Source organism: Pseudoalteromonas sp. DL-6 (assembly GCF_004328665.1).
GTDB lineage: Bacteria > Pseudomonadota > Gammaproteobacteria > Enterobacterales > Alteromonadaceae > Pseudoalteromonas.
The window spans coordinates 288357-346027 of sequence record NZ_CP019771.1 but is presented as its reverse complement, the minus strand read 5'-3'; the positions used below and the strand labels follow the sequence as shown (position 1 = coordinate 346027).

49 protein-coding genes and 1 pseudogene (1 of these 50 only partly in view) are annotated in these 57671 nt (G+C 39.4%); 34 read left to right on the top strand and 16 right to left on the bottom strand.

From position 1 onward, the window contains the following. A protein-coding gene (locus tag B1F84_RS16625; RefSeq protein ID WP_076919688.1) for a diacylglycerol kinase family protein crosses the window boundary here: on the top strand, positions 1-1092 show its 3' portion. It extends 537 nt beyond the left edge of the window; only the last 1092 of its 1629 coding nucleotides appear in the window; its start codon lies off the left edge, out of view; it ends in the stop codon at positions 1090-1092. 42 nt (positions 1093-1134) lie between these two features. Here the strand turns inward: B1F84_RS16625 and B1F84_RS16620 are convergent, their stop codons facing one another. Together B1F84_RS16620 and B1F84_RS16615 are read right to left on the bottom strand one after the other, a co-directional pair. After that, positions 1135-1443 (bottom strand): VF530 family protein, encoded by a 309-nt coding sequence (locus tag B1F84_RS16620; protein WP_076919689.1) that lies wholly within the window; start codon positions 1441-1443, stop codon positions 1135-1137. Positions 1444-1540: 97 nt separating this feature from the next. Further along, positions 1541-1843, bottom strand: coding sequence for a DUF1496 domain-containing protein (locus tag B1F84_RS16615; protein ID WP_076919690.1), 303 nt, complete (start codon positions 1841-1843; stop codon positions 1541-1543). A 104-nt stretch (positions 1844-1947) separates the two neighbouring features. Between B1F84_RS16615 and B1F84_RS16610 the strand changes: the two genes are divergently transcribed. Continuing rightward, positions 1948-2181 (top strand): TIGR02647 family protein, encoded by a 234-nt coding sequence (locus B1F84_RS16610; RefSeq protein WP_008464346.1) that lies wholly within the window; start codon positions 1948-1950, stop codon positions 2179-2181. Here B1F84_RS16610 and maiA read toward each other — a convergent pair. Together maiA and hmgA are read right to left on the bottom strand one after the other, a co-directional pair. After that, entirely contained in the window at positions 2178-2807 is a 630-nt protein-coding gene (gene maiA, locus B1F84_RS16605) for a maleylacetoacetate isomerase (protein WP_076919691.1), read from the bottom strand. The two genes, B1F84_RS16610 and maiA, sit on opposite strands and share 4 nt — an antisense overlap. Positions 2808-2814: 7 nt before the next feature. Next, a complete protein-coding gene (gene hmgA, locus B1F84_RS16600; RefSeq protein WP_076919692.1) occupies positions 2815-4116 on the bottom strand; it encodes a homogentisate 1,2-dioxygenase in 1302 nt (433 codons plus the stop codon). Positions 4117-4268: 152 nt separating this feature from the next. Here hmgA and B1F84_RS16595 point away from each other — a divergent pair, with 152 nt between their 5' ends. Then, positions 4269-4700, top strand: a complete 432-nt coding sequence (locus B1F84_RS16595) for a MarR family transcriptional regulator (protein WP_131692127.1) — start codon at positions 4269-4271, stop codon at positions 4698-4700. A gap of 48 nt (positions 4701-4748) precedes the next feature. Here B1F84_RS16595 and B1F84_RS16590 read toward each other — a convergent pair whose 3' ends face one another. Next, positions 4749-7913 (bottom strand): TonB-dependent receptor, encoded by a 3165-nt coding sequence (locus B1F84_RS16590; RefSeq protein WP_131692126.1) that lies wholly within the window; start codon positions 7911-7913, stop codon positions 4749-4751. Positions 7914-8167: 254 nt separating this feature from the next. Continuing rightward, positions 8168-9034 (bottom strand): S1/P1 nuclease, encoded by an 867-nt coding sequence (locus B1F84_RS16585; RefSeq protein ID WP_131692125.1) that lies wholly within the window; start codon positions 9032-9034, stop codon positions 8168-8170. Between the two features lie 236 nt (positions 9035-9270). Here B1F84_RS16585 and B1F84_RS16580 point away from each other — a divergent pair, with 236 nt between their 5' ends. Together B1F84_RS16580 and B1F84_RS16575 are read left to right on the top strand one after the other, a co-directional pair. Next, positions 9271-10140: a hypothetical protein gene (locus B1F84_RS16580; RefSeq protein WP_131692316.1), complete on the top strand. Its 870-nt coding sequence runs from the start codon at positions 9271-9273 to the stop codon at positions 10138-10140. Further along, positions 10140-11084, top strand: a complete 945-nt coding sequence (locus tag B1F84_RS16575; protein ID WP_131692124.1) for a hypothetical protein — start codon at positions 10140-10142, stop codon at positions 11082-11084. The genes B1F84_RS16580 and B1F84_RS16575 overlap by 1 nt, the downstream gene beginning before the upstream one ends. A gap of 122 nt (positions 11085-11206) precedes the next feature. Here the strand turns inward: B1F84_RS16575 and ushA are convergent, their stop codons facing one another. Continuing rightward, positions 11207-12826, bottom strand: a complete 1620-nt coding sequence (ushA, locus tag B1F84_RS16570; RefSeq protein ID WP_131692123.1) for a bifunctional UDP-sugar hydrolase/5'-nucleotidase UshA — start codon at positions 12824-12826, stop codon at positions 11207-11209. 80 nt (positions 12827-12906) lie between these two features. Continuing rightward, entirely contained in the window at positions 12907-13098 is a 192-nt protein-coding gene (locus tag B1F84_RS16565; RefSeq protein ID WP_076919699.1) for a hypothetical protein, read from the bottom strand. Positions 13099-13408: 310 nt separating this feature from the next. Between B1F84_RS16565 and B1F84_RS16560 the strand changes: the two genes are divergently transcribed. Then, positions 13409-14152 carry a peptidylprolyl isomerase gene (locus B1F84_RS16560; protein WP_076919700.1) on the top strand — a complete coding sequence of 248 codons (744 nt, stop codon included), beginning with the start codon at positions 13409-13411 and terminating at the stop codon, positions 14150-14152. Between the two features lie 46 nt (positions 14153-14198). Here B1F84_RS16560 and B1F84_RS16555 read toward each other — a convergent pair whose 3' ends face one another. Beyond that, positions 14199-14618, bottom strand: a complete 420-nt coding sequence (locus tag B1F84_RS16555; protein WP_076919701.1) for an MAPEG family protein — start codon at positions 14616-14618, stop codon at positions 14199-14201. Positions 14619-14782: 164 nt separating this feature from the next. Here B1F84_RS16555 and B1F84_RS16550 point away from each other — a divergent pair, with 164 nt between their 5' ends. Then, positions 14783-17665 (top strand): insulinase family protein, encoded by a 2883-nt coding sequence (locus tag B1F84_RS16550; RefSeq protein ID WP_131692122.1) that lies wholly within the window; start codon positions 14783-14785, stop codon positions 17663-17665. Positions 17666-17767: 102 nt separating this feature from the next. Here the strand turns inward: B1F84_RS16550 and B1F84_RS16545 are convergent, their stop codons facing one another. Further along, positions 17768-19150, bottom strand: a complete 1383-nt coding sequence (locus B1F84_RS16545; protein ID WP_131692121.1) for a Na+/H+ antiporter NhaC family protein — start codon at positions 19148-19150, stop codon at positions 17768-17770. A gap of 289 nt (positions 19151-19439) precedes the next feature. Between B1F84_RS16545 and B1F84_RS16540 the strand changes: the two genes are divergently transcribed. Continuing rightward, a complete protein-coding gene (locus B1F84_RS16540) occupies positions 19440-19943 on the top strand; it encodes a GNAT family N-acetyltransferase (protein ID WP_131692120.1) in 504 nt (167 codons plus the stop codon). Here B1F84_RS16540 and B1F84_RS16535 read toward each other — a convergent pair. Genes B1F84_RS16535 through B1F84_RS16525 form a run of 3 tightly spaced genes read right to left on the bottom strand, consistent with a single transcriptional unit; the run spans position 19930 to position 23425 of the window. Beyond that, positions 19930-20544: a PqiC family protein gene (locus tag B1F84_RS16535; RefSeq protein ID WP_131692119.1), complete on the bottom strand. Its 615-nt coding sequence runs from the start codon at positions 20542-20544 to the stop codon at positions 19930-19932. The two genes, B1F84_RS16540 and B1F84_RS16535, sit on opposite strands and share 14 nt — an antisense overlap. Further along, positions 20544-22199, bottom strand: coding sequence for an intermembrane transport protein PqiB (gene pqiB, locus B1F84_RS16530; protein WP_131692118.1), 1656 nt, complete (start codon positions 22197-22199; stop codon positions 20544-20546). The genes B1F84_RS16535 and pqiB overlap by 1 nt, the downstream gene beginning before the upstream one ends. Then, positions 22196-23425: a paraquat-inducible protein A gene (locus B1F84_RS16525; RefSeq protein WP_076919707.1), complete on the bottom strand. Its 1230-nt coding sequence runs from the start codon at positions 23423-23425 to the stop codon at positions 22196-22198. The genes pqiB and B1F84_RS16525 overlap by 4 nt, the downstream gene beginning before the upstream one ends. Positions 23426-23564: 139 nt before the next feature. Here B1F84_RS16525 and B1F84_RS16520 point away from each other — a divergent pair, with 139 nt between their 5' ends. Continuing rightward, on the top strand, positions 23565-24335 hold the full coding sequence (locus B1F84_RS16520; protein ID WP_240702038.1) for a transporter substrate-binding domain-containing protein: 771 nt from the start codon (positions 23565-23567) through the stop codon (positions 24333-24335). Between the two features lie 3 nt (positions 24336-24338). Here the strand turns inward: B1F84_RS16520 and B1F84_RS16515 are convergent, their stop codons facing one another. Continuing rightward, positions 24339-25148: a thioesterase family protein gene (locus B1F84_RS16515; protein WP_076919708.1), complete on the bottom strand. Its 810-nt coding sequence runs from the start codon at positions 25146-25148 to the stop codon at positions 24339-24341. A 239-nt stretch (positions 25149-25387) separates the two neighbouring features. Between B1F84_RS16515 and dnaK the strand changes: the two genes are divergently transcribed. From dnaK to B1F84_RS16460, 11 genes and pseudogenes are all read left to right on the top strand, one after another. Beyond that, a complete protein-coding gene (dnaK, locus tag B1F84_RS16510; protein WP_076919709.1) occupies positions 25388-27307 on the top strand; it encodes a molecular chaperone DnaK in 1920 nt (639 codons plus the stop codon). Positions 27308-27522: 215 nt separating this feature from the next. Then, positions 27523-28662, top strand: a complete 1140-nt coding sequence (dnaJ, locus tag B1F84_RS16505) for a molecular chaperone DnaJ (RefSeq protein ID WP_076919710.1) — start codon at positions 27523-27525, stop codon at positions 28660-28662. A gap of 102 nt (positions 28663-28764) precedes the next feature. Beyond that, positions 28765-29226 (top strand): Cys-tRNA(Pro) deacylase, encoded by a 462-nt coding sequence (gene ybaK / locus B1F84_RS16500; protein WP_131692117.1) that lies wholly within the window; start codon positions 28765-28767, stop codon positions 29224-29226. 149 nt (positions 29227-29375) lie between these two features. Beyond that, a pseudogene (locus tag B1F84_RS16495) lies at positions 29376-29742 on the top strand (response regulator). Positions 29743-29875: 133 nt separating this feature from the next. Further along, positions 29876-30127 carry a hypothetical protein gene (locus B1F84_RS16490; protein WP_010389011.1) on the top strand — a complete coding sequence of 84 codons (252 nt, stop codon included), beginning with the start codon at positions 29876-29878 and terminating at the stop codon, positions 30125-30127. A 161-nt stretch (positions 30128-30288) separates the two neighbouring features. Beyond that, complete coding sequence (locus B1F84_RS16485) at positions 30289-30552, top strand: hypothetical protein (protein ID WP_131692315.1); 264 nt, start codon at positions 30289-30291, stop codon at positions 30550-30552. Positions 30553-30724: 172 nt separating this feature from the next. After that, positions 30725-32455, top strand: coding sequence for an ATP-binding protein (locus tag B1F84_RS16480; protein WP_131692116.1), 1731 nt, complete (start codon positions 30725-30727; stop codon positions 32453-32455). Continuing rightward, positions 32448-33812, top strand: a complete 1365-nt coding sequence (locus B1F84_RS16475; protein ID WP_131692115.1) for a sigma-54 dependent transcriptional regulator — start codon at positions 32448-32450, stop codon at positions 33810-33812. The genes B1F84_RS16480 and B1F84_RS16475 overlap by 8 nt, the downstream gene beginning before the upstream one ends. A 174-nt stretch (positions 33813-33986) precedes the next feature. Beyond that, complete coding sequence (locus B1F84_RS16470) at positions 33987-34943, top strand: porin (RefSeq protein ID WP_131692114.1); 957 nt, start codon at positions 33987-33989, stop codon at positions 34941-34943. Positions 34944-34954: 11 nt separating this feature from the next. After that, the gene (locus B1F84_RS16465; RefSeq protein WP_131692113.1) at positions 34955-36430 is read left to right on the top strand and encodes an SLC13 family permease; all 1476 of its coding nucleotides are present in this window, start codon (positions 34955-34957) and stop codon (positions 36428-36430) included. Between the two features lie 188 nt (positions 36431-36618). Continuing rightward, positions 36619-38037, top strand: coding sequence for a coniferyl aldehyde dehydrogenase (locus B1F84_RS16460; RefSeq protein ID WP_131692112.1), 1419 nt, complete (start codon positions 36619-36621; stop codon positions 38035-38037). A gap of 73 nt (positions 38038-38110) precedes the next feature. Here the strand turns inward: B1F84_RS16460 and B1F84_RS16455 are convergent, their stop codons facing one another. Further along, on the bottom strand, positions 38111-38836 hold the full coding sequence (locus tag B1F84_RS16455; protein ID WP_076919717.1) for a tetratricopeptide repeat protein: 726 nt from the start codon (positions 38834-38836) through the stop codon (positions 38111-38113). Between the two features lie 313 nt (positions 38837-39149). Here B1F84_RS16455 and B1F84_RS16450 point away from each other — a divergent pair, with 313 nt between their 5' ends. Continuing rightward, positions 39150-40013: a DUF6279 family lipoprotein gene (locus B1F84_RS16450; protein WP_131692111.1), complete on the top strand. Its 864-nt coding sequence runs from the start codon at positions 39150-39152 to the stop codon at positions 40011-40013. A 110-nt stretch (positions 40014-40123) separates the two neighbouring features. Beyond that, positions 40124-41137, top strand: coding sequence for a GGDEF domain-containing protein (locus tag B1F84_RS16445; protein WP_131692110.1), 1014 nt, complete (start codon positions 40124-40126; stop codon positions 41135-41137). A 10-nt stretch (positions 41138-41147) separates the two neighbouring features. Here the strand turns inward: B1F84_RS16445 and B1F84_RS16440 are convergent, their stop codons facing one another. Then, positions 41148-42086, bottom strand: a complete 939-nt coding sequence (locus tag B1F84_RS16440) for a LysR family transcriptional regulator (RefSeq protein ID WP_076919720.1) — start codon at positions 42084-42086, stop codon at positions 41148-41150. A 117-nt stretch (positions 42087-42203) separates the two neighbouring features. Here B1F84_RS16440 and B1F84_RS16435 point away from each other — a divergent pair, with 117 nt between their 5' ends. From B1F84_RS16435 to B1F84_RS16380, 12 genes are all read left to right on the top strand, one after another. Beyond that, positions 42204-43373 (top strand): efflux RND transporter periplasmic adaptor subunit, encoded by a 1170-nt coding sequence (locus tag B1F84_RS16435; RefSeq protein ID WP_131692109.1) that lies wholly within the window; start codon positions 42204-42206, stop codon positions 43371-43373. A gap of 9 nt (positions 43374-43382) precedes the next feature. Further along, positions 43383-46532, top strand: a complete 3150-nt coding sequence (locus B1F84_RS16430) for a multidrug efflux RND transporter permease subunit (protein ID WP_054201232.1) — start codon at positions 43383-43385, stop codon at positions 46530-46532. After that, positions 46525-47934: a TolC family protein gene (locus B1F84_RS16425; RefSeq protein WP_131692108.1), complete on the top strand. Its 1410-nt coding sequence runs from the start codon at positions 46525-46527 to the stop codon at positions 47932-47934. The genes B1F84_RS16430 and B1F84_RS16425 overlap by 8 nt, the downstream gene beginning before the upstream one ends. A gap of 11 nt (positions 47935-47945) precedes the next feature. Next, positions 47946-48971, top strand: coding sequence for a zinc-binding dehydrogenase (locus B1F84_RS16420; RefSeq protein WP_008466165.1), 1026 nt, complete (start codon positions 47946-47948; stop codon positions 48969-48971). Positions 48972-49261: 290 nt separating this feature from the next. Next, positions 49262-51517 (top strand): acyl-CoA dehydrogenase, encoded by a 2256-nt coding sequence (locus B1F84_RS16415; protein ID WP_131692107.1) that lies wholly within the window; start codon positions 49262-49264, stop codon positions 51515-51517. 357 nt (positions 51518-51874) lie between these two features. Next, positions 51875-52201 (top strand): hypothetical protein, encoded by a 327-nt coding sequence (locus B1F84_RS16410; protein WP_131692106.1) that lies wholly within the window; start codon positions 51875-51877, stop codon positions 52199-52201. 138 nt (positions 52202-52339) lie between these two features. Further along, on the top strand, positions 52340-52729 hold the full coding sequence (locus B1F84_RS16405; RefSeq protein ID WP_131692105.1) for a hypothetical protein: 390 nt from the start codon (positions 52340-52342) through the stop codon (positions 52727-52729). Positions 52730-52842: 113 nt separating this feature from the next. Then, positions 52843-53157, top strand: a complete 315-nt coding sequence (locus tag B1F84_RS16400) for a hypothetical protein (protein WP_008466158.1) — start codon at positions 52843-52845, stop codon at positions 53155-53157. 110 nt (positions 53158-53267) lie between these two features. Further along, the gene (locus B1F84_RS16395; RefSeq protein ID WP_131692104.1) at positions 53268-54374 is read left to right on the top strand and encodes a serine hydrolase domain-containing protein; all 1107 of its coding nucleotides are present in this window, start codon (positions 53268-53270) and stop codon (positions 54372-54374) included. Positions 54375-54585: 211 nt separating this feature from the next. After that, on the top strand, positions 54586-55533 hold the full coding sequence (locus tag B1F84_RS16390; RefSeq protein WP_205988876.1) for a kinase: 948 nt from the start codon (positions 54586-54588) through the stop codon (positions 55531-55533). A gap of 133 nt (positions 55534-55666) precedes the next feature. Then, entirely contained in the window at positions 55667-56299 is a 633-nt protein-coding gene (gene upp, locus B1F84_RS16385) for a uracil phosphoribosyltransferase (RefSeq protein ID WP_131692102.1), read from the top strand. A gap of 9 nt (positions 56300-56308) precedes the next feature. Then, the gene (locus B1F84_RS16380; RefSeq protein WP_055011979.1) at positions 56309-57547 is read left to right on the top strand and encodes a uracil-xanthine permease family protein; all 1239 of its coding nucleotides are present in this window, start codon (positions 56309-56311) and stop codon (positions 57545-57547) included. Positions 57548-57671 lie beyond the last annotated feature (124 nt).

Genomic DNA, 57671 nt, shown 5'->3' with positions numbered 1-57671 from the left:
TTAGGGCGTGGGCGTTCGGTGTTTGTTATGGCAGCGTATTTATTGAGTCAAAATAAAGATGCGGATGTACATGATATTCTGGCACAAATTAAAGAAACACGTGAAACTGCAAACCTTAATAAACGCCAATTACGCCATTTAGTTAAGCGCCATCGTAGGGGGGAGTTACTAATAAAAAATAAAGCGTACTTAATTGCTAATCCGGTGTCAGGCACTAAGTTGTGGTCTGAAAAAGAGCATTTAATTGTTGCGCGTTTATCTGCGTATTACGATTTAACTATTTTAAAAACTACGCCAGAACAAAACGGTATTACGTTGGCTAAACAAGCCATAGAGCACAACCCCGATATTATTATTGCCTGTGGTGGAGACGGAACCGTGACTGAGGTTGCCAGTGTGTTGGTGGGTACATCGTGTCGATTAGGAATAATACCGCTTGGAACAGCGAATGCGCTTGCTCATGTATTGATGGGAATAAAATCTAAATTCATTCCTGTTGAGCAAGCCTGTGATTTAATTATTGATGGTCAAACAAACTTGATAGATACCGCGTATTGTAATAACGATTTGATGTTACTGTTAATAGGTATTGGCTTTGAGCATGCAATGATTGAAAAAGCAGATCGAGAGTCTAAAAATAAGTCAGGTCAACTTGCTTATTTAAACGGTTTTTTACATTCATTTGGCGAAAATAAAGCGCAACAGCTTATAGTCAAACTCGATGATAATGAGCCTGAGACTATTAATACAAATAGTTTTATAGTGGCAAATGCCGCGCCGTTCACTACGTTATTAGCGCAAGGGGGCGGGCAACCCGACCATCGCGATGGTTTATTGGATGTAAACTGGTTAACGCCGAATAAAGATGATGAAACCACGGTATTAAGTATTGCTGAGCTGATGTTTAGTAGTATTACGCAAACGCATTTTGCTATTAACTCGCATTATACCAATGCAAAACGTGTAGAAATAAGCGCAGATGAAACGCTAAATTACGTGATTGATGGCGAGGTTAAATCTGCAGATAAAGTAGTGGTAAGTATCCACCCAGCATCGTTAAATGTAATATGCCAAGAGCAAATAACTGATTAAAAAGGCGTAAGTTGTTACGCCATTGCTATTTTTTTGAGCCTTTTATTTTTTAATAGAAGGCCATACAAAACCCGATGTATCAGGTTGTGAAGATTCAGATGGCTTCGGTTTATTTCTAGGTTTACGTAACGGCTTGTTATTAATGGTATGAATATAAAGCGCTTCTACTTTATCCCTTGCCCAAGGCGTTTTACGTAAAAATTTTAAGCTTGATTTTATACTTGGCGAATCGGTAAAACATTTGATATTTACTTGCTCGCCCATTGCTTTAAAGCCTAAACGTTGTTCTAGTTCAACAAGGATTTGCTCTAAAGTTACCCCATGAAGCGGGTTTTTTGGTTGATTATTCATAGTCACACTGCTTTTTTAAACTGCATGTATTGTAACGTATCCCACTGCATCTTAATAGTTTGGAGATGGCTGGCAGATTCCAGATTGTTAATCTTGATTAATTTACGGTAATGGTTGAGGGCTTCTTGGGATAAATAAGGTTACCTTGCTTATCAAGCTTTAGCCACATCAACTGACTGTTGTTATGTTGGGTGTATTTTGCAGCACAAATAAGCGTAACAGAATGAACCTGCACTATGGCACCTTCGCTGTAGCGTTTATTATCATACCAGCACTCAGTGTTTGTGTTTATAAGCTGGGTAGCATCAACAACAGGAAGCGTTTTTATTGTGTTAGCGTAGCTTAAAGCTGAAAAACACAAGCATAAAACAGTAATTATAAAAGTAAAATAATAACGCATGAATAACCTCAAGGTGTTTAAAATAACTACACTTAGCAAAAAAACATGCTAGGGTAAGTAAGACAACTTCAGTAAAACACAGAACAATAAAAAGGTGAACACATATGCTATTTAATCAAACGATGATTGATGAATTTACACTACTAGCAAAATTTCCACGCGAGAGCAAAATGCAGGGAATTAAACTTCATTCAGACGCTGAACCCGCCTTACTAAGCGCAGCACAACGTTTATTCGATAAAGGGGTTATAGATAGCCCAGATGGCGGTTATTTAACTGATCTGGGCTTAGATTTAATTGAGCATGTCACTGTAATACACAGTGCGTTAAAAAGTTAGTTTGCGTCGGGTTGATTTTCTGGGGCTGCATCAATAAAGGCGGCCAATTCATTACAACGCTGATAAACGGCTGCTATTTTAGGGTAGGCAGCCATATCTACTTTAAAGCGAATGGCATTAAATACCTGTGGCACTAAACATACATCAGCTAAGCTTGGCGAGTCGCCTGCGCAAAATATATTTTTGCTATCGAGCATGCGTTCTATTTTTTCAAAACCAACTTCAACCCAGTGTCGGTACCACTTATTTTTTGCTTCATCATCAACATTGAGTTCACTACTCAAATATTTAAGCACTCGCAAATTATCAATAGGATGGATATCGCAGGCAATCGCGTAACTTAAATTGCGAATGTGTGCTTTTTGCCATGCATTACCTTGCAATAATGGTGTCTCAGGATATTGCTCTTCAAGGTACTCTAAAATTGCTAAAGATTGACCTAATACGCCGTCTTCTGTTTCTAAAGCCGGTAACAGCCCTTGAGGGTTTTTCTGTAAGTAATCTGTGCTTTGTTGTTCTGATTTTAATAAGTTAACAGGTACCAATTGATGATCAATATTTTTTAGATTTAATGCGATGCGCACGCGATACGCTGCAGATGAGCGAAAATAAGTATAAAGCTTCATAATCTGATTATCCTTGATTGCCATTAAAGTGTTTTTTGATTGTGCGCCAGCAGTCAGTGTAATTAGCTTGGCGCTCTTTACCTTCTAATGCGTATTTAGTTGGCGATATTACATAACGTGACTCAAACATAAACGCCAGCGTATTATCGTAGCGTTGTGGTTCTAAATCGGCGTTTGACGCTTTTTCAAATACGTCAGCTTCAGGACCATGTGGCGACATACAATTATGTAGGCTCATCCCTCCAGGGACAAAACCATGCTCTTTTGCATCATAAACTCCCTCAATTAAACCCATAAACTCACTCATAATATTACGGTGATAGTAAGGCGGGCGGAAGGTGTTTTCAGCCACCATCCAACGCGGTGGGAAAATAGCAAAATCGATATTCGCAACGCCTTCAGTACCCGATGGTGAAGTTAGCACGGTAAAGATTGAAGGGTCGGGGTGATCAAAGCTAACGGTATTCATGACATTAAAGCGAGCCAAATCGTATTTGTAAGGCGCACTATTGCCTGTCCAAGCAACAACATCCAGAGGTGAATGACCAATATCACAACGGAACATATTGCCATTAAATTTAGCAATAAGTTCGAAATCACCTTCAATATCTTCAAAAGCCGCTACTGGATAGTGAAAGTCACGATCATTCGCATAACCGTTGGCACCCACAGGGCCGCGCTCAGCAAGGACATAGGCATGGCCGTAGTTTTCACAAATATAGCCACGCGCAGTGTCGGTTAGTAACATTACTTGAAATTTAATACCACGCGGAATAACGGCAATTTCACCTGCTTTAATAGTTAAATGCCCAAGCTCTGTTTTAAGTAGTAGTTCACCTTGTTGCGGTACAAATAACATTTCGCCATCGGCATTATAAAAATAGCGATTGTCCATTGATTTATTGGCAACATAAACATGAATACCGATACCCGCTTGACCATTAGCGTTACCATTAGCGGCCATGGTGATAAGCCCGTCTACAAAATCTGTAGGTTTTGTTGGTACATCAATTGGATCCCAGCGCAGCATGGTTGGTGGTGTCGGTACTTCGGTAATGGGAGCGGTTCTAATTAAGCCATTGTCTATGGCTGTATAATCGCCTTGCACAACAGATGGGCGAATACGATACATCCAAGTGCGGCGGTTATCGGCGCGAGGAGCGGTAAATGCAGTGGTACTGAATTGCTCTGCGTATAAATCATATTTTACTTTTTGCGGACTAAATTGACCAATCGGTAATGCACCAGGCAGCGCTTCGGTTTCAAATTCATTGCCAAATCCGGTCATGTAGTTTAATTGTGTCGCCATTACTGACTCCTGTAAAAATGGGGGAGTGTTATATTTTTGTTATTTACGCTAAGATACTCTCAAGTGAGACTAATATCAAATGCACTGATTACGACCGTTGTAAATAAAAGTGAACAGATAAAAGTCGTGTGTAAATAAATAAGTGATTCAACATGAAAATAGATTTAACGACATTTTTGCCCTATCAATTAACGCACTTAGCAACACAGGTAAGTAACGATTTTTCGAGCATTTATAAAAAAGAGTTTGATTTAACAATTCCGCAGTGGCGAATAATGGCTAATTTAGCGCAATTAGGCCAAAGCACATCAAAGCAGTTATGTACTCAAGCAGATATGGATAAATCAACGGTATCAAGAGCGGTAAAAGCGCTGATAGATGAAGGGCTTATTTATAGCGAGTTAAATAAGCATGATAAGCGTGCTGCATTTTTGATGTTAAGTGATAAGGGCATGGCTTTATATAAAAAAATAACACCACAAGCATTGCAATGGGAGCAAGCATTATTAAGCTGCCTGTCAGATGATGAACAACGCCAGTTAATCGCTATTTTTGATAAATTAAAAAATAAATTACAGGCATAAAAAAGCCCACAAAGTGGGCTTTTAAATACACTAATTTAATTAATCAAATTAGAACGTGTAACGAACACCTAACTTAATTTTATATGTTGAATCTTCAGCTTCAAAAGTGAAGTCATCATCTATTGGGTTACCTATCAAATATTGACCAGTGTTTGGGTCTATATCCATCGCTATTACATTACGAGTGCCGAAGTCTTGACGATATACTTTACCTTTTGATGAATCAATAAGGTTTAGTAGATTGTCTACAACGAAGTAAAACTCGCCGCGATGATCTTTAGAGAATCCAGGGATCTCTTGAGAAACATATAAGTCCATTGTCGTGACCCATGGAGCGTTGCTAGCACTTCTATCAACAAAGCCGCCAGCATAACCAGAAAGGCCTAACTTCTCGAAGTGAGCAAGCACTTCAGCTTCTGTTGCTCCATCTTCATAACGAACATTTGGATCGTTTTTAGTTGGAACATAAGCTAAATAGTTACCACCATAAGTATTACCACCTGAAGGTTGAATTAAATCTTGGTCAAAGAATCTACCTCCAGTTAAATTCCTAAGGTTTGCTAGATGACTATAAGCTGCCCCTGAGCGACGCTCAATAAATAAGTTAAAGTTAGTTTTGTAGTTCTCAATAAGTTCCGCAGAATAACCTAAGTTCAATACGAATCTGTGTTCAGTCTCGTAACTTGATGTTCCTATTTGAGTTTGTTGGTGATCACCAAAGTGTCCATAACGGTAATTACTTCTGGCCGTCGAAGAGCCACCTGGGTTACCCTCAGTTACATCTTGATAAGTATATGAAGCATCAAATTTAAAGCCATTTAAGTATGACTTTGATATTCCAGTACTTAGAATAATAGATCGCCCGTCTTTTTCAGCATTAGTAAGCATTATTTCTAGCTCACGCGTGTCATAAAATGGTAACGCTCCATCAATCGTTGAACCGACTACATCACCCTCTTGTAATAAAGCAGCATTAACCCACTCAGCCGTATTCTCTTTCTTAGTATATATAGCAGTAGAGGTCCAAGCGACATTATCTCCAATCACAGGGATATCAAGCGTAACGTCAGTGTTAAGCATATATGTCCATTGAGATGGAATATCAAAAGTTGGATCAATAAAGTTTGATGGTGAACCACTAGTACCACTGTTTATAGCTGCAATAGCATCAGGGGTAGGGTTATTAAGCGCATTTTCAGGCAAGAAAACATCTCTATCAGAAAAAGTTTGCTTACTTGTTCCATCGTTAGAATACGAGTTTGAAATCCAAACATTAGGATTACCACCTGCGTAGCGACCAGCGCTACCTCTAACAACCACATCATCAGTTGCTCTATAGGTAAAGCCTAAACGTGGTAAGAAAATATCAACACCATCAAGGTTAAAAGTATTATCGTAACCAGTTCTATCTAATACATCTTGATTAAATGTAGGCTTATCATCTGAACCTAATCGCTCATAACGTAGACCTGCCGTTAGAGTCAGATCATCACTATAATCCCATGTATCATTAACATACAAAGCAATATCTTTACGAGTAAAACTCGCGGCAACTGCTAAAGGATCATTACCTACGCCATTTTCATAGCTGTATCGAGATGCAATTCTATTTTCAAAATCCTCCAGGCTATCAAAGCTAATTACACCCTTAGAGCCAGGCAAATATTGGTTTTCAATATCTAACACATCGTACTTAATACCAAACTCTAGAGTATGCTCGTCAAGTAAGTAGGTACCATCAAGTTTAATAGTGAAGAGATCATTTTCTAGCGAGTTTGAATGGCGAGATTCATCAGATCCGAAAGCAATAGCACCTTCTTCCCCATCATTATCTACATCAAGATTATTAATCGTAATGTCGCCAAGGCCTAAACCACTGTTTAACGAAACTTGCCCAGTTTCTACAGACTTTTTCGTAACACTTATTTGTGAAGAAAATTCATCAGTCCAATCAGAGTAAAGTGTAGAACTGAAGTTGTTAAGTTTTTCAAACTTATTATACCAGTGTGTATCTAGTTTTAGTTCTCGGTTACTACTAGTCATATTTCTAGTATTGTTACCTTCATTATGCATGTAGACTAAGTTTGCACGATGATAGTCACTAATGTTCCAGTCAATCTTAGCTATATACTTTTCATCTTCAAGCTCAGGTTGAGTATCTGTACTGCCAATATCATTAATACCATACACATCGTTTGCGATTTTTCTAACTGCTTCTAAATCGGAACTGGTTACAGTTGTTTTATTTGTTCCTACACTGCTACCCGCAATTCCATATTCAAGCTGTTGTGGTGACTCAAACTTTTCATAAGCACCAAAAAAGAATAACTTATCTTCTAATATTGGGGCACCGAATGAAAACCCATAGTTTTTCTCTTCAAAATCAAGTTCAAGCTTTTCCCCATCACTATTTTTTGGTGTACCAGCCCAATCACTACTCAGTTTTTCGTAAAAAACTTTACCATGCAGCTCATTAGTACCTGTTTTGAATACGGCGTCAACGTTTCCACCTGTAAAGCCGCTTGACTTAGCGTTAACAGGAGCAACAGATACAGAAACTTGATCTAAAGCGTCTAGTGGAAAAGGGTTACGTTGGGTAGGATAGCCGTTGTTGTTAAGACCAAAATCATCGTTTAAAGGAATGCCATCGACTGTTATCGAGTTAGTTCTTGGATTTGAACCAGCGATAGTCATGGAGCTCTCGTTACCAGGCTGAACAACGACTAGAGGATTATTTCTAACTATATCCTTAATATCACGACCAATGCTAGGTACAGATTGAATAGCATCTTCTCCAAAGTAAGAGTCATTTGCAGAAGAGTTAAAAAAAACAGGAGTTCCTGTAACGACAATAGATTCCATATCTGTACTAGATAATTGCTGATCTATCTGTCTAACTTCACCAAGAGAAAGGTAAACATCCTCTATTTGAACATCTCTAAATACTTCAGAGTCGATAACAATTTTATAAGGGCCACCTACACGCAAACCGGTTGCGTTATATGTACCTGACTCATTTGTTGTTACTACTCTGCGAGTACCTGTAGGTTCATGGACAAGTATTAGTTTTGTATTTGCAGCAGGGCTTCCGCTCGGGCCAAAAATCTGACCTTTAACTGATGAAGTCGTATCACTTGCGAATGCAGCGCCACTAGCACTTATGCATGCAGCTATCGCAAGTGATAAAGCCGTTTTGCGAACTTGAATTTTCATTTAATTTTCCCGTGTAGTTAAATAATTAAACTTTTTATATATTTTGTCGTTATTGTCAGCGCCTCAACGAGGTTATGACTTAAGCACTTAACATTATACTAACTTTTCTATCTCAAATGAAATATAAAAGCTAATTAATAGGTACTAACTTACAATATTTAAACCAACTAGATTAGTCTTCAAAAGTAAGATGAGTATACTAAGCATAATTTATTACATATTCATTAAATTAAATATAAGGCATCAACTTATAACTAATTAGTTCGTAAAGAATTCTTTTTATTGTTTTCGACATCGAAAAGTTTTTTTGTAGTAGGATCAAATAATGTATTTAACAATCCAGCTAAGCGAATTCCAGCTTGTTGCAAGCGGGTTTTCACAATAGGGGTGTTAGTGAAAATATAGTCGTAGCTAATATTCTCATCTGTTGATTTGTATATTTGTAAAGCAAGGTTATGTGACTCTTCAAGCCAGCTTGTTGGCGTACTATGTAAATACTCGCTAATTAGTTCGCTGTTGTTGGTATTTATAAATTGAGCATATTCAGTAAAAGATAAATTTTCATTTTCTACTAGCTTAGTATCCCACAAGCTATGAAGATTGGTTTGTTGGTTGAAGAAAGAAACCTTAATGCGATTACCGCCCCTATCTTCAGCTCTGCCTGCATGAAATGGTTGATGGCTGTCGCCGACTAGGTGCACTAAAAAACGTAAACTAAACTGCTTTGCTGCAAGGCTTGCTTTATCATCTTTCAATACTTGAATTGAATAGTGAATCCCTTCTAATATGTTTGTTACTGATTCTTTGTGTTTAGTGTGGTCGTGGTTAAAGCTAAATTTTGCATCGTCATCTGCGTTAATATAGTGCCAGCGTGATGACTTTTTTTGCCAAAAATCACCTGGTGCAGAGCGCATTTCATCTGGCCATGTGGAAACCTGTGCTAAAGATTCACCGTTAAGATAAGGAATAAGTGCAGCTTTGGTGGTTTCGCTTATGTGCGACTCTGCAATTTTTCCAACAACGCGGTGGCCGTTTTGCCCCCACGCATTACAGTCTGTGCTTGCAAATATTGCACTAATTAAAAGTGTTAATGAAAGCGAATATTTTACATTTATCTGCATCGAGGCATCCTAGTAAGTGTGATATCTAATTTGTAAAAGCTTATAAGGTCAATTGTCCTCATTTTTTGCATTGATAGAAAGGACTCAATAAAATTCATACTTTCTTATTTAAAGTTAATTAAAATCAACACTTTAACTTTGATGGGTAAAATTACCTATTGTAATAAGTAATTAAAATTGTTCAAATGAGTTATTACTCTATTTTAAATCGGTGTTTTTTGAATATTAAAAAGTTAATGTTGCATAAAACAGCAATTGTTACATTTATGTTTATAGCGCTGCTGTTTAGTTGGTTTGCTGGTCAAATAGTTGTGGATGAAAAAGAAATAGCCTTCCCAGTGATGATAGAAACATCAACGACATGCCAAACAACAGCAACGGCTAATCAAAATCAGCTTATAGTATTTACACCCTCAAAGTATGTTGCTCAATTACTCACTCAAAACCTATGTGAGGATAAGGTTGTGGCTAAACAATATGGCTCTGTTATTGGTTATTGGGGTTACAGAACGGTGGATAGCTTAGAGTTTGTAGGCAAAGGTATTGCGGATTTAATTTTAGCTAAGAATAATATTATGGAAGCGTTTAGAGCTGAGACGACTTACAATTATCAGCCAGTGGTGGGCTTTTCAGATTACACTGCGTTCTTTATATCTTCAAAAGAAAAACCACTGATCACGAAACAATACTTTTTAGATAAAAAAATAGGCTTACTGGATTACCCTACCAGCCGCTCTGGACATATTTTGCCAAAACAAACATTTAAGCAATTAGGGCTTAATGTTGCTCAGCTAAAAATAACCTATGCCAGCTCACATAATGAATTGCGGGAACTACTGGCAAACGGAGAAGTTGACCTTATTGCCTCTTTTTGGAGAGAAAGTGATAGTAAGCGCTTCTCAGAAAATTATATTACGCCTATCAGCAGTAATATTGCAGGTACCCGTTGGTACTTAAAAATGCAGCATAACAATACCGATTTACTCTGCGCTGTTCAATCTCACCTATTGAGCATGTCTAAAGAACAATCATTTCAATACTATCAAGATGTTGAGCCATATTGGCATTGCAATAGCTACCCTGTTACCTTCAAAGGGGAGTCATAATGAATAGAGTAATACTGCCAGTATGTTTTTTTGTACTATTCATTGTCTTTTCACTGGTTTTTTATGTTTCAACAACGCAGAAGCAGCAACAGATAAACCAGTTACAAATAGCCCAAATAGAAAAACAAATCGCTTTAGACTTACCTTTACTTGATTTATCAAATGAGCTACTGAAACATTCGGGTAATAAAGCTGCGTTACAGCATTATATTCAAACAGTTAATGCTCAGATTCAAGGTACGGGTATACAGGTGGTTGCCATAGAACCAAAGCATGAGTTTAACTTATCTTTAAAAACCCATGAGTTTATTCGAAAATTAAATAGTAATAACAATGTGGTGTTTATAGTTTTATCTTTAAAGCAACCTTATTTTACGAATGATGTAATGGCTATTTATATACTGCTTTTTGTGATTAGCGCATTACTTATATACATGATAAAACAGGCAGCTATTTATCAAGGAGATAAAAAGCTCGTTACTGGTCAAGAGCTAAACACGCTAGAATCAAAGCCATTAATACTCGTGATTAATTTAAAAAGTAAAACGTTGTCCAGTAGCTATTATCCCGATCAACATGTAGCTTTGGCAAATAAGCCTTTGTGCTTTTATTTAGCACTTGTTGAGTTTTGCACTAATAATCCAGAGATAAAACTTAACCAGAATAAAAATGTACCCGAGGAGCTGCTAGAATTTGCAAATAAGTACTTTTATCGTTTGGTTGAGCTCGGGCATACCGTTAGAAAACGGCCAAACTTTAATAACAGTTTGGAAAAAACCTTAAGCGAAATACGTGCTGCACTGGATGATGTATTAAATGATTGCCCTGAGCAGAAGGAGTTGTATTATCCGCCAAAGGCATTTGGAGAGGGGTCTCGTTCACGGATGCATAGCTATGGGTTAATCAATGTAAGCCAAGGTAATATTGAAATAATAGGAAAGTAATTTCGAATTACTGCCTAGGGTAATGATTTAAGTGAGCTTAAACTAGCTTAGCTACCACATAAACCTTAATGAAGAGTGCCATTAGCATTTTAATGACACTCATTATTGTTCACATTAGATTACTACTTAGGTACAAATTCACTTGCATCAACAGGGCTGTGCTCAGCAAAAAACCGCTTTAATGCTTGTGAGTCCGTTTCATCGGTGCTTACAAATCCTGCCATTTGTGTGATTTTTGGGTAACTATCGCCACCTGAAGCGTTATATTCATTAATACTCATACGGTATGTTTTGTTTATATCAAGCGGTTTTCCAGCAATGAACACATTAGTTACCTGCTCACCTTTCAATTCAAATGCTAAGTTGTGATATTGCATGTAAGCACCAGAGTCGGGTGGAAAACGTGTCACGACATTTAAATAGGTTAAAACATCACTGCCTTTAAAGTCGATATAGGCGACACGATTTTTGAAAGGTTGTACTTTAAGTATATCTTTATAACTCACGTCACCTGCATTAATGCTATCGCGAACACCGCCACCGCTAATAATGCCAAAGTCCGCACCCACGGTGTTCATTTGTGCTTGGATGATGACGCGCGCAAGGTTTGTTTGTTCAAAGCGTACTTTGTTGCGATCTCCCTCAAGTCTGGCATTGACGAAGCCAATTTTACCTTCAATTTGCTTTGCTCCTTTTTGTTGGTACGTCGCTAAAAAGGTTTGCAGTTCTGGATCTGGTTTAATGTAATTTGCAGCAAGAACGGATTTTACGCTCCCATCTTTTTGCTTTTTATCTACGTATAAATTAACCGGTAATAATTGATAACTAAGCAGTGATAATTGGCCGTTTTCTAATTTAAACTCCGCTTTTCCCACATACTTGCCCCATTCATGGGCTTGCATTATCCAAGTTCCATTTTGCTGATCAGGTTTACAGGCTAAACCCGGTTTAAAGTTCTCATCAGTAACATTTTCAGCAGCCATACACACTGGCTCTTGGGAGTGCCCTCCAATAATCATATCAAGAGCATTTTTATCTAAGGAGCGAGCTAAAGTGACATCACCAGGGGCATTGATCCCATAATTAGCATCTACGTAATGTCCCATGTGGGTTACGGCAATGGTAATGTCGGGATTGTATTTTGTTTTTAGGGTTTGGGTAAGTGAGGCGGTAATTTCAACAGGATCTTTAAAATCTAAGTGACCAATGTATTGTGGGTTACCAATTTTAGCAGTATCTGTGGTTGTTAAACCAATAACGGCAATGGTTAAGCCGCCTTTTTTGAATATTTTATAGCGCTCAAAAACAGCTTTATCAGTTTGTTTATCGAAAATGTTGGCAGATAAAAGCGGGAAGTTAGCCCATTGCTGTTGTTTTTTTAATACACTTAATGGGTTATCAAACTCATGATTACCTAGTGCCATTGCGTCATAGCCAATTTTCGACATACCTCTAAAATCGGGCTCCGCAAATTGCAGATCTGATTCAGGTATGCCGGTATTAATATCGCCACCTGATAATAATAACACCTGATGTCCTTGTGCTTTTGCATCAGCTCTTAGCTGGTCAATTAAGGTTTTACGCGCAGACATGCCATATTCGCCTTTTTCGTTATGCCAAAAGCGACCGTGGTTATCATTGGTATGAAGAACCGTTAAATAGTGCGCTGTAGGTTTATTGACAGCGTCGCTGGCACAGCCAGACAAGCCAAGGAGAAAAACAAGAAAAACAAGAGTACGCATAAAATACCTATCGATGAATAAAAGCTCAATCTAGTAGGCAGCTAGTTTAAACTAGTTCGAGGTTAAAAAAACGCACTTCTTTATGTTTTTTCAGCCAGTGAGGCTTCACGCTGCTGCTCTACAACTCGGTTTCTTCGGGCAAGTTCATCTCGTGCATATTGAGATTTTTGGTGATTAATATCAATCATCCATTTCAAAAAACTAACTGGCAATTGGGTGTATGGTTCACCTTGGTGTAGGCCAAAGTCACAAATAGTCGTGTTGTTAGTCATTGTTATTTACTCCTATCATTGTGTAGGCTGATAATAACAAAAAAAGAGTGATTGATAAGGGTCTTTTTAAGTACCTTGCTAGGTTTAAAGTTAATTTAAAAAGAGTAATCGTGATGTACACCAAGGCACTAAGACAATTAATTATCCATAACGTGTTTCAAATTAAAATGTAAACAGTTGTAACTGTGGTGTAATTACTTTGCTATGAATTGTAGCGTTAAGTACTTATGTATCGATTTATAAAATGAATCACACTATTCTATGACGCATAAAATATTAATTCTAATGACAATAAAAAATAGGAATAGTAATGAAGAAGCTTATATTAGCGTCAATTCTAGCTGCAGCCAGTTTTTCAAGCACAGCAACCATAGTCGAAATGCAAACGAGCCAAGGAACAATAGAAATTAACTTGTTCGATCAACAAACGCCTAAAACAGTAGAAAACTTCCTAAGTTATGTTGATGATGCTGCATACAACCAAACGGTAATACATCGCTCTATTGATAAGTTTATCATTCAAGGAGGGGGCTTTACTTTCTCTGACAAAATGGATCCAATTACAACCAAGCCTGCGGTAATAAACGAACCTGTTTACTCAAATGTAAAAGGCACAATTGCTATGGCAAAGCAGGGCGGTAATGAAAATAGCGCTACTAGCCAATGGTTTTTTAATATGAGTGATAACAGCCAAAACTTAGATTTACAAAATGGTGGGTTTACAGTGTTTGGACAAATAACAGCGCAAAGCCAAGAAACCTTAGATAAAATTGCTGCCTTAGTTCATTGTTCAGAAGTGCCATTAGTTGGTATTACTCAAGCGCAATGTTCAGATGAAAATGTGGTTATTAGTAATGAAAACTTGGTATCAATTCAAAGTGTGGTTGTGCTTAGTGATGCTCCTAATTCAGCACAAAACTTAACACCTAAAGAGAATACATTAATTGATAACGTAGAAGTTACCCCACCACAAAGTTCAGACTCTAGTGGCAGTATGGTATGGTTATTAGGTGCACTATTACTAGTAGTACCTCGTTTGAAACGTGCTAAGTAAACTTTAATAAATAACGGCGAATGACTAAATTCGCCGTTATTTTTGTTTAATTATAAAGTATGCCCAGCACTAGCAAAGTCCACATTACAAACACAGATAGGCAACCAAGTAAAAATACTCTAAAACGGGTTCTTAAATGATTACTACCAAGGTGAATGAGGCTATGAATAATCCGTGTCGCTACAAATAAACAGGCAAGTACTGCAATACTGACACTTGCCGTATTAAGCTGTAAAGCAAGTAAACATCCCGCATAAAAAAGCACAGGTATTTCAAATTGATTGCTAAAATTACGATCAGCAACCCTCACATGATCGCCTGCATTATCGAGGCGCATAGCAGCAAAGTCGCTTAACTGTATTTGTTTATTTTTAGCCGCTGCAAAACGACGTTTTCCCATAATCACCATAACAACTAATGAAAGTGTTACTTGCACAAACATGGCTATTATTATTATCTTTTCCATAACTTACCTTATTATTTTCTTTGAGTATTCGATTGTTATTCACAATGTGTTACATAATTAAGTGCTAATTAGTAGCATAGTATTAATTGATAATGGTAGTTTATAGCTGATTTAGTCTTTTTAAAACGCTAATACCCTATTCTACGATAACGGATAAAACTAAAATGAAACACATCATCGGCTTAAGTGCAATTGCACTAGCAATATTAAGCGGTTGTTCGAATACCGCCACTCTTTCTCAATCATCACAAACCTCACTTTTATCACCAACGCTGGTTGTTAGTCCTAACGATAACCGTGAATACAAAACCTTGAAACTTGCTAACGATATTGAAGTGATTTTAGTCTCTGATCCAAGCGCTGAAAAATCAGCCGCTTCATTAAGTGTAGGTGTAGGTCTATTACATGACCCAATGAGCCAACAAGGCATGGCGCATTACCTAGAACATATGCTGTTTTTAGGCACTGAGCGATACCCTGACACTAAAGGGTACTCCGATTTTATGACTAAAAACGGTGGCGCGCATAATGCTTATACTTGGCTCGATATTACCAACTACATGTTTAAAATTAATAACGATGCGTTTGATGAAGGGCTAGACCGCTTTTCAGACTTTTTCAAAGCCCCAAAGCTTTACCCAGAATACACAGAAAAAGAAAAAAACGCAGTGAATGCTGAGTGGTCAATGCGTCGTGAAATGGACTTTTTTGGCCAATTTAAGCTAGCACGTAAAATGATGGGTGAACACCCGGCTAACCGATTCTTAATTGGTAACCTTGAAACATTAGGCGACAAAGCGGATAGTTCGTTACACAAAGAAACAGTCGACTTTTATAACAAATATTACTCATCAAATATTATGAAAGTGGCGCTGATTTCTAATTTACCGATTGCAGAAATGCAGAAAAAAGCACAAAAATACTTTGCTGACATTGAAAATAAAAATATTGAAAAGCCTAGCGTTACTGCCAGCTTAGATTTTGATAATGCCGGTGGAAAACGTGTTTATTACTCGCCAAATGAAGACGTTAAACAATTACAGCTCGATTTCACAATTGCTAATAACCAAACTGAATTTGCAGTAAAACCTAATCGCTTTGTTGCTTATTTACTTAGTAATGAAATGCCAGGTAGCCCAGCACAAATATTACGTGATAAGGGTTGGGTATCGCAGTTATCAGCGTCTGCTTCACCAAATCAGTATGGTAACTATGGCTCTTTAAATGTGAACATAGAGCTGACTGATGAAGGCATGAACAACCGCGAAGCAATAGTTGCGACTATTATGCAATATATTGATTTAATTAAACGTGAGGGTGTTAATAGTAAGTACTTTAATGAAATTCGCACGTCGTTAAATAACCAGTTTAAATTTTTAGAAAAAGGCGATGAGTTTAACTACGTTAGTGCGCTGACACAAAGCATGCAAGATTATCCGTTAAATCATGCGATAAACGCACCGTACTACTATGCTAAGTTTGATGCTGATGCGGTTAACAATGTACTTAAGCAACTGAATGCCGATACACTGCGCATTTGGTATATTTCTCAACAGGAAGATACAGATTCTGAGCTGCATTTTTACGATGGCAAATATAAAATTAACGATATTAGCGACGCAGAAATTGCCAGCTGGGAAAAACCAAGTGATTTTAATTTAGCCTTACCAAGTGTTAACAATTTACTGCCAGAGAGTTTTGCTATTAAAACGCAAGCTTTTAAAGAGCAGAAGCATCCTGAGCTTAGCTACGATAAAAACGGCGTAAAAATTTGGCGCCAAGCAAGTCAGCAGTTTGCAGAGCAACCCAAGGGTTTAGTTGAAGTGTATATCAACACGCAAACAGGTTTGCATGATATTAACTCAACCGTTCTTTATTCTGTTTGGGCTGATCTGTATAACACTCAATTAAGTCAGTTACGAACTGAAGCGGCTATTGCTGGCATGAACGTTAATCTAAGCTCAAGTAATGGATTGGTGCTCTCGTTAAGCGGTTTTACCGATAAACAAGATATTTTACTTAAACAAGCGTTAGCTGGGTTTGATGATGAAATTTCAGCACAAGCATTTAACCAAGCCATTGACCGTTATCAACGTGATCTACTAAATCAACAAAAACAATTCCCGTATGCACAAGCATTTGGTGAGTATTCTAAGCTAACTCGTACTGGTAGCTTTGATACAGATGCGCTTATTAATGCTGCAAAAGCACTAACGCTTGCAGATTTACAGACCTTAAAGCAAAGCACGTTAGCGAATAATAACTTACGTGTATTTAGCTACGGTAATTACAATCAAAAAGACATTGATGCTATTGCTGCTGAGTTAACGGCTATTTTACCAAGCACCCATACTCAAACTGAGTTTGCACGTAGTAAAGCATGGTTACCGCAACCAGGTGAAGCGCGTGTATTACACAAAGATATTGATGTAGCCGATGTAGCGGTGGTCGATATGACTATCCACCCAACACCTGGTTACAAACAAAAAGCACAGGCAGCTGTATTACAAGGGCACTTTAGAACAATCGCGTTTGATAAAATGCGTACTGAAGAGCAACTTGCCTATGCAGTAGGCGCATTAGCGCGTCCTATTGAAGATTACTCTGGTATTGGTTTATTTATCCAAACACCGGTGAAAGGGCCAAAAGACATTCAAGTACGCTTTGATAAGTTCAAAAAAGAGTACGCTTTAGAGCTTAATGCCATGAGTGAAGAAACATTTTCACAGCTTAAAAATGCAACCTTGGTATCGTTAAAAGAGCAGCCCAAGAATTTAAGTGATGAAATGAGCCCGCTTATTAACGATTGGTACCGTGAAAACTTTGACTTTGATTCAAAACAAAAATTAATTGCAGAGGTGGAAAAAGTCACACTTGCTGATATTAAAGATTACTACCAGCAAACAATGTTAAATCCAAAAGCAGCTCGTTTAAATGTGCAGCTACGCGGCACTAAGTTTAGTGATAGCGAGTTTGCTGATTTACCAAACCAAACTAAAGTCACGAGTTTAGATGCCTACTACAGCGATATAAAATTGCAAAAGTAAGTTGAAATTACTTTAAAACCAAAAACCCAGTCACTGTTGACTGGGTTTTGTTTTAACGGTGCTATATTTTTGGCTAAGTATGACTTTAATTAAATACTCACTTTAAGCCATTAGTAAAAAGCCAATGATGGCTAAAGCTGCAGCAATGAGTGTATAAGGTAATTGAGTCACGGCATGACTGATTAAATTACATCCTGAGCCTTGAGCTGCCAGCACGGTAGAGTCAGAGTAAAAACAGGCTTGGCTGCCAAATGAAGACGCTGAGAGTAATGCGCCAATCACCAATGGAATATTTGCATCAACAGCGGTTGCCAGTGGCATAACAATAGGGATTGAGACCGCAAAAATACCCCAACTTGACCCCGTCGCAAACGCTAATATCGACATCGCAACAAATACCACCGCGGGTAAATAGCCAGCGGTCATATATGGACTTAAGCTGCCAATTACAAATTGTGGTAAACCAATCAAGTCACATACGTCTTTAAATATAAAGGCGGCTATTACAGTCCCAATTGCCGGGATCATACTTTTAAAACCATCCAGCATACGCTCTATCATTTCGCTAAAGCTCATTAATTTTTGTAACGCGTAAAATGGTAAAGTAACAGCCATTGTCGCTAAAAGGCCTTTGTATACGTCTATTTCAAAGTAAACAGTAAATGCCACTAACAAAATAATCGGCAATAAAAAGTTATATAACTTACCTTTGGGATCAGCATCTTCAAAGTGTTCTTCTGCTGCTTTAACTGCGTATTCATCCGCCGTTTGTACCTCAGTATAAAGCGCAGGCTCTAAAGATGGAGCGTGAGTAAGCGCAAGTTGTTCTGCTTTTTTCATAGGGCCAAAAGTAGGGATCACACCTGCAATAACCAGCACCACAGTCAGCACCGCAAACCATGCATAAAACATGTAAGGAATAGCCTGCATATAAACGGCAATGCCTTGGCCTTCTTCTGCAATACCGTTATCAACTAATAAGCCACCAAAAAATACAGCCCATGTTGATAGAGGGACTAACACACAAATAGGCGCAGCTGTTGAATCAACCACGTAGGCGAGCATTTCACGGCTTACTTTAAATTTATCAGTGATCCGTTTCATGGTTTCACCCACTGTGAGCGCATTGAGGTAGTCATCAATAAAAATAACCAAGCCTAAACAAAAGGTCATCAATAATGATGAGCGCTTGCCACGCGTATATTTTAAAGCCAAAGTACCAAATGCAGAAGCGCCTCCTGTACGCACCAATAACGCAATTAGCGCGCCAAAACCACCACACACTAAAATAAGCCAACCAATGGTTTCGTCTGTCATTACTTTTAAAGAGGTACTCGCAAAACTGGTGAGTATTTGTTTAGGATCGGCTATTAACAGCCCAACTAAAGCACCAACCAGTAACGATAAAATAGGACGGCGTAATACCACAGCCAATACAACCACTACCGCAGGCGGCAGCAAACTTAACGCAGAAGGTTCAAGCATTTATAAGATCACAAAATTAAAAGCAAATTGCTTATACAAAAACAAAGAAGATGATAAGTTTGTTGTTAAATCATTTTCCAAGTCACTGCTTTTGCACGCGTGGAGGGCACTTAAAACATTTATGTTAAATTAATAGTTTGAGTGAAACGCGTTGGCTTTGGCGCCAGACGGAGCAAGGAATGCATGCCGCTATTGTTGTGCCTTTAAAAACATCGGCGCAAAAATAATCTTCTTTTTTATTTCAGTCAATAAAAATATTGGATCGTGAAAAATTTTATCAGGAGTCATTGTGAATATTGCATATACAACAGAGCGTCTGAACCTTCGCTTTGCACAAATAGCTGACGCGGCTGAGTTACTTAAGTTAGTTAACCAGGCCAACTTTATTAAATACATTGGTGATAAAGGTATTTATACCCTAGACGACGCTAAAAAATACATCAAAGACAGTTTTATAGCTGCCCATAAAGAGCACGGTTTTGGGCCTTATATCATCACACTCCATGATGAAACAATCATTGGTATTGTAGGTTTTTATCAGCGAGCGACTATGCAATATCCCGACTTGGGGTTTGCGCTAAAAGACAGTTTTGAAAAAAAAGGTTATATTTTTGAGGCGGCAACAATACTTTTAAATAACAGACATAAATTAGGTATAAAAGATTTATGCGCAATTACTTCAACGGCTAATTTAGGGTCTCAAAATGTACTATATAAACTAGGTTTTACTGAGGTGGGTAAGGCAGTCATCAATGCTGATAAAACCGCCATCAAAGTATTTATTTATGATTGAGTCTTGTTTTTTCAATTGTGTTTGCCACATTTGAATTTATCTCTAGCCACATTTTTTCAAGGGTAGCGACTAATGAATCGTAGCCATCGTCATCTATTGGCGTCACATTTGAGAAGTTATGAATGCTTAGTAAACGTCTGCCTGATTCTGGGTGGGTATAATACAAACGCCATAGCCCTGAGATATCTGCGTTACCTTGCAGATCGCCGTTAAAGTGATGTAATTCATATTCTAGTTCATAAAATATTTGTTGTTGTTGGTCGGTGATGACTGGCAACCCTTTTATAACCATCCAGTTGCTCATGGCATTAAATAATGTTTGTTGCGCAGTTGTTGTAAGCATTACATCCGGCGATTCGCCCCACAAATGATAATTAGCAGCATGAACTTGATTATTATCTACTTTCATCGCAATACCCCGGTTATTCAATGCCCCTCTTAAGGTAACTGTTTGCACCCTGAGTTGTGCTTTTGTATCTTGCACATTTCGCGAAGAGTCAGTTATGGGTTGTTCAAATTGGTAATATTGAGTTGCAGTTTGAATAGCCGAGCTACAACCACTTATAATCAAACCAGCTAAAATTAAAAATAGTGCTTTCATTATTGTTTCCTTGGTTGCGGGTCGCTAGGCAGTGACTTATCAAAAATGAGCATGTTAGGTTGTTCGTTTAAACCACGAGTAAGTGGTTGGAATTCTTCAGATAAACGCTTAATTTGCAGCAGTGTTTGTTCAAGCTGGTGGTGCATTTGTGAGCCTGCTTGATAGCTTGCCATGGTTTTATCAAACTGCCGCATGGTTATTTCAAATTGCTCCATGCTTTTGGTTATTTTTTCGAGATTACGATTAAAGTCACCGGGTAAATTTTGGGTGTCGGGCTTACTTAATAATGTGCGCATTTCACTGGCCAACGCTTGATACTCGCTGAAAGTTGTTTGCATTTTTGCCAAACTGTCTTCTATTTTTAAATTATTTACCTTATTCAGCACATCAGACACTTGGTCAGCAAGCACCGTTATACCACTAGATACACTCGGAAACACATCGTATTGAGCAAGCTTTTTAAGCTCGCTTTTTGGGGTGTCTGTGTAAAAGTCAAAGTCGACGTACACTGCACCAGTGAGTAAATTCCCCGGTTTAAGCGATGCTCTCATGCCATTTTCAATCCATTCGTTAACGCTTGTTTTCCAATATTCTTTTGCTACTGAGGTGATGTGGTAAAGACGTCCATATTCGACTTTTATTAATACCGGAACCGCAGTGTTTTTAGCGCGAAAATGGGCGGGCTTACCATCTATAATTACATTGGCGGGTGCTTCAACCACAGTACCTACGCGTGTACCGCGATACTCTACTGGGGCACCTACACGTAACCCTCGAATAGATTGTTCAAATTCAATAAGGTAATAATCAAAATCATAAAAGCGCTCTTCTAAGGCTTGTTTGTAACTTTGGCTTAAAGAAAAGCTATGCCCGTCTTGTGCTAAATCGCCAGGAGCCTGCTGCTCAGGTAGTCCGACAGAGATCCCCCCTTTCAATAATTTGCTTAAAGAACCAGTGTTAATGTTGATACCATCTGCGGAAAGATCTATTTCTATCCCTGAGTTAACCCAAAAAATAGAGTTTAAGGTGATCAAGTTCTCATAGGGGGCTTTAATAAAAATACCGTATTGCATTGCTTGGTTTTTCCAATCAAAAGTAGCGGTTTCTATTTGGCCTATTTTATAGTTTTTAAAAAATATGCCAGTACTCACATCAAGTACTTCTGCATTGTAACTGAGCAACTTAAAACGCCCACCTTGAACATCTTTGCCTATTAATGCGGGTTCCTCTTGAAGTTTAAACTGCTTCTTTAGTTGTTTACTTTCGCCTGGCGAAAACTCTAAATAAACGCCTGAGAGCAAAGTGCTCATGCCACTAATGCCAGTTTCATCTATGCGAGGTTTTACCACCCAAATACGGGCATCTTCAGTTAGCAAGTTATCGTAGTTTTTATCTATTTGTGCTCTGGCTATCACGCTGTCTTGACTGTTGGAGAGGCGTACGTGATCAATTTGTCCTATTTTAACACTGCGTACTTTAATTTCTGTTTTACCGGCAACAATGCCCTCGGCTTGCGGCATAGAAATATAGATTGTTTGCCCTTTATTTAATTGGTACTGATAAAGCATCCAAATACCTACCAATAAGGCAACCACGGGAATAATCCAAATCGCAGAAATACGTGTTTTTTGTGCTACGTTGGCTGTTTTAGTCATGCTTTATTCTCTGCGTTTTTATTTTTAGGTGAATCCCACAGTAAACGAGGGTCAAATGCGTGTGCTGCCATCATTTGGCATAATACCATAACAGTAAAAAAGACGATGCCTAAACCCGGTATAACCGACATCAAATTTCCTAGCTGCACTAATGCAACTAATATAGCCACAACAAACACATCAATCATAGACCATTTTCCTATAAATTCAGTAAGTTGATACACTTTTGTGTAACCTTTTGTATGCAGGTTGGCAGGTTTTGTAACCATAAAACATAAAAAACTTAAAATGAGCGCTTTCGCTAATGGCACTACCACACTTGCAAAAAATATAATCAGCGCAATAGGGTACGAGCCGCTATTCCATAAGGTAATAACACCAGAAATAAGCGTGGCAGGGGTTTCATCCCCAAGGCTGATAGTGTACATAATGGGCAGTAAATTCGCGGGAATATAACAAATTACAGAGGTAACTAGCCAAGCTGCTGCTTTTTGAACGCTGTAGGGGTTTCTTAAGTAGGTTTTACTATGGCAACGAGGGCAGATTAGGTCAACGCTCAACTGGTGGCAAACATGGCAGGCTTTTATATTATCGTCTATTGCACGTTCTGCGCCTGCACTACTTTGAAGCCGAGTTGCCGGACTTACCTGCGACCACAACCTTGCACGATTTAGCCGTGTTAACGCACTAACATAAAAAATTACAAATCCCACATAGGCAAAAAAGCTGGTACCAAAACTAACCTCAGCCAATGACATTATTTTTACCATACTGACCAAAACACCAATCAAAAAGATTTCTGACATGATCCAAGGCTCAAGGGTTAAGGTAAACTTTAATAGCCTTCTGGCGAGCGCTTGTGGCAGCGCTTTGAGTACCCCTAAATGTAAAGGGATCAATATAATGAGCAAACTCATAGGCAGAATAATAATGCTGATATCAATAAACAGGCCGAGCAGGTCACTATCATAATTAAATAGAATGCGAGCAGCGTCAGGTAGGGTAATTGTTTGGGTAATACCATTGCTACTAAAAGAAATAAACGGATAAAACATACTGCTGAGTAACATCAGCAGTGCGCTGAAGCTCAACGCGACAATTTCGGTGTCATGATTAATATTAACACCGCGAATTTTGTGGTTACAGCGAGGACACACCGCAACCTGTTTGGCATTAATGTCGGGAATATCAATGATAAGATCACAGCTTGGGCAGGCAGTTTGCAAAATGTTAGCTTATAATTAAATCAATACAATAAAGTGTGCAATATTTGCGATTTAAATACAAATACTAAGGTAAAAATTACTTATTATTTATATTAAAAAAGTAGTGTATGACTTAAATTAATTTAACTGAGGGATGCAAGTGAAAGTCATTTTATTTTTTATGCTTTTTGGACTAAGTTCTGCTGCATTAGCTTTTGCTAAAGACCAAGCGTCATCAACCATTCATGTAGCCGCTAATCCTACTATTTCACCCTACGTTATTAGCTATAACGATTCAGGCATTCAAATTGAAATTGTTAAGGCAGCGCTACGCGACCAAAAAATCAATGATATTAAGGTTCATTATATGGCAAATCAGCGTAGCGACAGCTCTTTGGTTCAGGGCAGTATAGACATTGCATTAAACTACACCGGCAATTTAATTGCGGGTGTTTATAAAAGTGAATCTGTTATTAACTATGAAAATGTGGTGGTAAGCCTTAAAAGGAAAAATTTTACAATTGATTCGGTGTACCAGCTTGCAACAAAAAGCGTACTTGCCTTTCAAAATGCACCTGCTTTTTTACCTCAGGAGTTTGGTAATAATTTGCATAGTTTAGGAGGGTACGAAGAAGTACTTAATCAACAGGCGCAAATACATCATTTAATGGCAGGGTGGGTCGATACAATCATTATTGATAGGCGCATATTTTTTTACTATTTAAAAGAGTATCAAAAAAACCATACGACTCAAGATTATGTTATCCATACTATTTTCCCGTTTTCTGAAATGCCTGCGTATTTTAACGATGATGGCCTCAGAAGCCGTTTTGACAAAGGCTTAGCTAACATAATTCAAAGCGGTGAATATCGCACCATAATGCTTAATTTAGATAAACAATATACCCAGCGCGACTTCACTCGTTTTTAATTGTTAATCAAATAAAGCCACGGTTTGGCGGGTGAGCGCAATAAGCTCGCCCGATTGCGACCAAATACAGCCATCTTCAAGTCCGTAGCCATCTTTTGAATGATGAGTGATTGCTTCAAAGCCTAACCATTCACCCGGCGCTAAGTTAGGCGCTTGTACAAATTCTAAATACCACGACATACTACTTGCCGGTGCTGGTTGTTTAAACATTTGCAGCAAGGTTGGCGGCCATGCGTCAGTAAGGGCAATAACATGGGCTTCTGTAATTGCTTCTGGCGTATGTTTAAAGCGCATCCAACCACCTAAATGAGAGGTTTCAGCACTGCTAAACGGCATGGCTCCTTGTTGAGGGCATAAATCAACATGTTGAAAAAACTCTGGCATTTGCCCAGGAACAAATCCTAAACAGTGACGTTCGTTCACAGGGTGCAAGGTTAAAGACTTTGATACCGGTACATTAATTGATGAATTACGGTTTTTAGCAAAACAGGCCTGCACAATAACGCATACTGCGTCATCTTGAATAGCTTTGGCGAGCACTTGGGTACTGCTTTTTCCTTCACGTAATATTTCTACCGACAAAGAAAATGGCTTTTCAGCCAATAATGGGCCGACAAAGTTTGTACTTAAAGAAAGCAGTCGTCTTGATGAATCAACGTTATTGCGCATTGCTTGATAAAGAAGCGCCGCTGAGAGTCCGCCAAAAGCAGTTCGACCTTGGCACCAATTAGCAGGAAACTGCATAGTATTGGTTTCTTGGTCCGTTTTTTTACTTGCTAGGGCTGCTTGTTGTAATAATTGTTCAAAGTGCACAAATAATGTCCTTTTGGTGTTGTTTGCTGAATTTATATCACACCCAAACTCATCAGACCAGATAATAAGGACCCTCCTAAATAACAAAAAACGAGCAATCCTTACTCTTTTTAGGGTTATTTAGTAAATAAATTAAAAAAAATGAATTTTTTTTCATTTTTACAGTTGAATTAAGTTTGTGGCATCCCTATTAACTAGTCATCGAACGTATTAACGAATTTAGAAGTTGGAGAAGATTCATGGGTAGAATTATTGGAATCGATTTAGGTACTACTAACTCTTGTGTTGCAGTACTTGATGGTGATAAAGCACGTGTTATTGAAAATGCGGAAGGCGATCGCACAACCCCGTCTATTATTGCTTACACGCAAGACGGTGAAACGTTAGTAGGTCAACCTGCAAAACGTCAAGCGGTAACTAACCCAACAAACACATTGTTCGCAATTAAGCGTTTAATTGGTCGTCGTTTTGAAGACGAAGAAGTACAACGTGATATCGGCATCATGCCTTTCAAAATTATCAAAGCTGATAATGGCGACGCATGGGTTGAAGCGGGCGGCGAAAAACGCGCTGCACCACAAATTTCTGCTGAAGTACTGAAAAAAATGAAGAAAACAGCTGAAGACTTCTTAGGTGAAGAAGTAACTGAAGCGGTAATCACAGTACCGGCATACTTTAACGATTCACAACGTCAAGCAACTAAAGATGCGGGCCGTATTGCGGGTCTTGAAGTTAAACGTATTATCAACGAGCCAACGGCTGCAGCACTTGCATACGGTATGGATAAAAACCGTGGTGAAAACGTAGTAGCAGTATATGACTTAGGTGGTGGTACTTTCGACTTATCAATCATTGAAATTGATGAAGTCGAAGGTGAGCACACATTTGAAGTTCTAGCGACTAACGGTGACACTCACTTAGGTGGTGAAGATTTCGATAACCGTGTAATCAACTACTTAGTAGCTGAATTCAAGAAAGATCAAGGTATCGACTTACACAATGATCCACTTGCAATGCAACGTGTTAAAGAAGCAGCTGAGAAAGCTAAAATTGAGCTTTCATCAGCACAATCTACAGAAGTTAACCTTCCGTATGTAACCGCTGATGCGTCAGGTCCTAAGCACATGAACGTGAAATTAACACGTGCTAAGCTTGAGTCACTAGTTGAAGATTTAATAACTAAGTCAATTGAACCGCTTAAACGCGCGCTGGCTGATGCAGACCTAACAGTGAACGATATCAACGATATCATTCTTGTAGGTGGTCAAACACGTATGCCACTTGTTCAAAAAACAGTAGCGGAGTTCTTCGGTAAAGAGCCACGTAAAGACGTTAACCCTGATGAAGCAGTTGCAGTAGGTGCAGCGATTCAAGGTGGTGTACTTGCAGGCGACGTGAAAGACGTACTATTACTAGACGTATCACCATTATCTCTAGGTATTGAGACTATGGGTTCAGTAATGACGGCACTGATTGAGAAAAACACCACGATTCCTACTAAGAAATCGCAAACATTCTCAACAGCAGAAGATAACCAGTCTGCGGTAACCATTCATGTGCTACAAGGTGAGCGTAAGCGTTCAAGCGATAACAAATCTCTAGGTCAATTTAACCTAGAAGGTATTCGCCCAGCACAACGTGGTACACCACAAATCGAAGTAACATTCGATGTGGATGCGGATGGTATCTTACATGTATCTGCTAAAGATAAAGACACAGGAAAAGAGCAAAAAATCACCATTCAAGCGTCTTCAGGTCTAAGTGACGAAGAAGTTGAAAAGATGGTTCGCGATGCAGAAGCACATGCTGAAGACGATAAAAAGTTTGAAGAGTTAGTAGCTGCACGTAACCAAGCTGACGCACTTGTTCACGGTACACGTAAACAAATTGAAGAAGCGGGTGATGCACTACCAAGCGAAGACAAAGAAGCAATTGAAGCGGCTGTTGTTGACCTTGAAGGTGCTATTAAGAGCGACGACAAAGCAGAAATTGAAGCTAAAACACAAGCGCTTGCTGAAAAGTCTCAAAAACTAATGGAAATTGCCCAAGCTAAAGCACAACAAGCAGGTGGTGATGCCGGTGCAGAGCAACAACAGTCTGCTAAGCAAGACGACGATGTTGTTGATGCAGAGTTCGAAGAAGTTAAAGACGACAAGTAATTGTTACTAACGCTTCTCGCTAACCGAAAACACTATGACTACATTGTGTGTTTAAGTTAGGATGAACACCTGAGGCGCGTAGGCTAAAGCTTAACGCGCCTTTTGTATGTAAGAGATGTAAGTAAAGTGCTTTAAAAATTCAATGATAAATCGATATGATTTATCGGTTTGTCCAGCAGCTAGCGCTGCACATAGAAAAGAGTAGTGTGATAGATATGTCAAAACGCGATTATTACGAAGTCCTCGGCGTAAGCAAAGATGCGAGTGAGCGAGACATAAAAAAAGCGTATAAACGCTTAGCGATGAAATATCACCCAGATCGTACCGCCGGTGATAAAGACCTTGAAACCAAGTTTAAGGAAGTAAAGGAAGCTTACGAAATACTAACAGATTCGCAAAAGCGTCAAATGTATGACCAATACGGCCATGCTGCCTTCGAACAAGGCGGTGGCGGTGGTCACGGTGGCTTTGGCGGCGGCCAAGGTGATTTTGGTGATATTTTTGGTGACGTATTTGGTGATATTTTTGGTGGCGGCGGTGGTCGACGTCAATCACGCCAGCAACGTGGTTCAGATTTACGTTACAACATGGACTTAAGCTTAGAAGAAGCGGTTCGTGGTAAAGACGTAGAAATTAAAGTACCGACTTGGGTAAGTTGTGATCCGTGTGATGGCAGTGGTGCTAAAGCGGGCTCTAAACCAAAAACATGTACAACCTGTCACGGAGCTGGCCAGGTACAAATGCGCCAAGGTTTTTTTGCCGTACAACAAACATGTCCAACATGTCATGGACAGGGTCAAATTATTTCAGATCCTTGTAACAAATGTCATGGTCAAGGCCGCGTAGAGAAAACCAAAACGCTATCGGTAAAAATTCCGGCAGGTGTTGATACAGGTGACCGTATTCGTTTATCTGGCGAAGGTGAAGCTGGTATGCACGGTGCACCAGCAGGTGATTTGTATGTGCAAGTGTCGGTTCGTGAACATAAGATATTTGTTCGTGAAGCGAACAACTTATACTGTGAGGTGCCTATTAGCTTTACTACAGCAGGCCTTGGCGGTGAAATTGAAGTGCCAACATTAGATGGCCGTGCAAAACTTAAAATACCGTCGGAAACACAAACGGGCAAAATGTTCCGTATGCGTGGTAAAGGGGTTAAGTCTGTACGCAGTGGTGCTCAAGGTGACTTAATTTGTAAAGTGGTGATTGAGACGCCAGTGAACCTTAACGAACGTCAACGCGACTTGCTAACAGAACTTGAAGAAAGCATGGGCAAAGATAGCTCAAAGAACCGTCCAAAAGAGCAAGGCTTTTTTGACGGTGTTAAAAAGTTTTTTGATGACCTGACTAAGTAATTATTAGGGTCAACAGAACTTAGGTAAAAACGGCGCTTCTTTAAGCGCCGTTTTTTTGTTTAATATGGTAAGTTATCAGAAATTTATTGAGGACTTTATCAGATGACCCCAGCGATAGAACAGCTAAAAAAATCCCGAATTAAATTTGACGTACTTAGCTATGAGCACGATGTAAACAACACTAATTACGGCCTTGAAGCAGTTGAAAAGCTAAACCTTAATAGCGCTCAAGTTTTTAAAACGCTGGTGTTAGAAACGTCAGACCAGCAGCTAATTGTAGCAGTGACGCCCGTTAATCAGCAGATTAATTTAAAGCAATTGGCTAAGCTCTGCGCAGTAAAAAAAGTAATGCTGGCAGAGCCACAAAAAGTACAGGCAAGTACGGGGTATATTTTGGGCGGTGTTAGCCCTCTTGGACAAAAAAAACGCTTAAAGACCTACATACACTCAAGCGCATTGGACTTTGATACTATTTATGTAAGCGCCGGTAAGCGAGGGCTTGAAATTGCACTCAGTCCAGCATGCTTAGCTGGGCTTATTCAAGCTTCGTTTGGTAATTTTTAAATGCTCTATTATCAAACTTGCGTAGTGCAAATAAAAATGATTATTTGCTTCAACAGCTCTAGTTAACTAGTGTAAATACTACCTATAACAGCTTTTGTTAATTCATTTTGATAAAGATTTGTTTGCATCTACTTTGGTTAATCATTCATATGAGAATATTAGTTGTTGATGACATGCCATTAATGCGTCATGTATTAATTAATATGTTGAGGCAGTTAGATTATAAAGACATTGTTGAAGCCACAGACGGTCTGCAAGCATTAGCTATAATTAAAAATCAACTTATAGATTTGGTTATAACAGATTTACATATGTCAAAAATGGATGGTCTAGCTTACTTGATGCAATTAGAAGTGATACTGAGCATGCCCAACTCCCTGTGCTTATGGTGACTTGTGAAGACAGCTCTGAGACGGTAAAAAAATAATTAGTGCAAAGGTATCGGGGTTTATTATAAAGCCTTTTAGTATGAATGTGCTGTCAGCTCAATTAACACGTTTAGCTATTAAAGTTTAATAGCACAATATTTTTTAACATGATTACCTAATAAATATAGCTCTGATTATTAATGCTTACTCCCATCAATTTCTTTTCTATCATGTGATAGCATATGCGCCTTTAGTAACCGTAAAGTAATGATTGAGGTAGTATGGCTAAGCCCAATAAAAAAGGGCCTACAAAAACGGTCGATATATTTTGCTCTGCGTGCAAAGCGCCATTATTTAAATACCGCAAAGGGGGCAAAGGCGCGTTGGTAAAATGCTTTATAGAACGAATTACGCAAGATCACACTCATACTGAATGCGTATGCCCTGGTTGTGAGCGGCCTTTTGCACGCCCGGCGACCATAAGAGGGACTGCTGCTTATAAAATGATAGGTGGTAAAGTCACTTTTAAATAAACTGGTTATTTAACCCAAACTATGAAGAGGCGGACATAAGCCCTTGTTTGCTTTTTTTTCACTGGTAAACTTCGCTGGTTTTGCTGTTTCAATGATTGAAAAAAACCCTCCCCATGGATTGGGCCAGCCAGTTGGGTTTTAAAATGGAAAAGGATAGACGTGTGATTGCACTTTTATTTGATATTGTTGGTATGAGTGGCACTTTTTTAGTGGTTGGTTCGTTTTTTTTACTGCAACTAAATAAGGTATCGCCAAAAAGTTTAGTTTATAACATGATGAATCTAAGCGGCGCTATTTTGTTGCTTATCAGTCTTTGTTATAACTTTAACTTAGCGAGCTTTGTGATTGAAATATTCTGGATCGCAGCCTCATTAATTGGTTTGTATAAGTACTTTAAAGACAAACCAGCGCTAGCAAAAGCGTAGACTAAGCTAAAACAGCACCCCGTTGCAGGGAATTAAACCGTGGAATATTTTTTGTTTCACGGTTTTTTAGTTTCAGTACATTTGTTAACAAAAAGTTTCTTCTGCAAAGGCCTATAAATCGATACAATAGTGGCTATTAGTTATTATTGGCACCTTGGTGTCATAGGCGTTTATGTTCTCCATTCCTAAAAAAATTATTTTTGCTTGTATACTGTTAGTGCTGTTATTACTGGTTACATTTTCATTTGGCCGCGCCTATGATTTAGGCCAAGCTAAAACGCAAGCTGACCAACAAGTCATTCAATTAAATAATTACATTGATAATGAACTCGCGCGATTTGCAGCTATTCCTCAGCTCCTCAGTGAAAATAATTTATTGATTCGTTTTACTAATAACGAATCGCAACACTTTAATGCTATTAATAATTATTTGGCCGATATCCAACAGGCCAGTGGTGCTTCGGATGTATATATACTAGATACCCATGGCGATGTTATTGCTAGTAGTAACTGGCAAACCGACTATACGTTTTTAGGCAGCAACTTTGCATTTAGACCTTACTTTAAACAAGCTTTTGCTGGTGAAAAGGTCGCCTACTTTGCTCTTGGACAGCGCTCTAAAGAGCGGGGTATTTATTTTTCTCAGGCTATATATCTAGATGGCAAAGCCATTGGTGTGGTGGCGCTTAAAATTAATGTCGCTAAATTTGAAAACGATCGTTCGCTCTTAAATACTTCAAAAGGCAGTCATTTTTATTTGCAACTTGCGGATAAAATTATTGCTATGTCAGATGAGCCTGCATGGCGTTTAAACACGTTTACAGAGCTTGATATTACTGCGCGGCGCGATATTAAACAGCGCCGTGCTTACTTAGATCATCAACCGTTACAAATAAAACAGCAGCGCTACAAAAGCCAAGGCATTGAACAATTTAAAATTGCTAAAGATGAATATGTTGCTGCTTCAAGGCCACTGACACATCTAAATGCAACCATGACGGTATTGGTTGATATTTCAAGCATAAATGCCTTACAGGTGCCCAGATTGTTATGGCTAGTGTTATTTTATTGGGTATCAATTTTTGTCGGATATAGCTTATTGGCACGTTTTGCCGGGTATAAAAAATTACTGTATTCGCGTCATAGTTTAGAACTTGAAGTATTAGAGCGCACCCAAGCGCTAGAAAAAGCGCAAACTGCATTAGTACAGTCGGCTAAATTAGCCACCATAGGGCAATTAAGTGCGGGCATTAATCATGAAATAAACCAACCGCTAAGCGCCATGAACACCTATTTGGCCAGTGCTAAAATTTTTCTTAAAAAGGGAAAACTCAATGCATTAAGTGAAAACTTAATTATTATTGAGAATTTAGTAGAGCGGGTGCACAAAATAGTAGCGCAACTAAAACACTTTAGTAAGCCGGCGACCATGCAACTTCGGCCTCATCCACTGTCGGCGTTATTAAACAATTCGTTGATGATCACCCATCCGCAACTTAAACAAGACGATGTTAACGTCAGTGCACCGCAGTTTTCGCAAGAGATCACCGTGTGGGTCGATGCATTAAAGTTTGAACAAGTATTGGTTAATGTGATCACCAATGCATCACAGGCAATGAAAGGTGAGCCTGTTAGAGAGCTTAGTTTTGATGTGGAGTGCTTTGAGGATCGCGTTAAGCTGTCTATATTAGATAGTGGCCCAGGTATTGAACACCATGTATTGGGCTCTATTTTTGAACCGTTTTACAGTACCAAGTCAAGTAATGGTTTAGGGCTGGGCTTATCAATTTCAAAGCAAATTATTGATTCATTTAATGGTTACTTAACGGCGCACAACCGTCCTCAAGGCGGTGCACAATTTATTATTAGTTTATCAAGCATAGAGGCCCCAAAAAATGATTGAAGCCGTTGTTTGTAAGCAAGTGGTTGTTATTGATGATGAGGCGATGATCCGTGATTCGTTAAATCAACTTTTAACCCTCGAAGGGTATGAGGTGCAGTGCTTTAGTGATGCGACTGTTGCCTTAAGCCGTTTAAGTCGTAACTTTTATGGTGTGGTCCTCAGTGATATAAATATGCCCACAATGGATGGTTTAGCCTTTATTGAGCAGGTAAAAGCATTCGACAGTGAACTTCCGGTAATATTTTTAACAGGTTATGCTGATGTTTCTGTTGCGGTAAAAGCAATGCAATTAGGCGCGTATGATTTATTTGAAAAACCCCTGAACGAAAATTTATTAGATTGCATTGCCAGAGCCTTAGACAAACGTGCTTTAGTAATGGAAAACAGGGCCCTGAAGCGTGCGGTTGAAAAGACCTCCGCGCCCGGTGTGCGTATTTTAGGCGAGACCCTTAAAATGCAGCACATGATGAACTTACTCAACACGGTGATTGATACCCCTGCTGATGTGCTGATTGAAGGTGAAACTGGCACAGGTAAAGAATTGGTTGCCCGTTATTTACACGATCATAGTAACCGCTCAAGCTGTCAGTTTGTGGCTATTAACTGTGGTGCGGTGCCTGAGCAATTAATAGAAAGCGAATTGTTTGGTGCTGTTAGTGGTGCATACACTGGCGCAACACAAGATCGCAAAGGTAAGTTTGAGTTTGCACAAGGCGGCACCGTTTTTTTAGATGAAATTGAAAGCACTCCCTTGTCGCTACAAGTTAAATTACTACGGGTGCTTGAAGAGCGAAAAGTTACTCCCGTTGGTGCAAATAAAGCCATTGACCTTGATATTCGTATTGTTGCGGCCACCAAAGTCGATTTACTTTCGTTGGTAGAAAAAGGTGAGTTTAGAGCCGATTTATATTATCGATTGAGTTTAGTTAAAGTGAGTATTCCCGCATTAAGAGATAGAAAAGCCGATATTCCTTTGTTGTTTAAGCACTTTAGCTCTATTGCGGCCACTCGTTTTCATAAACCTTTAGGTGCACTTAATATAGAATTACAGCAGCGCCTACTTGCCCATGATTGGCCAGGCAATGTACGTGAACTAAGAAATCAGGCAGAACGCGCGGTATTACTTGGCCCCGATCTGGCATTTGCACAAAGTGATTCAAGCAGTAGCGGTTCGTTATCATTGGATTTAAGCCTAGCCGAAAAGGTTAGCTTTTATGAACAGTCTTTAATTGAAGAAGCCCTAGAGCTTAACCATGGCAGTATCAAAAATACCATGGCAACGTTACAGATTGCGCGTAAAACCCTCTATGACAAAATGAGTAAATATAACCTTAATCGAGATATGTTTACCGATTAGTGGGTGGAAATGGTGATAGTGCGTATTTTAAGTGTGCGGAAATCCGCACATTTCAATCTATTTTTATTTACCTTTATTTTTTAACCTTTTGAAATATATTGTTATTTATTAGTTGGTCATGTTCTTGCTATAAAGTTATAGACAACAAGTAGCATCACATAATTAGGATATATAATGAAAAACAATTTATTCCAAGGTTCAGTACTTGCTGCATTATGCAGTGCTGCCACGTTACCCCTTACAGCGTTCGCTGCAGACTACACAGTATACGGCAAAGCTGAAGTTCAAATTGCCAATACCGATACAGGTATCATGCGTTATGCTGATGAAGGTACGCAAATTGATGCGCCTTTTTCACGTATTGGCATCAAAGGTGACCATAAATTAAATGAATACTTTACAGCGGTATTTAAATACGAGGTTCAAGTTAAAGGCTTTGAACACGACGATACCAATGAGCCTTTCGCGGCACGTAATACCTACTTAGGTCTAAAAGGGGCGTTTGGTGAAGTAGTCGTAGGGCGAAATGACACGCGTTTTAAATACTCTGAAGGTAGACTCGATAACTTTAACGAAACCCAAGCTGATATTTCACAAGTTATTGCCGGACAAGATCGCTTAGGCGATACCATTACCTATACCTCTAAGTACTGGCACAATGCACAGTTTTCATTTACCTATGCGCCAAAAGATGACAACAAAGATAACGAAGCGGGATTTGCTGCAACCCTTATTTATGGTGACCGTAGTTTAAATAAAACTCCTTACTCTATTTCAATCAGCCATGTTGACTCGCTTAATAACATTAAAGCAAGTCGTATCGCAGGCGTGTATAAATTTGAAAAACTACAATTAGGTGCGTTATACCAGCACTCAGAATCAATTGATGGTAGTAAATCAGGGAATGGTTACGTGTTAAGTGCAAGCTACAAGCTCGACAAATGGGTACCTAAAGTTCAATTTGCAAAAGATGATTCAAAGCTACGTCAAGCATCAGACGCAACTCAGTGGACTACCGGTGTAGACTACATTTTTGACAAGCAAACTACCGCTTACCTTTTATATACTGACCTTGACCTAGAAGAAAATGCTGATAACAGTGTTGCACTTGGTCTTAAATATAAATTTTAAAGGCTGTTAAAATGACAAAACGTATTTTAGAAAATAACGCCAATAAAAAGCCGTTTATGCAATGGCTGTTATTGTTACTTGGTCCGTGTGTAATGTTACTGACCTGCTTAGTTGAGCCGCCAGTAGGAATGTCGGCTGCTGCCTTTAAAACTGCAGGCTTAGCATTTTGGATGGCGTCGTGGTGGGTAAGTGAGGTTGTACCTATTCCTGCTACTGCATTACTTCCGTTAGTGATTTCGCCTATTGTAGATATAGCGGCTATAAAGAGTGTTGCAGCCCCTTATGCGCATCCGTTGATCTTTCTATTTTTAGGTGGTTTTTTAATCTCAATTGCTATGGAGCGTTGGGGATTACACAAACGAATTGCTTTAAGAACTATGCTTTATGCAGGTAAAAAACCAAGCTTACAAATTTTAGCCATGATGTTAGTGACTGCATTTTTATCAATGTGGATGTCTAATACCGCTACCGCAGTAATGATGTTGCCTATTGCCTTATCTATCACTCATTTAGTTAAAAGCTCTGATCCAAGTAATGAGGGGTTTGGTAAAGCACTTTTACTCTCTATTGCTTATGGTGCGAGTATTGGGGGGATTGCTACTTTAATTGGTACTCCTCCGAATGCATTAATGGCTGCATACCTATCAGATAGCTATCAGATTGAAATTGGATTTGCCCAGTGGATGATAGTTGGTGTGCCATTAGCACTTGGCATGTTAATCATCAGCTGGATTTGGCTAACTAAGTTTACCTACAAGGTTGATGCGAATGTACAAGCAAACAATCGAATTGACACTAAAGCGGTATTTTCTTCGCAGCTAAAAGACCTAGGACTCATGCAACGTGCTGAAAAGGGTGTATTGTTTGTGTTTATGTTTGCGGCTGTGTGTTGGATATTTAGACCATTACTAGGTGATGTGACCGGCCTTAAAATTTCAGATACGGGTATTGCAATTGCAGCCGCATTACTTTTATTTGTACTACCTGCTAATAAAGGCAGTGATGAGCGAATTTTAGATTGGGAAAGTGCAGCCAAAGTACCTTGGGGTGTGTTGCTTTTATTTGGTGGCGGATTAACACTTGCCTCGCAAATAAAGTCATCAGGATTAGCTGACTACATTGCCAATATGATTGAAGGGGCGAGTACTATTCCATTAGTTATGAGCATTCTTGTGGTGGTGGCACTCATTACTTTCTTAACGGAAATTACCAGTAATACGGCAACAGCCGCAGGCTTTTTACCATTACTAGGCCCAGTTGCTGAGTCAATAACTGGCAGCCCGTTAGTGTGGGTTATTCCTGCAGCGATTGCATGTAGTTGTGCGTTTATGATGCCAGTGGCTACACCACCGAATGCAATTGTATTTGGTTCGGGCGAAATTAAAATGAAAGACATGATCCGTGCTGGCTTTGTGTTAAATATTGTTGCGATTGTCTTAATCACGTTAGTGACAATGACTATTGCAGCTCAGGTGTTTGGTTTTTAATAGCCCCCACAATTAACTAAAAAAACAGATAACCGATGCACACAAAAGCTGTGCATCGGTATGAGTTCCAACCAACCTTTTTGAGTGTTTTTGCAACGTTTTTCATTGCGCTGCAAAATCACTCTTTATTGCTCGTGTAACAGAACAAGGTTATAGTCTTGAAAACGTTATAAATCGAGTAGCCTATTTTGATCACTGACACATTATCTACAGGGTCTTTGCGTTCACAATTTAATGAACTAAAGCACTCTTTTCAAGACACCCCTTATTTACCCATTGAGCAACGCCTTGCTTTACTTAAGCAAGTACGGGCTAACATTGTAACGCTAGAGCAAGACTTAATTGCAGCGGTATCCAAAGATTTTGGTTATCGAACTGCATTTGACACTTTAGTGGGGGATATTTTACCCACCATGCAAGGGCTTGCACATATTATTAAAAAGCTCCCTCGCTGGTATAAGCCTAGTCATCGCAGTGCGGGGTTAAGCTTGTGGCCCTCAAAAGTAAGTGTAACCTATCAGCCGATTGGCGTGGTAGGTGTGATTGCACCGTGGAATTATCCTATTCAATTAGCTATTGTGCCTGTTATTACTGCTATTGCCGCGGGTAATAAGGTGATGTTAAAGCTCAGCGAATTTACGCCTAACACCAATGCGGTACTTGAAAAAGTATTCGCCGGTGAATTAAGCCAACACTGCACAATTATTCAAGGGGGTAGTGATGTGGCGAGCGAATTTTCATCATTACCTTTTGCACACTTATTATTTACTGGCTCAACAGCGGTTGGTAAGTTGGTAATGGGCGCAGCGAGTAAAAATTTAACCCCAGTAACCTTAGAGCTTGGCGGAAAATCGCCAGTTATTGTGTTAGAAAAAGCAGACGTTAATAAAGCGGCTCGTGCTTTGTTATTTGGAAAAATGGCCAATGCAGGGCAAATATGTGTGGCACCTGACTACGTATTTGTGCCTAAAGCATTAGAACATCAGTTTATTAAAGCTGTGTGCACACTTTATAAAAAGCATTTTAAACAAGGTGTTGAAGGTAAAAACCTGACCTCTATTATTAGTCCTGAGCACTATCAACGTCTGCTGGGTTATTTAGAGCAAGCGCAACAACAAGGCGCTAAAATAACGAAACCGCTTGAGCAAAATCAACAAGATGCTGATAAGCATCGGATGGGCCTACATATTGTGACGCACGTCACTGACGAGATGCAATTAATGCAAGAAGAGTTATTTGGGCCTATTTTACCGATTATGAGTTATGACAAATTAGATGATGCGCTTAATTATATTCGACTACGCCATCATCCATTAGCGTTGTATATACTAGGTCAAGATAAGCAAGCACAGGCCTACATAATGAGCCAGACAATTAGCGGAACCGTTGCAGTTAATGACACCCTAATACAAGTAGCTGCAGATGATGTGCCGTTTGGTGGGGTAGGTCATTCAGGTATGGGACATTATCATGGCAAAGAAGGCTTTTTAACCTTTAGCCACGCAAGAAACACTTTAGTATCAGGCTCAATTAACCCACGTATAGGTTTGTTACTCAAACAAAATAAATTACTGATCAAAGTATTAAAATGGCTTTATGTGAAATAAATAACTTGCAGCGCCTAAAACAAAAAAAGCTGAATGAATCACCTCATTCAGCTTCTTTTGTTATTCTATTTGCTTAAAACATTCGCCCTTCGCCAGCATAAGTACCCGCTAAAATTTTGTTATAAATAGCATCGGCTTTTTCTTTAGCCTCAGCGACTTCTTTAGGTAGCATGGATCTTTCATCAAGCTTACGGCTGTGACTGGCTTGCATATTACCGTTGTATTCAGCAATGGTATTCCACACATACGACATTTCAAGGTTTTTTGGCACGCCTAAACCTTCAAAATATATGAGTGCTAAATTAAATTGTGCAAGGGTGTAATTATTAGCAGCGGCTTTTTCATACCAGCTTCTGGCAGTTTTGTAGTCTTGGCTGACACCATCGCCATTAGCGTACATAACACCTAAGTTATATTGTGCCGCAGGAAGGTTTTTATTGGCTGCTTTCTCAAATAAGCTAATCGCCATTTGTTTGTCTAATTTTACGCCGTTACCTTCGTCATACAATACCGCAAGTGCAAACATCGAGTCGACGTGATTTTTTTTAACTGCTTGTTGGTAAAGATCGGCTGCTTTGTAGTAGTCGCGAGTTACCCCATGGCCGCCTTCGTATAGCTTTCCTAATTCGTAAATACCAGGGGCATAGCCTTTGTCAGCAAGGTAATTAAACTCTTTTAATGCTTCCTCAAATTGACCTGCATTTGCAGCTATTTTACCTTCTTCAAGCCCAGCATAAGCATAAGGTGTAGCAAGTATAATGCCCGCAAAGAATATTGCTTTTAAATTAGACTGTGACATAAGCATGTCTCCAAATTAGTTATCGTTGTGAGTAAGCATCATAATGATTAATTATTTACTTTTTACTCGAGAAGGTAAATGATTATGAGCTAAATTAATAACGCCAACGTTTATAACCTAGATGTACAAACGTATTAACAAGTTGCCTTAACTATAGCTCAAAAAATGCTAATTTAGGTATATAGCTTTAATATCAAATTTGTTAGCTAGCGAGTTTATAGAAAAATGCAAAAAAATAAAAGGCGAGCAATAGCTTACATAATTATTTATGATGATTTTTTGCAACTAAATCATCATACATTGGGGTCTGTTCATGTTTAATAGATTAAAAAATATAAAACTAAGCAAACTTGTTTTCATACTAAGTTTGTTATTTATTGCCAGCTGTTCAACCTCATTTGCTTATAACAACCTTGGCTGGTTATCGTCATTTTGGGTTGATGATTACGTGGATCTTAACAAAAGCCAATCTAAGCAGTTAAAAGCGATTATTAACGACACCCGTGATTGGCATCGCGAAGTTGAATTACCAAAATATAAAGCCGATTTACTCGACTTAAGGCAATTGCTAAATAATGAAGCCGATACTGCGCAGTTGATGAAAAAAATAACCCAAGTTAAGCAGCATTGGCGAAACTTGCTTCTGCATACCAGTGATCCTTTAATTGAGTTAGCCATGACGTTAACTCCATCACAACGTAATGAAATGGTAGAAAACATACGCGAGAAAATTAATGAGGAAATTCAAGAGCACACCTCATTAACCAAAGACGAGCACCTGCAGCAACGCTTAGAAAAACAACTAGATTACTATAAGCAATGGCTTGGTAAACTCACTTCTGAGCAGCAAACGTTGATATCACAAGCCAACAGCGCACATACCAGTACCAGTAATTTATGGTACGACTATAAACTAACGCGTTTAGCCGCACTTGAAGCACTTTTTACCCAGCAAACACTTAGCGAGGCAGAATTTAGCCAGCAATTACGCACCATTATTACAGAGCGTGAGCAGTATATGAGTAATGAGTTGCTTGAGCTAAATGAGCAAAATTTGAAAGCCTATGCGCAGCTACTACTTAAGTTAAATAAAACCCTGAGTACTAAACAATTAGCGCATGTTGATGAGGAATTTGCTGATTTAGTGGGTACTGTTAATGAACTGCTTACGGAGTGAGCGTTTTTTCTAATTCTTTTAGCTTATTTTTGCGAGCTTATTTAAGCTGAAAATTGTGATTTTTGCATTTCAGGGTTAATATAAACCATCAAAAATATTTTAAGTTATCCATGGATATAGCTGCACTTAATAGTACAAAAACACTACGCAAGCACGTTCTTAAGTGGATGTGCATTTGCTTTGGTTTTTTGTCGTTGGTGTTTGCCGGTTTTAATTTATCGGTAAATAATTTACACCTTGTTGGTGGCCTCGAAATTGCCTTTTCCTTGTTATGTTTGTATATCTTTAAGCACTCACAAAAGCATTATCCAAAAAGCTGGCATGCCATTACCATGTGCTTAACTATCTCTCTAATTGTGTTATGCGGCACTTACTTAGCCCCCCTTGAAAACGGCCTGTTTTTATGGACATTTATTTTACCTATTCTTTATTACTTGCTACTTGGCAGGCGTTACGGGTTATTTTTGTCTGCGGCATTACTTGGTCTACAGCTGCTGGTATTATCTCAAAAACTGCCATATTCATCGTTTGCAGCTATTAACCTAGGGCTTAATTTATTATTTGTATACATAAGCTTATGGGCCATTTCGCATGTTTTTGAAGGTAACAGAGCTGACTTTTCAAAACGTTTGAAAAACTTAGCCTTACTTGATCCTCTGACCGGTGCTGGTAATCGTTTATCAATGAATCACTATTTTGAAGTAGAGCTCAGAGATAAGTCGCAACTCTACTTGTTTTTACTTGATTTAGACTACTTTAAACAAATCAATGATCAGTATGGGCACGAGGTTGGTGATAAAGTATTGGTTGAGCTAGCAACACTACTTCGCGTCACTTTTGCTAAAGGATATGTGTTTAGAGTGGGGGGTGAAGAGTTTTCACTAATGAGCAACTTTGATAGCCCGCAAGCAGCTTTGGCTATGGCTGAAAAATTAAGACTCGCAATACAAAACAAGCAAATCGTCGCCAATGGTGAAACCATTAAATTAACTGCCAGTGTAGGTGTTGTGCAATACCAACATCAGAGCCTTAGCGAATTAATAGACTTGGCTGATAAACAACTTTATAAAGCCAAAGAAACTGGCCGTAACGAGGTCTGTACTGATATTTTAGCGCTGGCTTAAATTTGATGATTTAATACATTTGATCAAAGTCAGGAATACTGTTTTCCCAAATTGGTTTATCTTTACCAATATACTCGCGCACGGCATCAAAAAATAACCGCGTTCTTACCGGTAAATCACGATGTGGGTATACCGCATACATGGCACTGTGCTCCATTAATTTAAGATCCGTTAATAAAGGCACCAGTTGTCCATCAATCAGTTCTTTATCTAAGATGAACGCGGGGGCTAAAAAGTAAGTGGTCCCTGAGAGTGTTTTCATTAATAGTGCTTCGGCATCATTGGCTCTAAATACACTTTTAATTTTTTGTTCACATTGTTCACCAAGGTGGTTGTAGTAACTTACCCCATCAACACGCAGGGAACTGCTTGCGTAACTAGCGGCGGGTAATTGTGCCAAATCAGTTATGTTTGTTGGCATACCATAGGTTTCAATAAATGCAGGTGAAGCTAAAAGCAATAAACGATTACGCGCAATTTTTCGAGCAATTAAAGAGGAGTCTTTTGGCTCTCCCACTCTAAATGCCAAATCAAATCCTTCTGAGACAATATCGACAAGCCGATCATCTAAACGAAGTTCTACTTCCACTTGCGGAAAGCGCTTTTGGAAATCATTGATCACTGGTTGTAAATAACGCCGACCAATTAAAGTCGATGAGGTAATTTTTAATACGCCACGAGGTTCTAAGTGATAATTCTCTGCCATACGCAGGGTATCGCCGAGTAGGCTTCGCAACTCGTCCGCTTTTTTTATCATTTCAGCGCCTGCTGCGGTAAGTGAAAACGAACGGGTGGTTCGATTTAATAGCCTTACCCCTAGCTCATCTTCTAAACGACTGATTTGTTTAGAGATCACGGAACGATCAATGTTGCGTATTTCAGCAGCTTTAGCAAATGATCCCTGCTCAACCACTTCAAGCAGCATTAAGAGTCGGCTTGTTGTATCCATTATTGCACCATAGTGTCACTTTGATGCCATTTTGGCACTAATGAATTTAAAAATCTATTGTTTTTGTCAACAAGCATGTTCCGTATTATGTACCACCTAATTAACAGGAGCGTCGTTATGAACAAACACTTAGTTGCTACAGCCTTATCTGTTGCATTAATTACTCTGACCGGTTGTGCTGAGGAAAGCACAGCGCAATCAGCACCCGCACAACAATACCAAGCTATTGATGTAGCCCAAGTCCTGGTTAAGCCTGTGCAAAGTTGGCATACCTATACAACGCGCTTAGAGTCACCGCAAAAAGTGGCATTAATGCCACGTGTATCAGGCATTATTGAGCAAATTGAATTTAAAGAAGGGGATGCTGTTAAACAAGGTGATGTGTTATTTCGCCTTGATGATCGTTCATTTGCAGCCACGGTAGCTAGTTTACAAGCTCAGGTTAAAAGTGCACAAGCGGCTCTTGAACAAGCAAAAAGCGAAGCATCACGTGCAGTGCGTCTAACTGAGCGTAAAGCCATTTCTACTGAACAAGCGCAAGCACGTACCTCAACGTTACGTCAGCGTGAAGCACAACTTGCTGCACTTAAAGCGCAGCTTAAAGCCGCTGAGCTTGATTTAGAGTTTACCTCTGTGGTTTCACCTATTGATGGAATTATCTCTCGCGCAAACATCACTAAAGGTAACAACGTCCTTGCCGGGCAAAGCGTGCTCACTTCAATTGTGTCTAATGACAAAATGTATGCTTACTTTGATGTCGATGAACGTACTTGGAACAATGCATTTGATGAAGTCACTGCAGCGACTAAACAACCTGTTGTTATGCAAAAAGTAGGGCAGAGTGATTTTAATTACAACGGCCACATCAACTTTATAGATAACCAAATTAATGCTTCTACTGGCACATTACGTGTACGAGCGGTATTTGAAGATCGTAGTAACGAGTTACGCTCAGGCTCTTTTGCACGGATTAAATTGGCTGCCAATGCAATACGCGAAACCGTCATTATTCCAGATAGAGCTATTGGTACTGATTTAAAAAATCGTTTTGTTCTTACTGTGGGCGAAAATAATGTACTGCAATATAAATTGGTTACTGTAGGTGAGCGCTATGGCGCATTACGTGCTATTACCTCTGGCCTTGAACAGGGTGATGTGATTGCCGTAAATGGCCCCGCTCGCGTAGGACCTGGCATGCCAATATCACCAAATAAAGTGACAATTAATACCCAAGGTGTGGCATTTACACTCACTGCTAACCCTGCCGATTTAGTTGCTAAGCAATAAGGTTATTAAATGAAATTTTCACACTTTTTTATCCAGCGACCGATTTTTGCGGCCATGCTGTCGCTGATTATTTTGATTGCAGGTGGCATTTCTTTATTTCAGCTGCCAGTCAGTGAATACCCAGAAGTTGTGCCACCCACCGTGGTAGTAACAGCCAGTTACCCGGGCGCAAACCCAACGGTTATTGCACAAACAGTGGCAACACCGCTTGAACAAGAAATAAACGGTACTGAAAACATGCTATATATGTTTTCACAAGCGACCAGTGACGGGCGCATGACTTTAACCGTAACATTTGCCTTAGGTACGGACTTAGACCGTGCTCAAGTACAGGTGCAAAACCGAGTAAATAGTGCATTACCGAGGTTACCACAAGAGGTACAGCGTTTAGGGGTAGTTGCTGAAAAGTCATCACCCGATTTAACCATGGTGGTGCATTTATATTCACCCCAGAATAGCCATGATACGGCGTATTTATCAAATTATGCCGATTTAAACATTAAAGATGAAATAGCTCGTTTACCTGGCGTGGGTGATATTCAGTTATTTGGTGGTGGTAAATATGCTATGCGTGTGTGGTTAAATCCAGATGCATTAGCAGCACGTGAGCTTACAGCAACCGATGTTGTGGCTGCTTTGCGCTCGCAAAATCAGCAAGTTGCAGCGGGTAGCTTAGGTGCTCAACCAATCTCTAACGATAGCCAATTTCAAATTTTATTAAACGTGAAAGGCCGCCTAAATAGCATTGAAGAATTTAAGCAGGTCATTATTAAAGTCGGTGAGCAAGGGCAACTTACGCGTTTGTCAGATGTGGCGCGTGTTGACTTAGGCCAAGACTCGTACTCACTGCGTGCTGAACTTGATAATCAACCCGCATTGGCAATGCCAATATTTCAACGCCCGGGTTCAAATGCCATTGAGCTTTCAGATCAGGTGCGTGAAACCATGGCACGTTTATCGAAAGACTTTCCTGAAGGTGTTGAATACGACATTGTTTATGATCCAACGGTATTCGTTCGTGGCTCCATTGATGCGGTAATAGCGACATTGCTTGAAGCAATCGCATTGGTTGTTATTGTAGTCATTGTATTTTTACAAACGTGGCGCGCATCTATTATTCCGCTTATAGCTGTGCCAGTTTCACTCATTGGTACTTTTGCTGTAATGCAGTGGCTTGGTGTTTCTATTAATACCTTATCGCTATTTGGTTTAGTACTGGCTATAGGTATTGTGGTTGATGATGCGATTGTAGTGGTCGAAAATGTTGAGCGAAATATAGAAAACGGCTTATCGCCGCTTGAAGCAACACGCGTTGCAATGACAGAGGTAACCGGCCCAATTATTGCCATTGCATTGGTATTGTGTGCGGTATTTATTCCAACGGCCTTTATTACTGGACTTTCTGGGCAGTTTTATAAGCAATTTGCTTTAACCATAACTATTTCAACAGTTATTTCAGCGTTTAACTCACTAACATTGTCACCGGCGCTAGCAGCCTTATTGTTAAAATCGCACGACGCAAAACCAGATGCGTTTACCCGCTTATTAGATAAATTATTTGGTCGCTGGTTATTTAAGCCATTTAACCGACTGTTTAACCGTGGTGCAACAGGGTATGAAAAGCTAGTACAAAAACTTATTCGTATGAGCGTGGTGGTAATGGTTGCCTATGTTGCTTTAGTTGGCGGCACGATTAAGCTGTTTGACGCGGTCCCTGGTGGCTTTATACCACAGCAAGATAAGCAATACTTAGTTGCCATTGCGCAGCTACCAGATGCAGCAAGCTTAGACAGAACTGAAGCGGTAGTAAAACAAATGCAGCAAATAGCGCTCGAGGTACCTGGGGTTGCAAACACCGTGGCGTTTCCTGGCCTATCTGTAAATGGGTTTACTAATAGCCCTAACAGCGGCATTGTGTTTACACCACTGGCGCCTTTTGCAGAGCGTACCGATCCGAGTATGTCGGCTTCGGCTATTGCAGCGCAACTAAACCAACGTTTTGCAGCTATTGATGAAGCGTTTGTGGCTGTATTTCCGCCCCCGCCAATTCAAGGCTTAGGCACTACAGGTGGCTTTAAACTGCAAATTGAAGATAGAGCAAACAAAGGCTTTGAAGCATTATTTAATAGCTTGCAATCAGTGATTGCTGCGGCGCAAAAAGATCCGGCGTTAATGGGGCTGTATTCAAGCTTTAGAATTCAAGTGCCGCAAATGGATATTGATATTGACCGCGAGCAAGCACTTATCCAAGGTATTGCGCTCGATGAAGTATTTAACTCATTGCAGATTTATTTAGGCTCAGTGTATGTAAACGACTTTAATATGTTTGGTCGTACTTACCAAGTAAATGCTCAAGCAGATGCTGAATTTAGGGTAGACCCAGAGCAAATACTAAACCTAAAAGTACGTAATCGTGCAGGTAATATGGTGCCACTAGGCTCAGTGCTTACGGTAACGCCAACTATAGGCCCTGATCGTGTTATGCACTACAACGGTTACCCAAGTGCTGAACTTAACGGCAGCCCAGCGCCAGGTTACAGCTCAGACCAAGCGCAAACAGCGATTGAAAATGTATTGGCGAAAACGCTACCTACTGGTATTGAATATGAGTGGACTGAGGTAACGTATCAGCAAGTACTTGCCGGCAATACTATGGTGTACGTGTTCCCACTGGTGGTATTGCTTGTATTTATGGTACTGGCTGCACAGTATGAAAGCCTACGTTTACCATTGGCCATTATTTTAATTGTACCTATGACTATATTCTCTGCGTTATTAGGGGTGTGGTTTGTAGGCTCAGACAACAATATATTTACCCAAATAGCGTTAATTGTACTGGTGGCACTGGCCTCTAAAAACGCCATTTTAATGGTGGAATTTGCCAAAGATAAACACGACACTGGATTATCGCACCTTGAGGCTATGTTGGCAGCGTGTCGCATGCGTTTACGTCCTATTTTAATGACCTCAATTGCCTTTACTGCGGGTGTTATACCGTTAGTGTTGGCAACCGGCGCAGGGGCTGAAATGCGTCATGCCATGGGTAACGCTGTATTCTCAGGTATGATTGGAGTGACTGTATTTGGGCTATTATTTACGCCAGTGTTTTACATGCTGGTGGTAAAGAAGCAGCGCGCTGAGGAGTCTTCAAATGACTAAATTACATTTAAACAAATTTAAAATGCCGGCATTTTTAGGCTCAGTGTTAGCAATTGCAGTGTTATCTGGCTGTGCGAGCAAAATAGATACAGCAGTTGAGCAACAACAAGTAAACGAGTTTGTTGCCCAAGCAATATCGGCAGAGCAGTATGTTGGTGAAGATGAGCGAAATTGGTGGCACAAGCTAGGTTCAGCACAATTAAACCAGCTGGTTAGCAAGGCTTTGGCTAATAACTACGACTTACAAACGAGTCAGCTGGTGCTCAAAAGTGCGTTGGCACGTATTGGCGAACAACAAGCACAATACTTACCGCAAGGCGGTGTTGCGGTTGGAGCTAAGCGAAGTGGATTAGGCGATACCAATAGCCGACAATCAAGTGCGAATGTAGCACTTGATTGGCAGCTCGATTTATTTGGCCGAATTACTGCACTCGTTGATGCCGCAAATTCACAAGCTATGAGCCAAGCCGAGCAAGTTAGGCTATTACAAATTGAAGTTGTGTCATCTGTGGTTAAAGGGTTTGCTAGCTATCAGGGCAACCTGCAAAAGCAACAAATTATTGAAATGCAAATAGAAGCACTTGAACAAAGCATTCAAGTACTGCAGGCGCAAGTAGATGAAGGTGTGGCAAATGAGCTTGATTTAAACCGCACCATGGCGCAACTTAGGCAGCAACAAGCGCTCATTCCGGCGATTGAATATGCTAAGTTTCGTGACTTATCTACGCTGGCGGTATTAAGTGCACAACCAACGCAATTACTGAGTATTGATGATGAGCGCGCTATATTGAGTAAGGCATTTCAAGTGTCATTAGCAAAGCCTAATCAAGCGATTGCACTTAGACCCGATATTAGCCGAGCATTATATGACTTTAGCCAAGCAAATAGTTTAAGTGTGGCAGCCAGTAAAGCCTTATTGCCGGATATCAGCTTAAGTAGTTTTGCAGGCGTGCTAAGTTTAGGCAGTAATGGTTTTAGCGATACCCAGCAGCAATGGCAAGTTGCACCACAAGTACAATGGTCTTTATTAAGTTATCCTGCTTTGTTAGCTCAGCGTGATGCGCAGCAGTTTTTAAGTCAAGCTGCTTATACTGACTATCAACAAGTGGTTTTAAAAGCCATTAACGAGAGTGAACTTTCATTGCAATACTTGGTCAATCAAGCACAGCAATCGCGTTTTGCTGAGCAGCGGTATCAGTTTGCTAATAAAGCATTTTTACAAGCACAAGCAATGTATGAAGAAGGGCAAATTCCTTACTTAGAGTTGTTAGATGCACGTCAGGATGTTTTAATAGCACAAGAAAATGCCGTTGATTCAACTATTTCATCGTTACTTGCTAAGGTAAATGCTTACCAGTCATTTAATGGACGATGGAGTTACGCGTTAAGTAATACTAACTAGTAGAGTTTTTGATGCCTAATACTGTAGTTACAAACCCAGATACTATTCCTTCATCTATGCAGGCTATTGCCTTAATAGAGCCTAATGAGGATATTAACTTAACGGATATTCAATTACCTGTGCCTCAATGCACAGGTAATGAGCTGTTAGTAAAAGTGGAGTATGTTGGTTTAAATCCGGTGGATGCGCAATTTGCTAAATCTGGCTTTTGTTTATGGCAATATCCGCATGTTTTAGGCTTAGATGCAGTGGGTGTAGTGGTTAAAGCGGGTAAAGGTGTATTTCCTGGTGTGGGTGAGCGTGTAATGTGGCATGCCAGTATTGGTGAGCAAGGGGTGTTGAGCGAATACGCAAAAGTACCTAATTATGCGGTGTCTATCATTCCCAAGCAATTAGCCAGTGACAAGGCTGCTACTTTGCCCTGCGCCGGAATGGCAGCGCTTATCAGCTTAGATAAATTAGCCGTAACTGAAGGCGATACCCTCTTTGTTGAAGGGGGCGCAGGTGCTGTAGGTCAATTTGCTATTCAATTTGCAAAGCAGCGTGGTGCCGATGTATTTACAACTGCCTCCAAGCGTAACCACAAATTGGTTAAGCAGCTAGGGGCTGATGTAGTTTTTGATTACAACGACAAAACCTTGTGTGACAAAATTCGCCGAGAGTTAGGACCACAAGGATTTGATGCCATTATTGATATTATGGGCGGGGAATCGACCATTCAAAACATCGAACTAATGCGTTTTTGTGGCCGTATTGCTTGTTTAAATCCACTGCCTAAGTTTGAACAGCAGTTAATGTTTAGGCGTGCGCCCAATATTAGTATTGTCTCTTTAGGCGGAGCGTGGTTAGCCAACAGCTTATGTGCGCAGCAGCGTATGAGTTTTATGGGGAATTTATTGCTTGAAACAGTCTCTAATGGCGATATAAAACACCCTGAAATTCTAGCTGTTGATTTTAACGCGCAGGCCGTATCTAGCGCCTTAAACAACCAGTTAGCAGGTGGTTTTACTGGTAAACAGGTGGTTAAAGTAAGCTAATTCCAGCGAAATTCTCGTATTAAAAAACGCAGCCTAATTTTAGGCTGCGTTTTTTTTGTTTCTACTTTCTTACCAAATCTGTATTTGCGGCGCCAACAACCAGAACTATTAAACTTTTAACAAAAAAATAATAATTCAGCGTACAGTTGTAAGCCTTTTTATTTCAACAGTTTACGTTCAGATAAAGAAAATAAATTGCAAAAACTGTTAATTAATTGAATAGAGTAATTGATCTAAACCGATTTTTATGACGTAATGTAGGTATTATTATCTGGTCGGATGAGTTCGTTATGAGTTTACGTACAAAATTAAAAAAAGTATTACCAAGTATTTCAGTTACTGAGCAAGAAGCGCTAGACGCTGGCGATGTATGGCTAGAAGGGTCTATCTACCAAGGTAAACCAGATTTTAGCGCGCTACGCGATGTACCCGCGGCAAAATTAACCGCAGACGAGCAAGCGTTTCTAGACGGCCCAGTACAAGAACTACTAAGCATGATTGATGATTCAGTCATTCAAAATGGTATTCATTTACCAAACGACATTTTAGAGTTTTTGAAAAAAGAGCGTTTCTTCTCGCTGATTATCCCTAAATCGTTTGGCGGTTTAGAGTTCAGCCCATACGCCAATTCAACTATTGTAGGTACTATTGCAACCAAAAGTTCAGCGGTTGCGGTAACTGTAATGGTACCAAACTCGTTAGGCCCAGGTGAGTTATTACTTCACTTCGGTACAGATGAGCAACAAGCACATTATTTACCACGTTTAGCAAATGGTACAGACATTCCATGTTTTGCATTAACCAGCCCAGAAGCAGGTTCTGATGCAGGCGGTATTCCTGATGTAGGTACTGTTACTAAAGGCATGTACAATGGCGAAGAAGTACTTGGCTTAGAAATTACATGGGACAAACGCTACATTACACTCGCGCCAATTGCTACTGTACTTGGTTTAGCGTTTAAAGTAGTTGACCCTGATGGTTTACTAGGTGGTAAAGAAAACCTAGGTATTACCTGTGCCCTTATTCCAAAAGAGCACCCAGGCGTAGAGCTTGGTAATCGCCATGATCCTATGGGTATCCGTTTTTACAACGGTACTACACGTGGTAACAAAGTATTTGTACCAATGGATTTTGTTATCGGTGGTCAGAAAAACATCGGTCGCGGTTGGCAAATGCTAGTTAGCTGTTTAGGCGCAGGTCGTGGTATTTCATTACCAGCGTTAGGTGTAAGTACAGCGCAAGTGGCGTTAAAGTCAGCTTCTGAATATGCAGCCGTGCGTGAACAGTTTGGTTTATCAATTGGCCAATTTGAAGGTATTCAAGAAAAGCTAGCTGACATTGCAGGGAAAACATACCTACAAGAAGCAATGCGAGTATTAACAACTGAAGGTTTAGGCATGGGCTTAAAACCATCGGTAGTAACTGCAATCGCTAAATACCATATGACAGAGCTTGGCCGTGATGTGCTTGACTCAGCAATGGATATTCAAGCGGGTAAAGCAATTCAGAATGGCCCTCAAAACACGCTTGCTAGCGGTTATGTGGCGCAGCCAATTGCCATTACGGTAGAGGGCGCGAACATTCTTACTCGTAACCTGATGATCTTTGGTCAAGGTGTTATGCGTTGTCACCCATACCTACAGTCTATGGTTGAGTCTATCCACAGCGATGACAAAAACGCAGACGCAGAATTTAACGGTATTTTACGTAAAACAATTGGCTACAGCACAGCAAACAGCTTACGTGCATTCCGCTTAGGTGTGCTACCGTTTACCGCGAGTGCAAACTCAGCATTACCAGAAGTACGTGACTACGAAAAAGCAGTGCAAAAACTATCAGCTAAATTAGCTGTATATGCTGACTTCTCGTTACTAGTACTTGGCGGTAAATTAAAGCAAGCTGAAATGCTTTCAGCACGTTTAGGCGATGTAATGAGCTTCTTGTATGCAGCTATGGCATCTATTAAGTATTACGAGCAAAAAGTAGCAAGCAGCGAGCGTGAGCAAGCGGCTCCTTACTTCCATTATGCGACTCGTTTTGCACTACAAAGTGCAGAAGAAGCATTGCACAAGTTCTTAGACAACTTCCCTGCAAGTGGTACTCGTAAGTTCATTCGTTTCATTACTATGAACTACTCAACTAAAATGCCAAAAATCAGCGATGATTTAATCCGTGAACTAGCAAAACAAGCTCAGCTTGATACGGCATTTAAAGCGCAAATCACGCATTTAGTTAAGCCAATTGAAGGTGATGGTCATCACATCAACGAACAAGCTTACAAAGCTAAAATGGCATCATTAGAGCTGTTAGCAAAAGTGAAAAAAGCGCTACGTGCTAAAACCTTCAAGCCGGGCACGCGTTTTTCAATCACACTTGAAAATGCACTTGCTGCAAAAGTAATTAACGACGCTGAATTTGTTCAGTTAAGTGATTACAACAAAAAGCGTGAAAAAGCGATTCGTGTTGATGAGTTCGACTTCGATATGAACATCCTAGACGACAACGCACAGCCAGTTAATCCGCTTAAAAGCGTGGTTAACCAATAAAATTCAATAATGCAAAGCGCCTGCAGTTTAGGCGCTTTTATTGATACAAAATTAGTGTGGAGTCCTGCTTGAGTAACATCAAGCGGGGCTTTTTTATGGGTGTAATTTAAGCCCATAACTAATGACGACTAATTTGATGGTACAGAACATAATTAAACGTTGATTTAGTGTATTTTAACAATGGGTGGTAAATAACCTACGTAATTACTTGTTTACATTAGAGTTGTTTAGTGGAATTATTGAGCGTATGTAATATACGCCGTTTTGAGGGTTATAACCCCCCAAAGTGTTGTTTGATAAGCTGTTACGAGTAATTTATAACCGTAACGTCAGGATTGTCAAAAATAAGGAAATAACATGGATTTACCCTATCAACATGAACCAATTAATACATATTCGATTAAAAAAGTAGTGATCCTTTCGATACTTTCAATTTGTATAACTGTTTTCAATATTTATTTATCTAACCAGTTTATGGGCGAATTAAATCGCTTCAACTTAGATGCAACTGAAAAGCAGGCTTTTTCCATATTTAGTGGCATTGGATTGCCACTAGCCTGTCTCATTACTTCACAAGTTTTTATAAAGTGGCGTGGTGTAAAGAATGGAGTAAAGTCTACTTTAATCGGCTCGTTAATTGTTTTAGTTGCCCAAGCTCCTATAATATTTTTCTTAATTAAGTAGTTACTCATAACAAGTGCATTTAGTACGGGACTGCTAAAGTTTGGCTCGGTTTCGCTTCGCTACACACTTTAGCCAACAATTATCAGCCCATTATCCGGGCTTTAGATTTTTATCAAAATATGGAGTTTTATTCTAATTATGGAAGAATCAGTTCAAGTCGAAAATAATGAAGATAGTATAGAGAAATCTCGAAGTGTAGAAAAAAATAAAATCCAAAATGAAACTATTACAACAGAGCTACATTTTGAGTTGTTAAAACAGTATGCATGGCTATCATCAGCAATAATAGGTGCTGTTGTTATACTTATTCAATTAAAAGTACTTACCTTAGGCTCAAAGGTTTATATTCCTTTAGGTTGTTTTTGTTTTTCAATTCTTAACTCTTTAATTGCTCAAGACTATATAGTTGAGTCATTAACAAAAGGTAAAACTATTTATGATATCTCTAAAAAAGTCTATATATTACGCAACTTCTCTATATTTGGTTTAGGGGTTGGCGTAGGGTTACTTGCTTATAGCTTTATTTAGACAACAAACACATTAAGCAGGACAAAACAGTTGGCTTTTGTTTCTACGTCGCTTATTTTAACCAACTATTTTATTGCCTCTAATGGGGTGTTAAATACCTAAATGGAGTTTAGATGAATATTCAAGTTTTTAGACCAAAACAATTTGTAGATATGGCGAGAGACTATAAGTTGTTTGCGGATGACGTAGAAGTTGCCACTATAAAAAGAGGGGTTACGCAAACAGTAAACATCCCTGATTCAACTAAAACTATTCAAGCGAAAATAGATTGGTGTTCAAGCCAAACTTTTCCTGTAGCCTCAATTACTGACAAAGGAATTATTATTAAAAATTCTTTTGGTAGTAATATATTCAAATTGCTTTTTTTAACTATTTATTATGTCAGTTTCGGTAAAAGCAAATACTTATCGGTAACAAACGGTATTTAGTAAGAATATTCAAACGAAAAAAAAACCGTTGGCTGTTTTCACACTGTTTAATATTTTAGCCAACTATTTCAAGTCTGTTTATATTGGCGTTTTACGAACTAAGGAAAGTTATGATTAAATCAATACTGATAATATTTACATTGTTTTTAGCTAGTCTTGCTACCGCTGAAGAGTTTACTGATGTGTCTGAGATCACAGAGCGCTTGGAAGATGACATACCAAAGATTTTAGATAAACACAAAGCTCCTGGTGTTGCACTTGCATTTGTCAATGGAAATAGAGTTCTAGAGTTTCGATCCTATGGTTTTGCCGACGTAGCAGCCAAAACTGAGATTACCCAAAGCACAATGTTTAACGTAGGGTCTATTTCTAAGCTGGTTACTGTTTGGGGAGTAATGCAACTTGTAGCTCAAGGCAAAGTCGATTTAGATGCGCCAATAAACCAATACCTCAAACGTTGGCAGATCCCTAAGTCTGAGTTTAACGCAAAAAAAGTAACATTGAGAAATATCTTATCTCACACTTCAGGCTTGTCACTTGGCCCATATACAGGCTGGGAGTCTCCAGAAAAGTTAACAACTATAGTTGACTCACTAAATGGCAATAACAATGGCGCCGGATCTGTTGAACTTATTCATGTGCCCGATACAAAATGGTCTTATTCTGGTGGTGGGTATTCAGTGGTGCAACTTTTAATTGAAGATGTGTCAGGCATGGCATTTGAAGATTATATGCAGCAATACGTGTTTAAGCCTCTAAATATGAAGGATTCTACTTTTAAAATTACTAAAAAAGTTATCAAAAAGTCGGCAACACCTTACGATAATTCCGGCAAAGTCACGGGCATGGTTTATTTTAATGAGAAAGCAGCTGCTGGTTTACAGACAACGCCAATAGACTTAGCCCGCTTTAATATGGCTGTGTTGCGCAACAACGATGGTGATTATAATGGTTTAGGGTTGCTACCAGAAAAATTAATTGATCTGATGATAAAGCCCGCGCCAAACACTAATGGGCGCTGGAGTATGAGCTATGTTGTTGACGCAAAGAATAGCAGTCTTGGCTTTGCTGGATTTAATCGTGGTTGGGTCTCGCTATCACGCTCTATCACTGACCTTAACTTTGGTTATGTGATTTTAAGTAATAGTAGTATTGGCGCAGTGAATAATGACATTGATAGTCTTATCCTTTCTATTGTTAAACAAAACCATAACTAAAATGGATACAACAAAGTATTTCAGCGGGTAAAGCGCTCAATTCGACGATAAGTTTGTAGTGGCATAGTTAATTTTGCCGCCCATTCAAAAACTAGCATTCGTTTTTTACATACAGGGTTGTGAAAAAACATACAGAGCTTTTTACTAAGACCTTTTATTAAAAACACCGTCTAATGTTAAGCTAACTAAAATTTAGCAATCTAATATGGCTATGTCTTTTTATCTTCCATTACTTACCCCGCATTTTCAACGTATAGCTATTGGCGAAACCCTAACCTCGCTTTGGAGTGGCTGTGGTCAAATTGTGAAGTGCCAACTTGATGAGCAAGCCTGTGTGATTAAAGCGATTAAAGTACCCGATCATATTAATCACCCTAAAATTAAACAAAGCAACTTTGCACTTAATAGAAAGCGTGACTCTTACAACGTTGAATATACGTTTTATAAGCAATTTAGCCATAAATTGCCTAAGCAAGCAGCAAGTATTGAATGCATTAAAGCAATCAACAAGGGCGATGAGTTTGCCTTGGTTTTTAAAGATTTTTCAAAGCTGGGGTACAGCCAAGCAACCACCGAGAATATAAAAGCAATATTAAAGTGGTTGGCACATTTTCATGCCTTTCATTTAAATGCAAAGTTTGATGGCTTATGGCAGCAAGGAAGTTATTGGCATTTGGATACCCGGCCAGATGAATTTAATAACTTACCTGAAAAGTCCGATATTAAACAGGCTGCATCTCTGTTAAACGGCGCATTAAAGCAGTGTAATTATAAAACATTAATTCATGGTGATGCCAAGCTTGATAACTTTGCCGCTAATAGCCAAAGGCATATACGCGGTTACGACTTTCAGTATGTGGGTCCAGGCGTTGGGGTGGTCGATGTAATGTATTTTATGACCAGTTGTATGGATGAATCTGAGCTTCATAAACACGCACAGAGCTACCTCGACTATTACTTTAGCCAATTGAAGCAAGCTCTGAGTGACTATCAACCACACATTAATGCTGATGATGTTGTTACACAATGGGCTCATTTATGGCCAGTGGCATGGGCAGACTTTTATCGGTTTTTACTTGGGTGGAGCCCAGAGCACAAAAAGATTAACAGCTACATGCACGCTCAGGTAAATAATTGGTTAGCGAGTAACAATTCATAAACACAAAAATCTTTATAGTTGTGGCTAAATTAAATATTTTGGCACGAACTATGAAATCAAGACTAAAATTAACAGTCAAACGGCCTGTTTTAATATAAAATACGTCAAATTTTTTATCACTAGGTTTATTACTATGGCTATTCACGTTATTTCTCATCCCCTTGTTCAACATAAGTTAGGTTTAATGCGCGCGCATGGAATTAGCACGAAAAGTTTTCGCGAGTTGTGTTCAGAAGTGGGCACATTATTAACTTACGAAGCCACTAAAAATCTAGAATTAGAAGATAACGAAATTACAGGCTGGGACGGCAATAAACTTAAAGTTGAGCACATTAAGGGTAAAAAAATTACCGTGGTGCCAATTTTACGTGCGGGCCTTGGTATGATGGACGGCGTAATGTCGTTACTTCCAGCGGCTAAAGTGAGTGTAGTGGGTTTAGAGCGTAATGAAGAAACGCTTGAGCCAGTTCCCTACTTTGAAAAACTAGTGGGTAATATTGATGAGCGTTTAAGCTTAGTGATTGACCCAATGCTGGCTACTGGTGGTTCTATGATCGCCACCATCGATATGCTTAAAAAAGCAGGCTGTAAGGACATTAAAGTAATCGTACTGGTTGCTGCACCTGAGGGCGTTGAAAAAACATTAGCCGCTCACCCTGATATTGAGATTTTTACTGCCTCAGTTGATAGCCATTTAAATGAAAAAGGTTACATTATCCCAGGGCTTGGCGATGCAGGTGACAAAATTTTCGGTACGGTTTACTAAGGTTTAGCAGTGCAAAATAATTCTACATTTTCTATAAAAACCATTTTAACCGGTGCCCAAATGCTGTTTGTTGCATTTGGTGCGTTAGTATTAGTGCCAATATTAACTGGCCTAGATCCTAGCGTAGCCTTGTTTACCGCTGGTTTAGGTACTTTGTTGTTTCAATTTGTGACTAAAGGCCAAGTGCCTATTTTTTTAGCGTCGTCATTTGCGTTTATTGCACCCATTATTGCCTCAGTGCAAATGTGGGGCATACCCGCCACTATGGGGGGGTTAATGGCGGCGGGCTTTACTTATATGCTATTAAGTTTATTAGTGAAGTTTAAAGGTACAAAAACCTTACATAAAATTTTGCCGCCAATTGTGGTAGGCCCAGTGATTATGGTAATTGGTCTAGCGCTTGCGCCTGCAGCAGTTAATATGGCCATGGGTAAAAGTGGCGATGGTGGCACACAAATTATTGCCTACGACAGCGCTATTATTATCTCTATGTTCTCATTGCTCGTTACTTTAGTGTTTGCCGTGTGGGGTAAAGGGGTATTTAAATTAATACCTATTTTAGCCGGTGTTGTTGCCGGTTATACGCTTTCGTTATTTATGGGTATAGTGCAGTTTGAAGCCGTAAGTAATGCACAGTGGCTAGCAGTACCAAACTTTGTGTTACCAGAGTTTAAATGGCAAGCCATATTATTTATGGTGCCGGTGGCAATTGCGCCTGCTATTGAACACATTGGCGATATGATGGCAATTAGCCAAGTTACAAAAAAAGATTATTTGAAAAAACCAGGATTACATCGCACTTTATTTGGTGATGGTTTAGCCACGTCTGCCGCATCCTTATTTGGCGGCCCACCTAATACCACTTACTCAGAGGTAACTGGTGCGGTAATGCTTACTAAAAACTTTAACCCTAAAGTAATGATGTGGACTGCTATTATTGCAATTTGCTTAGCATTTGTTGCTAAAATGGGCGCTAGTTTGCAAACCATTCCGGTGCCTGTGATGGGTGGCATAATGATTTTATTATTTGGCTCTATTGCGGTTATTGGTTTAAACACCTTAGTTAAATCGGGCGATGACTTAAGTGAGCCGCGCAATTTAAGTATTGTGGCACTTATTTTAATTTGTGGTATTGGTGGTATGTACATAGGTAGTAGTGAGTTCAGCCTAGAAGGTGTGAGCTTATGTGCTATTTTAGGCATAGTATTAAACTTAGTATTACCCAAAGCACAGAGCAACCAGAGTTAAGTTTGCACTGTGGTTAAAAATATTGCACCAAAAAAGCGCATTTTAAATGCGCTTTTTTTTTAACCTACTAAAAAGTAACAATAAATAATATTGGTCTAGTAACTGCATTTCCTTAGTCATACCC

What these genes read in the sequence shown, in the direction of transcription:
- B1F84_RS16620 (WP_076919689.1), bottom strand. Translation starts at nt 1,443, where the DNA reads ATGAATAATCAACCAAAAAACCCGCTTCATGGGGTAACTTTAGAGCAA.
- B1F84_RS16615 (WP_076919690.1), bottom strand. Translation starts at nt 1,843, where the DNA reads ATGCGTTATTATTTTACTTTTATAATTACTGTTTTATGCTTGTGTTTT.
- B1F84_RS16610 (WP_008464346.1), top strand. Translation starts at nt 1,948, where the DNA reads ATGCTATTTAATCAAACGATGATTGATGAATTTACACTACTAGCAAAA.
- maiA (WP_076919691.1), bottom strand. Translation starts at nt 2,807, where the DNA reads ATGAAGCTTTATACTTATTTTCGCTCATCTGCAGCGTATCGCGTGCGC.
- hmgA (WP_076919692.1), bottom strand. Translation starts at nt 4,116, where the DNA reads ATGGCGACACAATTAAACTACATGACCGGATTTGGCAATGAATTTGAA.
- B1F84_RS16595 (WP_131692127.1), top strand. Translation starts at nt 4,269, where the DNA reads ATGAAAATAGATTTAACGACATTTTTGCCCTATCAATTAACGCACTTA.
- B1F84_RS16590 (WP_131692126.1), bottom strand. Translation starts at nt 7,913, where the DNA reads ATGAAAATTCAAGTTCGCAAAACGGCTTTATCACTTGCGATAGCTGCA.
- B1F84_RS16585 (WP_131692125.1), bottom strand. Translation starts at nt 9,034, where the DNA reads ATGCAGATAAATGTAAAATATTCGCTTTCATTAACACTTTTAATTAGT.
- B1F84_RS16580 (WP_131692316.1), top strand. Translation starts at nt 9,271, where the DNA reads ATGTTGCATAAAACAGCAATTGTTACATTTATGTTTATAGCGCTGCTG.
- B1F84_RS16575 (WP_131692124.1), top strand. Translation starts at nt 10,140, where the DNA reads ATGAATAGAGTAATACTGCCAGTATGTTTTTTTGTACTATTCATTGTC.
- ushA (WP_131692123.1), bottom strand. Translation starts at nt 12,826, where the DNA reads ATGCGTACTCTTGTTTTTCTTGTTTTTCTCCTTGGCTTGTCTGGCTGT.
- B1F84_RS16565 (WP_076919699.1), bottom strand. Translation starts at nt 13,098, where the DNA reads ATGACTAACAACACGACTATTTGTGACTTTGGCCTACACCAAGGTGAA.
- B1F84_RS16560 (WP_076919700.1), top strand. Translation starts at nt 13,409, where the DNA reads ATGAAGAAGCTTATATTAGCGTCAATTCTAGCTGCAGCCAGTTTTTCA.
- B1F84_RS16555 (WP_076919701.1), bottom strand. Translation starts at nt 14,618, where the DNA reads ATGGAAAAGATAATAATAATAGCCATGTTTGTGCAAGTAACACTTTCA.
- B1F84_RS16550 (WP_131692122.1), top strand. Translation starts at nt 14,783, where the DNA reads ATGAAACACATCATCGGCTTAAGTGCAATTGCACTAGCAATATTAAGC.
- B1F84_RS16545 (WP_131692121.1), bottom strand. Translation starts at nt 19,150, where the DNA reads ATGCTTGAACCTTCTGCGTTAAGTTTGCTGCCGCCTGCGGTAGTGGTT.
- B1F84_RS16535 (WP_131692119.1), bottom strand. Translation starts at nt 20,544, where the DNA reads ATGAAAGCACTATTTTTAATTTTAGCTGGTTTGATTATAAGTGGTTGT.
- pqiB (WP_131692118.1), bottom strand. Translation starts at nt 22,199, where the DNA reads ATGACTAAAACAGCCAACGTAGCACAAAAAACACGTATTTCTGCGATT.
- dnaK (WP_076919709.1), top strand. Translation starts at nt 25,388, where the DNA reads ATGGGTAGAATTATTGGAATCGATTTAGGTACTACTAACTCTTGTGTT.
- dnaJ (WP_076919710.1), top strand. Translation starts at nt 27,523, where the DNA reads ATGTCAAAACGCGATTATTACGAAGTCCTCGGCGTAAGCAAAGATGCG.
- ybaK (WP_131692117.1), top strand. Translation starts at nt 28,765, where the DNA reads ATGACCCCAGCGATAGAACAGCTAAAAAAATCCCGAATTAAATTTGAC.
- B1F84_RS16490 (WP_010389011.1), top strand. Translation starts at nt 29,876, where the DNA reads ATGGCTAAGCCCAATAAAAAAGGGCCTACAAAAACGGTCGATATATTT.
- B1F84_RS16480 (WP_131692116.1), top strand. Translation starts at nt 30,725, where the DNA reads ATGTTCTCCATTCCTAAAAAAATTATTTTTGCTTGTATACTGTTAGTG.
- B1F84_RS16475 (WP_131692115.1), top strand. Translation starts at nt 32,448, where the DNA reads ATGATTGAAGCCGTTGTTTGTAAGCAAGTGGTTGTTATTGATGATGAG.
- B1F84_RS16470 (WP_131692114.1), top strand. Translation starts at nt 33,987, where the DNA reads ATGAAAAACAATTTATTCCAAGGTTCAGTACTTGCTGCATTATGCAGT.
- B1F84_RS16465 (WP_131692113.1), top strand. Translation starts at nt 34,955, where the DNA reads ATGACAAAACGTATTTTAGAAAATAACGCCAATAAAAAGCCGTTTATG.
- B1F84_RS16455 (WP_076919717.1), bottom strand. Translation starts at nt 38,836, where the DNA reads ATGTCACAGTCTAATTTAAAAGCAATATTCTTTGCGGGCATTATACTT.
- B1F84_RS16450 (WP_131692111.1), top strand. Translation starts at nt 39,150, where the DNA reads ATGTTTAATAGATTAAAAAATATAAAACTAAGCAAACTTGTTTTCATA.
- B1F84_RS16445 (WP_131692110.1), top strand. Translation starts at nt 40,124, where the DNA reads ATGGATATAGCTGCACTTAATAGTACAAAAACACTACGCAAGCACGTT.
- B1F84_RS16440 (WP_076919720.1), bottom strand. Translation starts at nt 42,086, where the DNA reads ATGGATACAACAAGCCGACTCTTAATGCTGCTTGAAGTGGTTGAGCAG.
- B1F84_RS16435 (WP_131692109.1), top strand. Translation starts at nt 42,204, where the DNA reads ATGAACAAACACTTAGTTGCTACAGCCTTATCTGTTGCATTAATTACT.
- B1F84_RS16430 (WP_054201232.1), top strand. Translation starts at nt 43,383, where the DNA reads ATGAAATTTTCACACTTTTTTATCCAGCGACCGATTTTTGCGGCCATG.
- B1F84_RS16425 (WP_131692108.1), top strand. Translation starts at nt 46,525, where the DNA reads ATGACTAAATTACATTTAAACAAATTTAAAATGCCGGCATTTTTAGGC.
- B1F84_RS16420 (WP_008466165.1), top strand. Translation starts at nt 47,946, where the DNA reads ATGCCTAATACTGTAGTTACAAACCCAGATACTATTCCTTCATCTATG.
- B1F84_RS16415 (WP_131692107.1), top strand. Translation starts at nt 49,262, where the DNA reads ATGAGTTTACGTACAAAATTAAAAAAAGTATTACCAAGTATTTCAGTT.
- B1F84_RS16410 (WP_131692106.1), top strand. Translation starts at nt 51,875, where the DNA reads ATGGATTTACCCTATCAACATGAACCAATTAATACATATTCGATTAAA.
- B1F84_RS16405 (WP_131692105.1), top strand. Translation starts at nt 52,340, where the DNA reads ATGGAAGAATCAGTTCAAGTCGAAAATAATGAAGATAGTATAGAGAAA.
- B1F84_RS16400 (WP_008466158.1), top strand. Translation starts at nt 52,843, where the DNA reads ATGAATATTCAAGTTTTTAGACCAAAACAATTTGTAGATATGGCGAGA.
- B1F84_RS16395 (WP_131692104.1), top strand. Translation starts at nt 53,268, where the DNA reads ATGATTAAATCAATACTGATAATATTTACATTGTTTTTAGCTAGTCTT.
- B1F84_RS16390 (WP_205988876.1), top strand. Translation starts at nt 54,586, where the DNA reads ATGTCTTTTTATCTTCCATTACTTACCCCGCATTTTCAACGTATAGCT.
- upp (WP_131692102.1), top strand. Translation starts at nt 55,667, where the DNA reads ATGGCTATTCACGTTATTTCTCATCCCCTTGTTCAACATAAGTTAGGT.